We start from the raw sequence: 56,757 nt of genomic DNA on the forward strand, positions 1-56,757 counted from the left end.
ATCGCCGACGCGCCGCCGCTCACCGCCTGGCCGCAGTTCGACGAGAACGCCGGCGCCATTCTCTGCTACACCTCCGGCACCACCGGCCACCCGAAGGGCGTGCTCTACAGCCACCGCTCCATCGTCCTGCACGCCATGGCGGCCGGGCTCAGCGGCGCCTTCGGCTTCTCGGCGTTCGACTGCATCATGCCCTGCTCCTCGCTCTATCACGGCACCGCCTGGGGCGTACCCTTCACCGCCGCCATCAACGGCTGCAAGTTCGTCCTGCCGTGCGACAAGATGGATGGCGCCAGCCTGCAGGAGCTGATCCAGAACGAGGGCGTGACCTTCTCCGGCGGCGTGCCGACCATCTGGACCATGTACCTGGACTACCTGGAACGCACCGGGGAAGACGCCGGCAAGCTGGAGCGCCTGGTGATCGGCGGTTCGGCGGTGCCCAGGGTCATGGCGCAGAAATTCCAGACCCGCTATGGCGTGAGCGTCCGCCAGCTGTGGGGCATGACCGAGACCAGCCCGCTGGGCGTGGTCGCCACGCCGACGCCGAAGCTCGAGGCGCTGGGCCAGGCCGCCGCCGACGAGGTGATTTGGACGCGCCAGGGGCGCCTGCAGTTCGGCATCGAGCTGAAGATCGTCGACGAGTCGGGCCGCGAACTGCCCCATGACGGCGTCAGTTCCGGCAACCTGCTGGTGCGCGGCCCCTGGACGGTGGAGCGCTACTTCCGCAGCGAAACCAGCGCGCTGGACGCGGACGGCTGGTTCAACACCGGCGACATCGCCACCCTGGACGCCAACGGCTTCATGCGCATCACCGACCGCAGCAAGGACGTGATCAAGTCCGGCGGCGAATGGATCAGCTCCATCGACATCGAGAACATCGCCGTCGGCTGCCCGGGCGTGCGCATCGCCGCGGTGGTCGGCGTCACCCATCCCAAATGGGAAGAACGCCCGGTGCTGATCATCGAGCCCCACGACGGCGTGGAGATCTGCGTCACCACGGTGCTCGGCCACCTGGAGCCGCACATCGTCAAATGGTGGATGCCGGACGCGGTGATCATCGACACGGTGCCGCTCACCGCCACCGGCAAGATCGACAAGAAGCGGCTGCGCGACCGCTATCGCTCGTACCTGCTCGATCTGGAGACCGGCGAAACGAGCGCGGCGAGCCTGTAGCGTTTGCGAAGGCGGCGGATCGTGTGTCATCGATCCGCCCTGCGGCGACGTGGAAAGCGACATCCACCCTACGGATAACGTGACGACCGTCAGGAACACGCCATGTCGGACACCCCTACCCAAGGCCCGTTGCGCGGCCTGCGTGTGCTGGAATTCGCCGGCATTGGTCCCGCCCCGCATTGCGCCATGCTGCTCGCCGACCTGGGCGCCGAGGTGCTGCGCATCGAGCGCGAAGGCGGCAACGGCTGGCCCAATCCGGTGGTCGATCGCGGTCGCAAGCGGCTGACCCTGGACATCCGCAGCGATGCCGGGCGCGAACGCTGCCTGGCGCTGGCCGAGAACGCCGATGTGCTGATCGAGGGCTTCCGCCCCGGGGTGATGGAGCGTCTCGGGCTCGGCCCGCAACCGATGCACGCGCGCAATCCGCGCCTGGTGTACGGGCGCATGACCGGCTGGGGCCAGGACGGCCCGCTGGCCCACAGCGCCGGGCATGACATCAACTACCTGGCCCTCAGCGGCGCGCTGGCCGCCATCGGCACGCCCGGCGGGCCGGCGACTCCGCCGCTCAACCTGGTCGGCGACTTCGGCGGCGGCTCGCTGTACCTGGCGTTCGGCATCCTCGCCGCACTGTGGGAACGCGAGCGTTCGGGGCAGGGTCAGGTGGTCGACGCGGCCATCGTCGATGGCGTGTCCTCGATGATGAGTTTCTTCGCCGGCCTGCTGCCCGGCGGCCGGATTTCCCTGGAGCGCGAGCGCAACCTGCTGGGCGGCGCCGCCCCGCATTACCGCTGCTACCGCTGCGCCGACGGCCGCGAGATCGCCATCGGCCCGCTGGAGCCGCAGTTCCTCGCCGAGTTGCTGCGGCGCATCGAGGCGCCGGCGGAGCTGCTCGCCGGCTGCGCCGACCCGGACAACTGGCCCGCACAGGGCCGCGAACTTGCAGACTTGTTCGCCCGCAAGACGCAGGCCGAGTGGTGCGCGCTGCTCGAAGGCAGCGACGCCTGTTTCGCCCCGGTGCTGACCCTGGCCGAAGCCGCGCGGCATCCGCACATGCGCCAGCGTGGCGTGTACCGCGACATCGACGGCGTGCTGCACGCCGCCCCGGCGCCGCGCTTCTCGCGCACGCCGGGAGCGATCCGGGGCTCAGTGGCGGCGCGCGACTGGGACTGAGCGCCGCCCCGCGAACGCCCTCAATCCAGCCGCTCGATGGCCATGGCGGTGGCCTCGCCGCCGCCGATGCAGATCGCCGCGATGCCCTTGCGCAGGCCGCGTTCGCGCAGTGCGGCGAGCAGGGTGACCAGGATCCGCGCGCCCGAGGCGCCGATAGGATGGCCGAGGGCGCAGGCGCCGCCGTTGACGTTGACCCGGGCGTGGTCCAGCCCGAGCTGGCGCATGGTGACCATGCTCACCACCGCGAAGGCCTCGTTGATCTCGAACAGGTCCACCTCGTCGAGGTGCCAGCCGGTGCGGGCCAGCAGGGCCTGGATGGCGCCGATCGGCGCGGTCGGGAACAGGTTCGGCGCATCGGCGAACTCCGCATGGCCGCGAATCACCGCCTGCGCCTTCAGGCCCAGGCGTTCGGCGACCGAATGCCGGGTCAGCACCAGCGCGGCGGCGCCGTCGGAAATCGAGCTGGAGTTGGCCGCCGTCACCGTACCGCCATCGCGAAACGCCGGCTTGAGCGTGGGGATCTTCTCCGGGGTGGCCTTGGGCGGCTGCTCGTCGTCGGCGATGGTCCGCTGCTCGCGGCCGCGGGTGACCGTCAGCGGGACGATCTCGCTGGCGAAGCGCCCGCCGCTGATCGCCTCGCGGGCGCGCAGCAGCGAGCTCAGCGCGTAGGCGTCCTGTGCCTCGCGGCTGAAGCCGTGGCTCTGCGCGCAGTCCTCGGCGAAGGTGCCCATCAGGCGGCCCTTGTCGTAGGCATCCTCCAGGCCGTCGAGGAACATGTGGTCGAGCAGTCTGCCGTGGCCCATGCGGTAACCGCCGCGGGCCTTTTCCAGCAGGTATGGCGCGTTGGACATGCTCTCCATGCCGCCGGCCACCACCAGGTCGACACTGCGGGCGCGCAGCACGTCGTGGGCGAAGATCGCCGCCTGCATGCCGGAGCCGCACATCTTGTTCAGCGTGGTGCAGGCGGTGCCCTGGTCCAGGCCGGCGCCCAGGGCCGCCTGACGGGCCGGCGCCTGGCCCAGGCCGGCCGGCAGCACGCAGCCCATCAGCACCTGCTGCACGCGCTCGGGCGCCACGCCGCTGCGCTCGACCGCCGCGCGAATGGCGGCGGCGCCCAGTTGCGGGGCGCTGAGGCTGGCGAGGTCGCCCTGGAAGCCGCCCATCGGCGTGCGCGCGCTGCCAAGAATCACTACCGGATCGCTGTGCATGGGGTTCACCTCTCTTTATTTCGCGGTCATGCGCAGGGCGCCGTCCAGACGGATCACTTCGCCGTTGAGCATGTCGTTCTCGACGATCTGCCGCACCAGGGCCGCAAATTCGGCCGGACGGCCCAGGCGCGGGGGAAAGGGCACGCCGGCGGCCAGCGCATCGCGCACCTCCTGCGGCATGCCGGCCATCATCGGCGTCTCGAACACGCCCGGGGCGATGGTCATCACGCGGATGCCGTAACGCGCCAGTTCGCGCGCGGCGGGCAGCGTCAGGGCGACGATGCCGCCCTTGGACGCCGCATAGGCCGCCTGCCCGATTTGACCATCGAAGGCGGCGATCGATGCGGTGTTGATGATCACCCCGCGATTGCCCTGCGCGTCCGGCGCCCCCTCGGCGATCGCCTCGGCGGCCAGGCGCAGCATGTTGAAGCTGCCGATCAGGTTGAGGCCGATCACCCGGGCGAAGCTGTCCAGGCCATGCGGCCCCTGGCGACCGAGGATGCGCTCGCCGCTGGCCACCCCCGCGCAGTTGACCAGGCCGTGCAACGCGCCGAAGTGCTCCCGCGCCGCGTTCACCGCGGCCTGGGCGGCCGCCACGTCGCACACATCGGTGACCACGCCGCGCGCATGGGCGCCCAGGGCGCGCACGCGCGCATCCAGCGCCTCGGCGTTGATGTCCGCCAGCAGCACCCGGGCGCCGGCCGCCAGCAACCCTTCGGCCGCCGCCGCGCCAAGGCCCGAAGCGCCCCCGGTGATCAGGAAAACCTTGTCCTTGATGTCCATGGCACCGCCCTCGCAATCAGGTCCGCGTCATCTTCGGCAGCCCCAATGGCGCGGACAATGGTCGCTCGTCTCAATCTGCCTGACCGTTTTCGCCAATCGGCGCGCCGAGGATCAGTGCGCGGTACTGGCCCGGATTGGTGCCGGTCCACTTGCGAAACGCCCGGTAGAACGAGCTGGCCTCGGCAAAGCCCAGTCGCTCGGCGATCTGCGTGTAGGTGAGCGTCGCATCGGCCAGCCATAGCGTGGCCATCTCCTGGCGCACCAGGTCCTTGATCGCCTGGTACGGCAGGCCGGCCTCGGCCAGGCGGCGACGCAGGGTCGAGGGCGACAGGCAGTACTGCCGCGCCAGTTGCTCGCCGCTCGGCCACTGCTCGGCCGGCAGGGCGCGCAACTGGGCCTTGATGCGGCTGGCCAGACTGCCGGTGTCGCGGTAGCGGACCAGGATGTTGGCCGGCGCTTGGGCCAGGAAGGCCTGCAGTTCCGCTTCGCTGCGGCGCACCGGCAGGTCGAGCGCGGCGGCGGCGAAGATGATCCGCGTGCGGCCCTGGGCGAAGCGCAGATTGTCGGAGAACATCACCCGATAGTCGTCGGTGTAGGCCGGTTCGGCGCAGCGCAATTCGACGGCCAGCAGCGGGATGCGCCGCCCGGTCAGCCAGCAGGCCAGACCGTGCAGGAGCATCCAGAAGGTGAAATAGCCGAACGCGCGCAGCGGCCGCTCGTCAGCCTCCAGCAGGACGACCTCCGCCAGGCTCTGGCTGCGCTGCAGGTCGGCGCGGAAGCGCTCGAAGGCCAGGGCGAAGAACTCCAGTGCCACCCGCAGCGCGCGTTCCAGGGTCGGCTGGCCCATCGCCGCGCGGCAGACGAAGGCGAAGCTGCCCGCGCGCAGCCGCCGCGCATCCATGCCGAAGAACTCGTCGTCGAAGTGCCGCGCCAGTCGGCGCCACAGCCGGCTGTACTGCGCCACCTCGACCCGCGCCTCGGCGTCGCACAGGTCGATCGTCGCCATTCCAAGCTGGCGCAGCAGGTCCTCGGCCGGTCGCTGCGGCGAGGTGAAGGCCAGCAGCGCCTGCTCCACCAGCCGCACGGAAATGCTGCCCCGGCCGTCGCGGGTCATGCGCGGCCCATCATCAGGTCGTGGCTGCTGGCCGCGACTTCGCGCAGGAAATCCCAGCACACACGCATGCGCGCCAGGTCCTTGTTTTCCACGGGCATGAGCATCCAGAAGGTGCGGGTGAACTCGATCTCGTCGACCAGCACGCCCTTGAGCAGCGGCTCGCGGCGCGCGGCGAACGCCGGCAGGATCGCCAGCCCGGCGCCGGCGGCGACGGCCTCCTGCTGGGCGAGGATGCTGGTGCTGCGCAGCGAGTGCTGGCGCGGCCGGACGATTTCGTCGAGGTAGAACAGCTCCTTGCTGTACAGCAGGTCCTCGATGTAGCTGACGAACACGTGCTCGCCGAGGTCTTCGCGGCTGCGGATCGGCGGGTGGGACGCCAGGTAGGCTTCCGAGGCGTACAGGCGCAGCACGTAGTCGGTGAGCTTGGTGATCACGTAGGGCCCGCGTTCGGGGCGCTCCAGGGTGATGACGATGTCCGCCTCGTTGCGCGCCAGGCGCACCGAGCGCGGCACCGCCAGCAGGTCCACGCCCAGGTGCGGGTAGCTGCGCGTCAGGCTGGCCAGGTGGCCGGCGAGCATCAGCGTGCCGTAGCCCTCGGTGGCGCCGATGCGCACCTGCCCGGAGAGGCGGTCGGCGCTCAGGCTCGGTTGCTCGATGGAGGCGACGGCGCTTTCCATCGCCTCGGCCTGGGCGAGCAGTTCACGTCCCGCTTCGGACAGGCGATAGCCGGCCTTGGCGCGGATGAACAACTGGCGGTCGAGGGCCTTCTCCAGCGCCTGCACGCGCCGCGCCACCGTGGTGTGGTCGACGCCCAGGCGCCGCGCGGCCGCGGTCAGCCGGCCGGCACGCGCCAGTTCGAGGAAGTAACGCAGGTTGTCCCAATCCACAGCCGCCTCCGAATGCCATCCGTGCAAAAACGCAGATTACCTCTGCGTCCAGCACCGTGGGTTTACGATTTTCCCGCTGTTAGCATCGGGCCTCGACCTCATCACAAGGAACCGCCATGAGCCCAGCCAAGATTCAGCTCGCCATGCACGGGCACACCGCCCTGTTGACCATCGCCAACCCGCCGGCCAACACCTGGGACCGCGAATCGCTGGCCGCCCTGGAGCAGTTGATCGGGCAGCTCAACGACGACCCGAATGTCTACGCGCTGGTCATCACCGGCCAGGGCGACAAGTTCTTCTCCGCCGGGGCCGATCTCAAGCAGTTCGCCGACGGCGACAAGACCGCCGCCCGCGAGGTCGCCGAGCTGTTCGGCCGCGCCTTCACGGCGCTGAGTCAGTTCCGCGGCGTGTCCATCGCCGCGATCAACGGCTACGCCATGGGCGGTGGCCTGGAATGCGCGCTGGCCTGCGACATCCGCATCGCCGAGGAGCAGGCGCAGATGGCGCTGCCGGAAGCCAGCGTCGGCCTGCTGCCGTGCGCCGGCGGCACCCAGAACCTGCCGTGGCTGGTGGGCGAAGGCTGGGCCAAGCGCATGATCCTCTGCGGCGAGCGCGTCAGCGCGCAGAAGGCCGAACGCATCGGCCTGGTCGAGGAAGTGGTGCCGCGCGGCGAGGCGCTGGCGTTCGCCCTGCAACTGGCCGAACGCGTGCATGCGCAGAGTCCCTCCTCGGTCAGCCGCTGCAAGCGCCTGGTGATGAACGCGCGCAGCGCGCCGCATGCCCAGGGCTGGGCCGCCGAGCGGGATCTGTTCGTCGAGCTGTTCGATACCCGCGACCAGCGCGAAGGCGTGAATGCCTTCCTGGAAAAGCGCAGCGCGCGCTGGCAGAACGCCTGAGCCCGGCGCAGCCCCGCCACCGCGGGGCTGTCTGCCCGCCGGCATCAGGGCTGCCGTTCCGCCTTGGGCCGCAGCGCGCTCGACCAGACATGCCGACGGCCCGGCTCCGGCGCGCTCAACGGCTGGCATTCCACCAGGCTCTCGCGGCAGCGCTGGGCGAGCAGCTGATACTCGCGCGTGGCGGCCTGCTTCCAGGCGACTTCCTCGTCGCCGAGCAGGCGCTTCACGCTGGCCGGCGTGCCCATCACCAGCGATTGCGGCTCGCAGACGAAGCCCGCCTTGACGAAGGCCGAGGCCGACACGAACGAGCGAGCGCCGATCGAGGCGCGATCCATCACCACCGCGTTCATGCCGATCAGCGCATCGGCGCCGATCCGGCAGCCGTGGATCACCGCGCCATGGCCGATATGGCCGTGCCGCTCGACCACCGTGTCGCTGTCCGGGAAGCCATGCATGACGCAGGTGTCCTGCAGGTTGGCGCCCTCCTCCAGGACGATGCGCCCGAAGTCGCCGCGCAGGCTGGCCAGCGGGCCGACGTAGCAACCGGGGCCGACGATCACATCGCCGATGAGCACCGCGGTGGGGTGCACGAAGGCGCTGGGATGCACCACCGGCGTCAGGCCATCGAGGCTGTAACAGGGCATGGCGATTCTCCTGTGCCGAGGGGGCGGCTCACTTGAAGTTGCGCTTCACCAGGCGTTCCAGCCAGCCGACGATGCCGGAGCGGAACAGCAGCACGCAGAGCACGAAGATCACCCCGAGGATCACATGCACCCACTCGCCCAGCGGGCCGTTGGACAGCGAGCTCTGCAGCGTGACCACCACCGTGGCGCCGACCAGCGGGCCGAGCAGCGTGCCCACGCCGCCGAGCAGGGTCATCAGGATGACTTCGCCGGACATGTGCCAGTGCGCATCGGTGAGCGAGGCCAGCTGGAACACCACGGTCTTGGTCGCCCCCGCCAGGCCGGCCAGCGCCGACGAAATCACGAAGGCCAGCAGCTTGTGCGCGTCGACGTTGTAGCCGAGCGACACCGCGCGCGGTTCGTTCTCGCGGATCGCCTTGAGCACCTGGCCGTAGGGCGAATGGATGGTGCGCTGGATGACCGCGAAGCCGAACACGAACACCGCCAGCACGACGTAGTACAGCGCCAGGTTGTTCTGCATGTCGATCAGGCCGAACAGGTGGCCGCGCGGTACGCCCTGCAGGCCGTTCTCGCCGCCGGTGAACGGCGCCTGGACGAAGACGAAGAACACCATCTGCGCCAGCGCCAGGGTGATCATCGCGAAGTAGATGCCCTGCCTGCGGATCGCCAGCAGGCCGAAGATCAGCCCCAGCAGCGTCGAGGCCAGCGTGCCGGCGAGGATGCCCAGCTCGGTGCTCAACCCGCTGTACGTGCTCAGCATGTGACCGGTGATGTAGCCGCCACAGGCGAAGAACGCCGCGTGGCCGAAGGACAGCAACCCCGCGTAGCCGAGCAGCAGGTTGAAGGCGCAGGCGAACAGGGCGAAGCACAGCAGCTTCATCAGGAACACCGGGTAGATGGCCAGCGGCGCCAGCAGCGCCAGGCCCAGCAGCGCCAGGTAGAACAGCTGCCGGCGGCGCGTCGCGGCACGCCGCCGTTCGCGTTCGACATTGGCCCGTACCGCCAGCGGCACCGCTGCAACGCTTTCTTGACTCGACATGCTCACGCCTCCTTACCGAACAGGCCCGCCGGACGCACCAGCAGCACCAGCACCATGATCACGAAGATCACCGTGTTGGCGGCCTCCGGGTAGAACACCTTGGTCAGGCCTTCGATCAGGCCCATGGCCAGACCGGTGATGATCGCGCCCATGATCGAACCCATGCCGCCGATGACCACCACGGCGAACACCACGATCAGCAGGTTGGCGCCCATGCCCGGCGTCACCGCATAGATGGGCGCGGCCAGCACGCCGGCGAACGCCGCCAGGGCCACGCCGTAGCCGTAGGTCAGGGTGACCAGCAGCGGCACGTTGATGCCGAACGCCTGCATCAGCTTGGGGTTCTCGGTGCCGGCGCGCAGGTACGAGCCCAGCCGGGTGCGCTCGATCATGTACCAGGTGGCGAAGCACACCAGCAGCGCGGCGACGATCACCCAGGCGCGGTAGGTGGGCAGGAACATGAAGCCCAGGTTGTAGCCGCCCTTGAGGGCCTCGGGCATCGGGTAGGACGAGCCGGACACGCCGAACAGCTTGACGAAGCTGCCCTCGACGATCAGCGCCAGGCCGAAGGTCAGCAGCAGGCCGTAGAGGTGATCCTCACCGGCGATGCGCCGCAGCAGGCCGCGCTCGATGGCCATGCCCAGCAGGCCGATCAGCAGCGGCGAGAGCAGCAGCGCCGCCCAGTAGTTGACGCCCAGGTAGTTCAGGCCGAGGAACGCGGCGAAGGCGCCGAGCATGTACTGCGCGCCATGGGCGAAGTTGATGATGCGCAGCAAGCCGAAGATGATCGCCAGGCCAAGGCTCAACAGCGCATAGAACGAGCCGTTGATCAGGCCGAGCAGCAGCTGCCCGAGCAGCACGCTCAGGGGGACGCCGAAAACGAGAGTCATGATTCACCACCGTCGTGAAGGTCCGCGCACCCCCGGCCGCTGGCGACCGGGGAGTGCCTGGATCGGCGCTCGATCAGTTCTTGGCCACCAGCTTGCACTGGCTCTCGGCGAGCGGCCGGAAGGCTTCATTGCCCGGGATGGTGCGGACCATCTGGTACAGGTCCCATTCGCCCTTGGACTCGGCCGGGGTCTTGACCTTGACCAGGTACATGTCGTGGACCATGCGACCGTCCTCGCGGATGCGGCCGTCCTTGGCGAACATGTCGTTCACCGGGGTCTTGGCCATCTGCGCGCGCACGGTCGCGGTGTCGTCGCTGCCGGTCTGCTTCACCGCGTTCAGGTAATGGGTGGTGGCCGAGTAGATGCCGGCGTGCACCATGGTCGGCTTGCTGCCGACGCGCTTCTGGTAGCGCTCCGCCCAGGCACGGGTTTCCTCGTTCATGTCCCAGTACCAGCCGGTGGTCAGCATCAGCCCCTGGGTCACGTCCAGGCCCATGGCATGGATGTCGTTGAGGAACACCACCATGCCGGCGAGCCGCTGGCCGGATTGCGTCACGCCGAATTCGCTGGCGGTCTTCAGCGAGTTGACGGTGTCGGCGCCGGCGTTGGCCAGGGCGATCACATCGGCGCCGGAGCCCTGCGCCTGCAGGATGTAGGAGGAGAAGTCGCTGCTCGGGAACGGATGGCGCACGGCGCCGACCACGCTGCCGCCCTCGGCCTGGACCACCTTCTTGATGTCGGTTTCCATCGAGTGGCCGAAGGCATAGTCGGCGGTGAGGATGTACCAGCTCTTGCCGCCGTCCTTGAGCACCGCGTTGGCAGTGCCGTTGGCCAGGGCGAAGGTGTCGTAGGTCCAGTGGATATGGTTGGGCGAGCAGTGCTCGTTGGTCAGGCTGGAGGCCGCCGCGCCGGAGATCAGCGCCAGCTTGCCGCCCTGCTCCACCACCTTGCTCGCCGCCAGCACCACGGAGCTGGCGACCAGGCCGGTCACCATGTCGACGTTGCGCTCGTCGATCCACTGGCGCACGGTGTTGGCACCGACGTCCGGCTTGTTCAGGTCGTCGGCGTTGAACAGCACGATCTTCCTGCCGTCGACCGTGCCGCCGAAGTCTTCCACCGCCATCTTCAGCGCCTCCAGGCCACCAGGGCCGGAGAGGTCGCGGTAGGTGCCGGACATGTCGGCCAGGTAGCCGATGCGGATCTCGTTGTTGCTGATCTGCGCCTGGGCAGTTGCGGCGATCAGGCTGGAAGCCAGGATGGCGCTGGCGCTGTTGCGGACAAAGTTCATGGCTCAAATCCCTCACGATTGTTTTTATTGTTTTACCGGCCGCATCCCGTGCGGCCGCTTGCTGCCTGCCTTGTCGAAAGCAGGGGTCACACCCCCAGACAACGGTTGAGAAAGTCCTTTCTGGCGTCCAGGTCCGCCGCCTTGATCTCCTCGATGATGCGGCCGTGTTCCATCACGTAGTGCCGGTCGGCCAGCGGCGCGGCGAAGCGGAAGTTCTGCTCCACCAGCACGATGGTCAGCCCGCGCTGCTTGAGCTTGATCAGCACCTCGCCGAGCTTCTGCACGATCACCGGCGCCAGGCCCTCGGTGATTTCGTCGAGCAGCAGCAGGTTGGCGCCGGTGCGCAGGATGCGCGCCATGGCGAGCATCTGCTGTTCGCCGCCGGACAGCCGCGTGCCCTGGCTGAAGCGGCGCTCGTAGAGGTTGGGGAACATCTCGTAGAGCTCGTCCAGACCCATGCCGCCGCTGCGCACGGTGGGCGGCAGCAGGAGGTTTTCCTCGACGCTGAGGCTGGCGAAGATGCCGCGTTCCTCCGGGCAGTAGCCGACCCCCAGGCGCGGGATCTGGTGCGCCGGCATGCCGATGGTCTCGTTGCCATTGACCAGGATCGAGCCGGTGCGCCGGCCGACCAGGTTCATGATGGCGCGCAGGGTGGTGGTGCGCCCGGCGCCGTTGCGCCCGAGCAGCGTGACCAGCTCGCCGCGCCCGACCACCAGGTCGACGCCGTGCAGGATGTGCGATTCGCCGTAGAAGGCGTGCAGGTCGCTGACCTGCAGTTGATGACGCTCGGCCGTCGGTTTCATGGCTGGGCCTCCACGGCGGCTTCGCTGCCCAGGTACGCCTCGCGCACCTGCGGATTGGCCGAAACGCTGTCGTAGTCGCCCTCGGCGAGCACCGCGCCGCGCGCCAGCACGGTGATGCGGTCGCACAGGCGGCTGACCACGCTGAGGTTGTGCTCGACCATCAGCACCGTGCGGTTGACGGCCGCGCGACGCACCAGGGCGACCACCATGTCGACGTCTTCGCTGCCCATGCCCTGGGTCGGCTCGTCGAGCAGCAGTACGACGGGGTCCAGCGCCAGGGTGGTGGCCAGCTCCAGCGCGCGCTTGCGGCCGTAGGGCAGCTCGATGGCCAGGGTATCGGCGAAGGATTCCAGGTCCACCTCGGCGAGCAGCTGCATGGCCTGCTCGTCGAGGGCGTGCAGGCTGCGCTCGGATTTCCAGAACTGGTAGGAATTGCCCAGCTTCTGCTGCAGGGCGACGCGCACGTTCTCCAGCACGCTCAGGTGGCCGAACACCGCGGAGATCTGGAACGAGCGCACCAGGCCGAGCCGGGCGATCTCGCTCGCCTTCATCGCGGTGATGTTCTTGCCGCGATAGAGGATCTCGCCACGGGTCGGCGTGAGGAACTTGGTAAGCAGGTTGAACACGGTGGTCTTGCCGGCCCCGTTGGGGCCGATCAAGGCATGGATGTGCCCCTGACGGACTTGCAGATCCACGGCGTCCACTGCGGTGAAGCCGCGAAACTCCTTGGTCAGGCCGCGCGTTTCCAGCACGAACTGCGATTCCATGGGATGCCCTCTAACCTTGATTGTTGTTGTTGGTTATGGCGCAGCCAGATGCCCTTTACGTAAACGATAACAACCGGTTTCCGCGGCCAGCAAGCGGCATTTTCAAACGCTCGACTGATTGGTCAAGATATGACGCATCAGGCCCGAGAACTGCGCCTCGCTCTCAGCGGGCGACCGCCCTGGGCACGCGGCCCAGCAGGTAGAACTCGTCGTTGGGCGGCGTGCGCGCCATGGACACCAGCCGGTTGGACAGCCCGAACAGCGCGGCGATGGCGCCGATGTCCCAGATGTCGTCGCGACTGAAGCCCTGCGCCTCCAGGCGCGCCTGCCAGGCGTCGTCCAGCACGCCGCGCCCGGCGGCCAGGTGCAGGGCGAAATCCAGCATCGTGCGCTGGCGTGCGGAAATCGGCGCGGTGCGGTAGTTGACCGCGAGCTGGTCGGCCAGCTGCGCGTCCTTGGTCAGGATGCGCAGGATCGCGCCGTGGGCGACCACGCAGTACAGGCAGCCGTGGTCGGCGCTGACCGCCACCACGATCATTTCCTTCTCGGCCTGGGTCAGGCTGTCGGACGCGCGCTCCATCAGCGCGTCGTGGTAGGCGAAGAAGGCGCGGAACTCCGCCGGCCGATGGGCCAGCATGAGGAACACGTTGGGGATGAAGCCGGCCTTTGCCTGCACGGCGAGGATCCGTTCGCGCAGGTCGGCGGGCAGTTCATCGAGGCTGTCGGGCAGCGGAAAACGACTGATCGGCTGAGGCATGGAGCAGCTCTCCGTGGGAGTGGATCGGCGTTGAACCTGCTGGCCGGGCGAACCCGGCCAGTGCCGGTCAGTGCGGTTCGCTGATGCCCAGTTCGACCACGCTGATCTCGCGCATGCGGAACTTCTGCACCTTGCCGCTGATGGTCATCGGGAAATCGTCGACGAACTTGATGTGGCGTGGCGTCTTGTAGTGGGCGATGCGCCCCTTGCAGAACTCGCGCAGCACCTCGGCCTCGACCTGATGACCCGGGTGCAGCTTGACCCAGGCGACGATCTCCTCGCCGTACTTGCTGTCCGGCACGCCGATCACCTGCACGTCGGCCACCGCCGGGTGGGTGAAGAGGAATTCCTCGATCTCGCGCGGGTACACGTTCTCGCCGCCGCGGATGATCATGTCCTTGTTGCGGCCGACGATCTTCACGTAGCCCTCGTCGTCCATCACCGCCAGGTCGCCGGTGTGCATCCAGCGCGCGCCGTCGATGGCTTCGCGGGTCGCCTCCGGGTTGTTCCAGTAGCCGAGCATCACGCTGTAGCCACGGGTGCAGAGTTCGCCGATCTGCCCGCGCGGCACGATGGCGCCGTGCTCGTCGACGATCTTGCTTTCCAGGTGCGGCTGGGTGCGGCCGACGCTGGTCACGCGGCGCTCCAGGTCGTCGTCGGCGCTGGTCTGGGTGGACACCGGGCTGGTTTCGGTCATGCCGTAGGCGATCTGCATTTCGGCAAGGTGCATGTCGTCGATGACACGCTTCATCACCTCGATCGGGCAGGTGGAGCCGGCCATGATGCCGGTGCGCAGGCTGCTCAGGTCCAGCGACTGGCGCTCCGGGTGGTCGAGCATGGCGATGAACATGGTCGGCACGCCGTACATGCCGGTGGCCTTTTCTTCCGCCGCGGCCTGCAGCGCGGCCAGCGGCTCGAAGGCCGCGCTCGGGTAGATCATCGTGGTGCCGTGGGTGACGCAGCCAAGATTGCCCATGACCATGCCGAAGCAGTGGTACAGCGGCACCGGGATCACCAGGCGGTCATGTTCGGTCAGGCCGAGGCTCTCGCCGACCATGTAGCCGTTGTTGAGGATGTTGTAGTGACTGAGGGTGGCGCCCTTGGGGAAGCCGGTGGTGCCGGAGGTGTACTGGATGTTGATCGGGTCGTCGAACTGCAGGTGTTCGCTGCACTGGCGCAGCTGTTCCGGGCCGACCTGCTCGGCCATTTCCATCAGCGCCGGCCAGGGCAGCATGCCATCCAGCGGCTTGTCGCACAGGCTGATCACGCCGCGCAGCTCCGGCAGCATGTGGCTCTGCAGCGCGCCGAGCGCCGCGTTTTCCAGCTCCGGCAGCAGCTCGTGGAGCATGGCGTGGTAGTCGGATGTCTTGAAGGCATCGGCGCAGATCAGCCAGCGGCAGCCGGACTGCTTGAGCGCGTATTCCAGCTCGCTGAGCCGGTAGGCCGGGTTGATGTTGACCAGCACCACGCCGATCTTCGCCGTGGCGAACTGGGTGATGCACCACTGGGCGTTGTTCGGTGACCAGATCCCGAGCCGCTCGCCAGGTTGCAGCCCCAGGGCCAGCAGGCCGCGCGCGCAACGGTCCACCGCCTGCGCCAGCTCCGCCCAGGTGTACCGCAGGTTCTGATGGCGCACCACCAGGGCCTCGCGCCGGGGAAAGCGCTCCACGGTGCGGTCGAAGGCCGCGCCGATGGTCATGGGCAACAGGGGTTTGTTCTGCGGTCCGCAGGTATAACTCGGAAGACTCATGGCGAATTTCCTCAGTCTTATGTTTGTTATGAGGCGTTGCTTCCCAAGGGCCCATGGTGTTGACAGTCGTCCAGGGGCAGGATTACGTTAACGTAAAGGTGACTACCCCGACAACCCGTTCCAAAAGTCGAAGGACAGCGGGCCGGGGTGCCGGAAAGAGTGGCGCAATCGCCGCCGCCGCAACCCGAACATAGAACAACTACAAGACAGCAGGTGGCCCCATGAACTATTCCAGCCTCAACTTTGCCCTCGGCGACACCATCGACATGCTGCGCGAACAGGTGCAGGCCTTCGTCGCCGCCGAGCTGGCGCCGCGCGCCGCGACCATCGACCAGGACAACCTGTTCCCGGCCGACATGTGGAAGAAATTCGGCGAGATGGGTCTGCTCGGCGTGACCGTTTCCGAGGAATACGGCGGCGCCGGCCTTGGCTACCTGGCCCACGTGGTGGCGATGGAAGAGATCAGCCGCGCCTCGGCCTCGGTCGCCCTGTCCTACGGCGCCCATTCGAACCTGTGCGTCAACCAGATCAACCGCAACGGCACGCCCGAACAGAAGGCCAAGTACCTGCCCAGGCTGATCAGCGGCGAGCACATCGGCGCGCTGGCGATGAGCGAGCCCAACGCCGGTTCCGACGTGGTGTCCATGAAGCTGCGCGCCGACAGGAAGGGCGACCGCTTCGTGCTCAACGGCAGCAAGACCTGGATCACCAACGGCCCGGACGCCAACACCTATGTGATCTACGCCAAGACCGACCTGGACAGGGGCCCGCACGGCATCACCGCGTTCATCGTCGAGCGCGACTGGAAGGGTTTCTCGCGCGGCAACAAGTTCGACAAGCTGGGCATGCGTGGCTCCAACACCTGCGAGCTGTTCTTCGATGACGTCGAGGTGCCCGAGGAGAACGTGCTGGGCGTGGTGAATGGCGGCGTGAAGGTGCTGATGAGCGGCCTGGACTACGAGCGCGTGGTGCTGGCCGGCGGCCCGACCGGGATCATGCAGGCCTGCCTCGACGTGGTGGTGCCCTACATCCACGACCGCAAGCAGTTCGGCCAGAGCATCGGCGAGTTCCAGTTCATCCAGGGCAAGGTGGCCGACATGTACACCCAGCTCAACGCCAGCCGCGCCTACCTCTATGCCGTCGCCCAGGCCTGCGACCGTGGCGAGACCACCCGCAAGGACGCCGCCGGGGTGATCCTCTACACCGCCGAGAACGCCACGCAGATGGCCCTGCAGGCGATCCAGATCCTCGGCGGCAACGGCTACATCAACGAATTCCCCACCGGCCGCCTGCTGCGCGACGCCAAGCTATACGAGATCGGCGCCGGCACCAGCGAGATCCGCCGCATGCTGATCGGCCGCGAGCTGTTCAACGAATCCAAGTGAGCCTGCCCACTCGTAGGGCGGAAAACCGCGAAGCGTTTTCCACCCTACGACGGAATGAACCGGAGCCGACCATGGCCATCCTGCACACCCAGATCAACACCCGCTCGCCGGAGTTCGCCGCCAACCGCGCGGCGATGCTCGACCAGGTGAACGACCTGCGCGCCCTGCTCGGTCGCATCAGTGAAGGCGGCGGCGCGAGCGCCCAGCAGCGCCACGTGTCGCGCGGCAAGCTGCTGGTGCGCGAGCGCATCGACGCGCTGCTCGACACCGGCTCGGCCTTCCTCGAACTGGCGCCGCTGGCCGCCCACGAGGTGTACGGCGAGGACGTCGCCGCCGCCGGCGTGGTCGCCGGCATCGGCCGCGTCGAAGGCGTCGAGTGCATGATCATTGCCAACGACGCCACGGTGAAAGGCGGCAGCTACTACCCGCTGACGGTGAAGAAGCACCTGCGCGCCCAGACCGTGGCCCGCGAGAATCGCCTGCCGTGCATCTACCTGGTGGACTCCGGCGGCGCCAACCTGCCACGCCAGGACGAGGTGTTCCCCGACCGCGAGCACTTCGGCCGCATCTTCTTCAACCAGGCCAACCTGAGCGCCCTGGGCATCCCGCAGATCGCCGTGGTGATGGGCTCGTGCACCGCCGGCGGTGCCTACGTGCCGGCGATGGCCGACGAGACCATCATGGTGCGCAACCAGGCGACCATCTTCCTGGCCGGCCCGCCGCTGGTGAAGGCCGCCACCGGCGAGGTGGTGACCGCCGAGGAACTGGGCGGCGCCGACGTGCACTGCAAGACCTCGGGCGTCGCCGACCACTACGCCGAGAACGACGAACACGCGCTGGCCCTTGCCCGCCGCTGCGTGGCCAACCTCAACTGGCGCAAGCTCGGCCAGTTGCAGAGCCGCGCGCCGCGCGCGCCGCTGTACGCGGCCGAGGAGCTGTACGGGGTGATCCCGGCACAGGCCAAGCAGCCCTACGACGTGCGCGAGGTGATCGCGCGGCTGGTGGATGGCAGCGAGTTCGATGAATTCAAGGCGCTGTTCGGCACCACCCTGGTCTGCGGCTTCGCCCACCTGCACGGCTACCCGATCGCCATTCTCGCCAACAACGGCATCCTGTTTTCCGAGGCCGCGCAGAAAGGCGCGCATTTCATCGAGCTGGCCTGCCAGCGCGGCGTGCCGCTGCTGTTCCTGCAGAACATCACCGGCTTCATGGTCGGCCAGAAGTACGAGGCCGGCGGCATCGCCAAGCACGGCGCCAAGCTGGTCACCGCGGTGGCCTGCGCCCAGGTGCCGAAGTTCACCGTGCTGATCGGCGGCAGCTTCGGCGCCGGCAACTACGGCATGTGCGGACGCGCCTACGACCCGCGCTTCCTGTGGATGTGGCCCAACGCGCGCATCGCGGTGATGGGCGGCGAACAGGCCGCCGGGGTGCTGGCCCAGGTCAAGCAGGAGCAGAGCGAACGCGCCGGCAAGCGCCTCGGCGACGACGAGGTGGCGGCCATCAAGCAGCCGATCCTCGAGCAGTACGAGCGCCAGGGCCATCCTTATTACTCCAGCGCGCGGCTGTGGGACGACGGCGTGATCGACCCGGCGCAGACCCGCGAGGTGCTGGCGCTGGCGCTGTCCGCCGCGCTGAACGCACCGATCGAGCCGACCCGCTTCGGCGTGTTCCGCATGTAAGTCGCGCCACGCCGGCGCGACACGCGCGGGCGCCTGCAGTCGCATCGAGGATGCCGAGATGACCGCTTTCCAGACCATCGAACTGAACAAGGATGCGCGTGGCGTGGCCACCCTGTGGCTGAACCGCGCGGACAAGCACAACGCCTTCGACGCCCGGGTGATCGCCGAACTGAACGCGGCGCTGGCCGAGGTGGGGGATGACGCGAGCATCCGCTTCCTGGTGCTGCGTGGGCGCGGCAAGCACTTTTCCGCCGGCGCCGACCTGGGCTGGATGCGCGAATCGGCGCAGCTCGATTACCAGGCCAACCTGGACGACGCCCACCAGCTCGGCGAGCTGATGCAGCGCCTCCACCAGCTGCCGCAGCCGACCCTGGCCGTGGTGCAGGGCGCGGCGTTCGGCGGCGCGCTGGGGCTGATCGCCTGCTGCGACATGGCCATCGGCGCCAGCGACGCGCTGTTCTGCCTGTCGGAGGTGCGCATCGGCCTGGCCCCGGCGGTGATCAGCCCGTTCGTGGTCAAGGCCATCGGCGAGCGCGCCGCGCGCCGCTACGCGCTGACCGCCGAGCGCTTCGACGGCACCCGCGCCCGCGAGCTCGGCCTGCTCGCCGAGACCTATCCGGCCGACGAACTGGACGCCGCCCTCGAGCGCTGGGTCGACAACCTGCTGCTCAACAGCCCGCAGGCGCTCAGGGCCTGCAAGGCGCTGTTGCTGGAGGTCGGCGATGGCGATTACGACGCCGCGCTGCGCCAGACCACCGAACAGGCCATTGCCCGCCTGCGCACCAGCCCGGAAGGCCAGGAGGGTCTGAGCGCCTTCCTGGAGAAACGCACCCCCGCCTGGCAGGAGAACCAGCCATGAACCGTTCCATCGATACCCTGCTGGTGGCCAACCGTGGCGAGATCGCCTGCCGGGTGATGCGCACCGCCAAGGCCCTGGGCCTGACCACCGTCGCCGTGCACAGCGCCGTCGACGCCAGCGCCCGGCACGCCCGCGAGGCCGATATCCGCATCGACCTGGGCGGCGCCAAGCCGGCCGACAGCTACCTGCGCATCGACAAGCTGATCGACGCGGCGAAAGCCAGCGGCGCCCAGGCCATCCACCCCGGCTACGGCTTTCTCTCGGAAAACGCCGAGTTCGCGCGCGCCATCGAGCAGGCCGGGCTGATCTTTCTCGGCCCGCCCGCCTCGGCCATCGACGCCATGGGCAGCAAGTCCGCGGCCAAGGCACTGATGGAAGCTGCCGGCGTGCCGCTGGTGCCGGGCTACCACGGCGAGACCCAGGACCTGGAAACCTTCCGCGCCGCCGCCGAGGTGATCGGCTATCCGGTGCTGCTCAAGGCCACCGCCGGCGGCGGCGGCAAGGGCATGAAGGTGGTCGAGCGCGAGGCGGACCTGGCCGAGGCGCTGGCTTCCGCACAGCGCGAGGCGCAATCCTCGTTCGGCGATTCGCGCATGCTGGTGGAGAAGTACGTGCTCAAGCCGCGCCACGTGGAGATCCAGGTGTTCGCCGACCAGCACGGCAACTGCCTGTACCTCAACGAGCGCGACTGCTCGATCCAGCGTCGTCACCAGAAGGTGGTCGAGGAAGCCCCGGCGCCCGGCATGACCCCGGCGCTGCGCCGCGCCATGGGCGAGGCGGCGGTGAAGGCCGCCCAGGCCATCGGCTACGTCGGCGCCGGCACCGTGGAATTCCTGCTGGATGCCCGTGGCGAGTTCTTCTTCATGGAAATGAACACCCGCCTGCAGGTAGAGCACCCGGTCACGGAGGCCATCACCGGCCTCGACCTGGTGGCCTGGCAGATCCGCGTCGCCCGGGGCGAGCCGCTGCCGATCAGCCAGGAACAGGTGCCGCTGCGCGGCCACGCCATCGAGGTGCGCCTGTACGCCGAGGACCCGGACAACGACTTCCTGCCGGCCACCGGCACCCTCGACCTGTACCGCGAAGCCGCCGCCGGCCCGGGCCGCCGCGTCGACAGCGGCGTCGCCGAGGGCGACACGGTGTCGCCGTTCTACGACCCGATGCTCGGCAAGCTGATCGCCTGGGGCGAGAACCGCGAGGAAGCGCGCCAGCGCCTGCTGTCCATGCTCGACGAAACCGCGGTCGGCGGCGTGCGCACCAACCTGGCCTTCCTGCGCCGGGTGGTCGGCCACCGCGCCTTCGCCGAGGCCGAGCTGGACACCGGCTTCATCCCGCGCCACGAGCGCGAGCTGCTGCGTCCGGCCGGCGAGCTGTCCGAAGCCTTCTGGCAGCAGGCGGCCGAGTGTTTCGTGCGCAGCGCGGCCGCCCGCGTGCGCGACGACGACGCGCATTCGCCGTGGTCCCGGCGCGACGGGCTGCGCTTCGGCCTGCCGGCGCAGATCAGCCTGCACCTGCAGTGCAACGGCGAAAGCCGCCGGTTGACGGTCGATCCGACAGCGCAGCCGTCCGGCATCCGCGCCCCGAGGGCGATCCGCCAGGGCGAGGCGCTGTATCTGCAATGGAACGGCGAGTGGCTGGCGGTCACCGCCTTCGACCCGATCGCCGAAGCCGAGGCCAGCCACCCGCAGCACGGCGGGCTGACCGCGCCGATGAACGGCAGCATCGTGCGCGTGCTGGTCGAGGCCGGGCAGCAGGTCGAGGCCGGCACCGCGCTCATCGTGCTGGAGGCGATGAAGATGGAGCACAGCATCCGCAGCGCCCAGGCCGGCGTGGTCAAGCGCCTGTTGTGCAGCGAGGGCGAGATGGTCAGCGAAGGCGCGGTGCTGCTGGAGATGGAGGAGGCCTGAACCCAGGCGGACAAGGCTGCGCCGTTGTCCACCCTACGCCCGAACGCAACACCGTAGGGTGGAAAACTCGCGCAGCGATTTTCCACCGATACCCACGCAACGGCGTCGCCATTACCCCTGGAGGATTCATATGAGCCTGCCCAAACAGGTCCGTCTGGTCGAAGTCGGCCCGCGTGACGGTCTGCAGAACGAGCGCCAGCCGATCAGCGTGGCCGACAAGGTACGCCTGGTGAACGACCTGAGCGCCGCCGGCCTGTCCCATATCGAGGTCGGCAGCTTCGTGTCGCCCAAGTGGGTGCCGCAGATGGCCGGCTCGACCGAGGTGTTCGCGCAGATCGAGCGCAAGGCCGGCGTCACCTACGCGGCGTTGACGCCGAACCTGCAGGGCCTGGAAGCGGCCATCGCGGTCGGGGTGCGGGAAGTCGCGGTGTTCGCCGCCGCGTCCGAGGCCTTCTCGCAGAAGAACATCAACTGCTCGATCGCCGAGAGCCTGGCGCGCTTCGCGCCGCTGCTGGAGGCCGCGCGCGCGCGGGACATCCGCGTGCGCGGCTACGTGTCCTGCGTGCTCGGCTGCCCCTACGAGGGCGAGGTGGCGCCGGGCAAGGTCGCCGAGGTGGCCGGCGAGCTGCATGCCATGGGCTGCTACGAGATCTCGCTGGGCGACACCATCGGCACCGGCACGCCGGGCAAGGCCCGCACGCTGTTCGACACCGTGGCCCGCGCCGTGCCTCGCGAGCGGCTGGCCGGACATTTCCACGACACCTACGGCCAGGCGCTGGCGAACATCTATGCCAGCCTGCTGGAAGGCATCGCGGTATTCGACAGCTCGGTCGCCGGGCTCGGCGGGTGTCCCTATGCCAAGGGCGCCAGCGGCAACGTGGCCAGCGAGGACGTGCTGTACCTGCTCGATGGCCTGGGCATTCACACCGGCGTGGACCTGCCGGCGCTGATCGCGGCCGGCCAGCGCATCAGCGAGGTGCTGGGCCGGCCGAACGGCTCGCGGGTGGCGCGGGCGCGTCTGGCGCAATGACGCAGCGGCCGCCTGTGCCTAAAATGGCCCGCCGGCCGGGGGCTCCCTGCCAGGCACCTCCAACGAGTAGTGGAATCACCATGTCCAAACAGACCTACCGGATTTCCGACCTGGCCAATGAGCTGGATATCACCACGCGGGCCATCCGCTTCTACGAGGAGCAGGGCCTGCTGTCGCCGACCCGGCGCGGCCAGGAGCGCATCTACTCGGCCAAGGATCGCGTCGCGCTCAAGCTGATCCTGCGCGGCAAGCGCATCGGCTTCTCGCTGGCCGAATGCAAGACACTGATCGAGCTGTACGACCCCCAGGCCGGCAACCAGAAGCAGCTCAATATCATGCTCGGCATGATTGCCGAGCGCCGACAGCAGCTCGAGCAGCAGTTGCTGGACATCCAGCAGATGCAGCTCGAACTGGACACCGCCGAAGAGCGCTGCCGCTCGGCCCTGCAAGCGCTGCAGGAGAAGCGCTGAGCAACAGCGCTGGCGCCGCCGCTACACCTGCCCCAATACCTCCTGGCTCAACCATTCCTTCACCGTCTGCATGTGCACCTGCTCCTGCTGGAGCGCCTTGCCGAAGGAGTCGGCGATGTCGCCCTGGCCGGAGGCGTTGGCCAGGTCGATGAGCAGTTCCCAGCCGGCGTTGTCGCTGAGCTCGGCGGTGAGCAAGGCGTTGAGGCATTGGGCGAGGCTGGTGCGCGGGTCGGCGATGGTTTCCATCACGCCCATGTTGATGCAGCCGGCCACGTCGGCGCAGGGGGTCATGGCGGTGGGGTCGGCGCCCAGTTTCTCCATGGCGGCGGTAACCAGGCCCAGGTGCTCGGCCTCTTCCTGGCGAAAGTGCTGCAGGGTCTGCAGCATCGCTTTGTCCAGCGTGTCGATGGCCTTGGCCTTGGCCAGCAAGGCGTCATAGAGGCGCACGCCGCCGCGCTCGAAGGCCAAGCGCTCGCCGAGCTTGTCGATCAGCACTTCCGGGCTGACGCCGACCAGCTTGTTGACCGCCGTTTTCAGCATGCCCTTGGCCGATCCGGGAACCGGCACCGAGCCGATGGAGTCGGCCTTCGCCGCTTCCCGGGTGCGCACCAGGGCGAGTTTTTCCGGGCCGCCCGGTACGTCTGGCGGTACCTCGCGGGTGGCCTTGAGTTGCGCTTCGCTGTCCTTGGGCGACATCTGCGCGCCGGTGACGTTGTGTCCCATCTTGACTGCGGTCTGCATGGTGAGGTCCTCAGGAGGCTTTCTTCAGACTGAGTTCGGTTCCCGGCGTCCATTGGTAGCCGGCGGATACGGTTTCCGAAGCGACGCCATCGGCGTGCAGCTGCTTGCGGTAGTCCTTGCTGGCCTTGCCCTCGTCCTTGCGATCGACGAACTGGTGCCCTTTGGCGCGCAGGTCGATTTCCGCGGCCAGGGTCTTGCGCACGAACTCGCGCTGGCTCTTGAACTCGATGAGCCTGGGCACCGAGCCCTGGAGCACTTCGGCCGGGTCGCGCCCCTCGTGCTTCTTGAACAGCTCGCTGACCAGGTTCAGGTGGCCCAGCTCGTAGTCGACGAAGCGTTCCCAGATCGCCTTGATGCGCGGGTTCTCCTCCTGCTCCATGCAGCTGTGGTAGGCATAGATTTCCATGGCCTCGTGGATCAGCCATTTCTCCAGGAAGCTTTCATCCGGGTCCTGCAGCGAGCCGTACTGGGTGACGTGCTGCTCCTCCACCGAGGCGATCTCGGCGTACAGCTGGCGGGCCAGCGGATCGGAGAAGGTCGGCCCGATGGTCATGTAGTAGTCGTGGGTCTGGTATTCGGCGGCAGTGATCATCGCCGCGTGGATCTTGGTGATCAGCGCGGCGCTGTCGCGCTGGTAGGAGTCCCGCAGGTCGTCTTCCGGGGCGCGATGGTGATCGGTGGTCGGCCGGCTGGGGATGATGTCGGTGTAGCCCTGCAGAATGTTGTTGGCGTCCTTGCCCTCCAGGCGGTCGAGCATCGCCGAGTAGCGATACAGGTGGTCGAAATCCTCCAGCAGGCCGAAGCGGTAAGTCTGCGCCTGGTAAGGATCGGGCTCGGTCTGCGCCACGGCGGCGGTGACCTCGATGGCCACCTGTTCGTAGGCGACCGTGGTTTCCAGCGGGGAGTGGTCGGCCGAGAGCAGCCAGTTGACCATGGTCGCCTGGTGCTGCTCGGCGCGTCTTACCTGGGCGAGGGCTTCGCGCAGCGGGCCATGGAACCGCGCGCCGATGTTCTTCAGGCGCAACGCATCCATCTCGATGCCGTTCATGAGGATGATGCGCACCCGGGTGAAGGCATCGTCATCAAGCTTGCTGATGGGCCTGGTCGCCATTTCCCGCCAGGTGAATTTCTGTTTGGCCAGGGGCGTACCCTTGCCGTCGAACAGGCTGGTCAGGGTATCCATTCGTACCTCCGGTTTGTCAGGGAGCCGCCGTGAGGGGCACCTTTCCCTGATTCAGCCGCGGGGAGGGAGTTGCAGCCATTCGATGGGCGGCACTCGCGGCCGGCCAGGTGCTCCATCTGTCCTCTTTCCTGAACACCCCGGGGCGCCACCGGCTCTCAGAAGCTCACCTGCATCGGGAGGCGCGAAGCAATGGCTACCCCACAAGAAAACCTGCTCGACTGGCTGCGCGATGCGCATGCCATGGAACAACAGGCCGAGACAATGCTCACCTCCCAGGTCGAGCGGCTGGAGCATTACCCGGAGCTGCGTGCCCGCATTCAGCAGCACCTGGAAGAAACCCACCACCAGCGGGCCCAGCTGGAAACCTGTCTGCAGCGCCTGGGCAGCAGCCCGTCCACGCTCAAGGACATTTCCGGCAAGGTCATGGCCTTCGGGCAGGGCATGGCCGGCATGATGATGAGTGACGAGGTCATCAAGGGCGCCATGAGCGGCTACGTGTTCGAGAACATGGAAATCGCCTCGTACACCGTGTTGATCGAAGCCGCGAAGGTCGCCCAGGACACCGAGACCCACCGGGTCTGCGAGGCGATCCTGCATCAGGAAATCGCCATGTCCGACTGGCTGCGCCAGCATCTGCCGGAACTCACCCAGGCCTTCCTGCGCCGTTCCGCAGCACCGGAAACGGAGGCCAAGCGCTAGGCCGGAGGACATCGCCGTCAGGGATGACGACCGAAACCGTCACTGCCTGTTCACGTCGGCATGCTTATACTGGCGGCGCACGGAAAAGGAGAAACGGCATGTATCACGGTGAACGCTTCAACGCCTGGAGCCACCTGGCCGGGGCCCTGCTGGCCCTGACCGGCTCGGTGTGGCTGATCGTGCTCAGCAGCCTGGATGGCGATCCCTGGAAGATCGTCGGGGTGTCCATCTACGGCGCCACGCTGCTGCTGCTCTACACCATCTCGACCGTCTACCACAGCGTGCGCGGACGGGCGAAGCGCATCCTGCGCAAGCTGGACCACCTGTCCATCTATCTGCTGATCGCCGGCAGCTACACGCCCTTCTGCCTGGTGACGCTGAATGGCGCCTGGGGCTGGACGCTGTTCGGCATCGTCTGGGGTCTGGCGATCATCGGCATGCTGCAGGAGATCAAGCCACGCTCGGAAGCCCGCGTCCTGTCGCTGGTGATCTACGCGGTGATGGGCTGGATCGTGCTGATTGCCATCGGCCCGCTGCTGCGCAACCTGGGCGGCGAAGGCTTCGCCTGGCTGCTGGCCGGCGGCGTGGTGTATACGGCGGGCATCGTGTTCTTCGTCTACGACACACGCTTTCGCCACTGGCACGGCATCTGGCACCTGTTCGTGGTCGGTGGCAGCTCGCTGCACTTCGTGGCCATTGGCGGATATGTGATCTAGTTCCTTGCATGAAGTGACCCGCATCGCTCCCGCCGCGATGCTCTGGCACGCTATTTCCCGCCGCTTTCCCGTAGAATGCTTCGCGCATGCGCAGCCCCCGGTGCGCATAACCTGACTTCCATTCGCGGAGCATCGATGCCCATGTCCATCCTGTCCCAGCTGCGAAACCTTGCGGCCAGCGCCAGCCTCGCCCTGCTGGCAGCGCCGGCGATTGCCGCCGCCCCGTCCGCCGATCTCAAGCCGGAGAGCGGTACCGTCAAACTCGGCATGCAACCCTGGCTGGGCTATGGCCAGTGGTATGTCGCCGACGAGCAAGGCCACTTTGCCGCCAATGGTCTGCAGGGGGTGGAGCTGATCAACTTCAACGAAGACAAGGACATGAACGCGGCGCTGGCCAGCGGGCGCATCGACGCCGGCAACCTGGCCACCCACACCGCCATGGCCATGGTCTCCGCCGGCCTGCCGGTGAAGATCGTCATGCTGCTGGACCAGAGCACCAGCGCCGATGCGCTGATCGTCGATCCGTCCATCAAGACCCTGGCCGATCTCAAGGGCAAGGCCGTGGCCTACGAGGAAGGCACCACCAGCGACATCCTGCTGCACAGCGCGCTGGCCAAGGCCGGCATGACCCTGGCGGATATCCGCCCGGTACCGATGCCCGCCTCCTCGGCCGGCAGTGCGCTGATCGCCGGCCAGGTGCCGGCCGCCGTCACCTACGAGCCGTACCTGAGCGTGGCCGCCCAGCAGAATCCGAACATCCGAACCCTGTACCAGGGCTCCGACGATCCGGGCCTGATCAGCGACGTGCTGGTGGTGCGCGACGAGATGCTGCAGAAACGTCCCGGCCAGGTACTGGCGCTGCTGCGCAGCTGGGAAGCGGCCTACCGCTTCTACCAGGCCAACCCGCAACAGGGCCAGGCGATCATCGCCCGTGGTGTCGGCGCCAGCGCCGACGAGCTGGACAGCGCGTTCGCCGGGGTGAAGTTCTACTCGCTGGCCGACAACCAGCGCGACCTGCAGGTGCAGGGCGAGTTCATCAACACCAGCATGCGCCACATCACCAAGGCCGCCGGCGATGCCGGCCTGCTGCCGCAACCGGTATCTCCTGCCCAACTGCTCGACACGCGATTCGTCGAAGCCCTGAAGTGAGCCCCCGCACCGCCCCGCCGGACTGCGGGGCGGTGTTCTCGACATGACTCAGCGCTCCTCCCTGTTCACCATCGGCCAGCCACCCGGCCGCCGCAGCTACTGGCTGATCGGGCTCGGCGTCTTCGTCCTGCTCGGACTGGCCTGGTACCTGTCCACCGCCTCGGGCCTGGTGCCCAGGCTGTTCCTGCCGGCCCCGGCGGACGTCCTGGCCCGCATGCTGTCGCTGGCAGCCGACGGCACCCTGTGGGCCGACCTGAAGGTCAGCCTGTACCGCATCGGCGTGGCCTTCCTGATCTCCTCGGCCATGAGCATCGTCATCGGCACCCTGGCCGGTTGCTACGGCTTCTGGAAGGCGGCCAGCGAGCCGCTGGTGGACTTCATCCGCTACATGCCGGTGGTGGCCTTCGTGCCGCTGACCATCCTCTGGGCCGGCACCAGCGATGTGCAGAAATTCCTGATCATCTGGATCGGCACTTTCTTCCAGCAGGTGCTGATGATCATGGACGCGGTCAAGCGCGTGCCGCCGGACTTCATCGGCCTGGGCCGCACCTTGGGCATGCGCGATCCGGCCATCCTGCTGCGCATCGTGCTGCCCAGCGCCCTGCCCGGCATCTGGGATGCCCTGCGCATCAGCCTCGGCTGGGCCTGGACCTGGCTGGTCCTGGCCGAGCTGGTGGCGGCGACTTCCGGCCTGGGCTACCGCATCACCGTCTCGCAGCGCTTCTTCCAGACCGACACCATCATCGGCTACATCCTGCTGCTGGGCCTGCTGGGGCTGGTCACCGACCAGCTGATGCGCGCCGCAGAGCGCGTGCTGTTCCGCTACAACCGGAGACGTCGCTGATGGCCACCCTGGAAATCCGTGGACTCAACAAGAGCTTCCCCCACGGCCGTGAGCAACGTCAGGTGCTGCGCGACATCGAGCTGACCCTGCACGACAACGAATTCGTCTCGCTGGTCGGCACCTCCGGCTGTGGCAAGAGCACCCTGCTGTCGATCGCAGCCGGCCTGGAAGGCTTCGACAGCGGCCAGGTGCTGGTGGATGGCGAGCCGATTCGCGGCGCCGGCCTGGACCGCGGCGTGGTGTTCCAGTCCTACACCCTGCTGCCCTGGTTGAACGCGCGGGAGAACATCGAGTTCGCCCTCAAGGCCGCTGGTCGCACCCGTGGCGAGTGCCGGCGCATCGCCGACGAGCACCTGCAACTGGTGGGCCTGAACGATTACGCCGAGGCCTACCCGAACGAGCTGTCCGGCGGCATGAAGCAGCGCGTGGCCATCGCCCGGGCGCTATCCTACCGGCCGAAGATCCTGCTGATGGACGAGCCCTTCGGCGCGCTGGACGCCATGACCCGCCATCAGATGCAGGAGCTGCTGACGCGCATCTGGGAGCATCATCGCCTGACGGTGATGTTCGTCACCCACGACATCGAGGAGGCGGTCTACCTGTCCGACCGCATCGTGGTGATGGGCCGTGGCCCGGGGCACATCAAGGCCAGCTTCCCCGTCGAACTGGGCCGCCCGCGCCACGAGGAGATGGCGACCAGCACCGCCTTCATCGCGCTGCAGCGCCAGGTCCTCAAGGCGATTCGCGAGGACGAGCGCCAGCCCTAGCGGAGTCGCCCATGAAGATCGTCATCGCTCCGGACTCGTTCAAGGAAAGCCTCGCCGCCGCACAGGTGGCCGAGGCCATCGCGCGAGGCTGGCGAGCGGTGTTCCCGGACGCCGAGTGCCTGCTGCGACCGATGGCCGACGGTGGCGAAGGCACGGTGGACGCGGTGCTGGCGGCAGTGGGTGGCGAACGGCGCACCTGCACGGTCAGCGGCCCGCTGGGCACGCCCGTCGAGGCCCACTGGGGCTGGCTCGCGGACGACAACGCAGTGATCGAGATGGCGGCCGCCAGTGGTCTGCATCAGGTGCCCCCGGAGCAGCGCGACATCCTGCGTGCCTGCAGCGCGGGGACCGGTGAGCTGATTCGCCAGGCCCTGGACGCCGGCGCGCAGCGCATCATCCTCGGTCTGGGCGGCAGCGCCACCAACGATGGTGGCGCCGGCCTGCTGCGCGCCCTGGGTGTGCGTCTGCTGGACAGCGCCGGGCAGGCGCTGGCGCCCGGTGGCGCGGCGCTGGCCCAACTGGCGGAAATCGATCTGTCCGGGCTGGACCCGCGCCTTGCCCAGGTGGCGGTGCTGGTCGCGGCGGACGTGGACAACCCGCTGTGCGGCCCGCACGGTGCCTCCGCGGTGTTCGGCCCGCAGAAAGGTGCCAGCCCGGAGCAGGTTTGCCTGCTGGATGCGGCGCTCGCCCATTACGCCGCGCGGATGGCTGCCGCGCTGGGCACGGATCATTCGACCGAGCCGGGTGCGGGCGCGGCCGGCGGTTTGGGCTTTGCGGCGCGCGCCCTGCTGGGTGCCCGCTTCCGACCCGGCATCGAGGTGGTCGCCGAGCTCTGCGGCCTGGCCGACGCCATGCAGGGTGCTGCGCTGGTGATCACCGGCGAGGGTCGCCTGGATGCACAGACCCTGCACGGCAAGACCCCGCTGGGCGTGGCCCGTATCGCCCGCGCCGCCAGCGTGCCGGTGATCGCCCTGGCCGGCAGTTTGGGCGAGGGCTACCAGCGCCTGTACACCGCCGGCATCACCGCGGCCTTCAGCCTGGTGCCCGGCCCGACCACGCTGGAGCAGGCCTGCACCGATGCGGCCGGTCTGCTGCAGGCCCGCGCCACCGATATTGCCCGACTCTGGCAGGCTGCCCGCCACTGACGCATCCGGGCCACTCCATGGCCCGCTGAGGCATTCTGTCACGCACTCGCACTGCTCCGCTCCGAGCCGAGCGGATACCATGTCGCCCGCCGGCAATCCCCATTCCAGACGCCGGCGCACGCTGGATGTCGAGGAGTCGAACATGACACAGAGGGTTTGGGACCTGCCGCTGCGGCTATTTCACTGGTTGCTGGTGCTGAGCGTGACGGGTGCGATCGCGACAGGCTTGGCCGGCGGCAACTGGATGAGCTGGCACGCCGATCTGGGCATGCTCGTCGCCGGCCTGCTGGTGTTCCGCCTGCTCTGGGGCCTGCTGGGCTCCACCTATGCCCGCTGGAGCGCCATCGTCAGCGCGCCGCTCGCAATGGGCCGCTACCTGCGCGGCGAATGGCGCGAGCCGGGTCACAACCCGCTGGGCGCGCTGTCCGTGCTGGCCCTGATCGCGGTGCTGATCGCCCAGACGGCAACCGGTCTCCTGGCCTATGACGACATCGCCCTGCGTGGCCCGCTGGCCCGCCTGGTGGACACCGAAACCAGCCTGTGGCTGACCGACATCCACCGCCAGCTGAAGAACCTGCTGATGCTGCTGGTCGGGCTGCATATCCTGGCCATCCTGGCGTATCAGCTGCGGGGCAAGAAACTGGTGCAGGCCATGCTGCATGGCCGTGACACGGAGATGGCACCGGAACAGGCCGCCCGTGGCGGTAGCCTGGTTGCGTTCCTGTTCGCCCTGCTCATCAGCCTGGCGGCGGTCTGGGCGCTGCAGCAGGCGCCACAGTGGCTGGAACCGCCGAAACCGGCCACCCCGCCGCCGGCGTTGAGCTGGTAACGCGGTCGGCGCTTTTTCCGGCCGCCGCAACCTGCACGGGACATCCCAAACAAAAAGGCCGATCGAATGATCGGCCTTTTGCGTAACGCTGCGCTCCGCTTACTTGGCGCGGAAGTTGTCGTGGCAGGCCTTGCAGCCGGCACCGACGTCACCGAAGGCCTTGCGGATGCGCGCCTGGTCGCCGCTGGCGGCTTCGCTGGCCAGGGTGTTGGCGGCCTGCACGAACTGGCCGCCGATCTGGCCGGCCTTTTCCAGGTTCTGGAAGAATTCGGGCTTCAGGCGGGTCTTCACCGGGGCCTTGCCCTGCACGCTGTCCGGGCTGTACAGCGCGCCCATGCCGGAGTTGGCCAACGCGGCGATGGCGTTGGCGGAAGCCTGCACCTGGGCGGCGTCGAACGGCACGCTGCCGTCGATGACCTGAGCCTTGATCTTGCCCATGTTCCAGGACATGAACTGGTAACCGGCCTTGCGGTACTGGATCTGGTCCTCAACGCTCAGTTGGGCGTTGGCGGTCAGGCTGGCGGCGGCGAGTACGGCACTCAGGCTGCCGATGACAAGAGCTTTCACGGTGTTCTCCTTTTGGGTAACAGCACGACCCCATGGTCGAAGCGCCAATGGTCGCCTTCCGTCGGGTTGGACACAACCTTCACCTTCGATACCCAGGGGCGTATGGAAACACCCTGCAATAAAAAACCCCGTGGCTTTCGCCACGGGGTTCGCCCGTTTGCACGCAGGCATTTTTTCTTTGTGATCAGCCCTGACGGATCAGGTGATCGAAAGCGCTTAGAGAAGCCTTGGCGCCCTCGCCGACCGCAATCACGATCTGCTTGTACGGCACGGTGGTGACGTCGCCGGCGGCGAACACACCGGGGATGTTGGTCTGGCCCTTGGCGTCGACCACGATCTCGCCGAAGCGGTTCAGCTCGACGGTGCCCTTCAGCCAGTCGCTGTTGGGCAGCAGGCCGATCTGCACGAAGATGCCTTCCAGCTCGACGGTGTGCAGCTGCTCGGTAGTGCGGTCCTTGTAGACCAGGCCGGTCACCTTCTGGCCATCGCCCAGCACCTCGGTGGTCTGCGCCAGGGTGTGGATGGTGACGTTCGGCAGGCTGCGCACCTTGGCCTGCAGCACGGCGTCGGCACGCATGCTTTCACCGAACTCCAGCAGGGTCACGTGGGACACGATGCCGGCCAGGTCGATGGCCGCTTCGACGCCGGAGTTGCCGCCGCCAATCACCGCCACGCGCTTGCCCTTGAACAGCGGGCCGTCGCAGTGCGGGCAGAAGCACACGCCCTTGGCCTTGTACTCGGCCTCGCCCGGCACGTTCATTTCGCGCCAGCGGGCACCGGTGGAGAGGATCACGGTCTTGGCCTGCAGGCGGCCGCCGTTCTCGAATTCCACGGTGTGCAGGCCGTCGGCGCCGGCCGGAATCAGCTTGCTGGCGCGCTGCAGGTTCATGATGTCCACGTCGTACTGCTTGACGTGCTCTTCCAGGGCGCGGGCCAGCTTCGGACCCTCGGTCTCCTTCACGGAGATGAAGTTCTCGATGGACATGGTGTCCAGTACCTGGCCGCCGAAGCGCTCGGCCGCCACACCGGTACGGATGCCCTTGCGCGCCGCATACACGGCGGCGGAAGCACCCGCCGGGCCACCACCGACCACCAGCACGTCGAAAGCGTCCTTGGCGTTCATCTGGTCGGCGGCGCGGGAGGCGGCGCCGGTGTCCAGCTTGGCGAGGATCTGCGCGACGTCCATGCGGCCCTGGCCGAACACTTCGCCGTTCAGGTAGATGCTCGGTACGGACATCACCTGGCGGGCTTCGACTTCGTCCTGGAACAGCGCGCCGTCGATGGCGACGTGGCGGATGTTCGGGTTCAGCACGGCCATCAGGTTCAGCGCCTGAACGACATCCGGGCAGTTCTGGCAGGACAGGGAGAAATAGGTCTCGAAGTTGAATTCGCCTTGCAGACCCTTGATCTGTTCGATGACGTCCTGGCTTTCCTTGGACGGATGGCCGCCGACCTGCAGTAGGGCCAGGACCAGGGACGTGAATTCGTGGCCCATCGGCAGACCGGCGAAGGTCAGGCTGATGTTGCCGTTGATGCGGTTCAGGGAGAACGAAGGCTTGCGGGCATCGTTGCCGTCGGTGCGCAGGCTGATCTTGTCGCTCAGACCGGCGATGTCCTGCAGCAGGCCCAGCATTTCCTGGGACTTCGCGCCATCATCGAGGGACGCGACGATCTCGAACGGCTGGGTGACCTTTTCGAGGTAGGCCTTCAACTGGGTTTTAAGATTGGCGTCCAACATGGTGTGCGGTACCCCGTGTAATAAATTCCGGAAACAAAACGCCCGGGCGGATCGCGCCCGGGCGTCGGGCTAGAGGGGAGCCGGTAAAAACTCCCGTAGCGTAAAACGGATGGCAAAGCAGGTCAGCGAAGCCGAGGCAAGGCGCAATCAGGCGAGGGCGCGGAGTTTACGAGCTGTAAATGAGCAGCCCGAGCCTGATTGCAACGCCGCATCGGCGATGCTGAGCGGCTTTGCCGCCGTTTTTAGATCTTGCCAACCAGATCCAGGGACGGAGCCAGAGTGGCTTCGCCTTCCTTCCACTTGGCCGGGCAGACTTCGCCCGGGTGGGAGGCGACATACTGGGCGGCCTTGACCTTGCGCAGCAGGTCGGAAGCGTCACGGCCGATGCCTTCGGCGGTGATTTCCACGGCCTGGATGATGCCTTCCGGGTCAACGATGAAGGTACCGCGGTTGGCCAGGCCCTGGTCTTCGCGCAGGACTTCGAAGTTGCGGCTGATCTGCATGGTCGGGTCGCCGATCATGGTGTACTGGATCTTGCCGATGGTTTCGGAGCTGTCGTGCCAGGCCTTGTGGGTGAAATGGGTGTCGGTGGACACGGAGTAGATCTCGACGCCCAGCTTCTGGAACTCGGCGTAGTGGTCAGCCACGTCGCCCAGCTCGGTCGGGCAGACGAAGGTGAAGTCGGCCGGGTAGAAGAAGAAGACGGCCCACTTGCCCTTCAGGTCGGCTTCGGTGACTTCGATGAACTTGCCCTGCTTGAACGCTTGAGCTTTGAACGGCTTGATCTGGGTGTTGATAACGGACATTCACAGACTCCTTGGAGAGGGTGGGTTGAAACATTTGATGGGGGTCATCTTAGCGGATAACCCCCAGATCACTAATTTATTAACCAAATCCTTGCAATAGAATCAGTCAATAACACAACACTCATAAAGCATGGGGATGGCGAGCCGCGCATTCAAGCAGCCCGTCTGTCGCGCTTGAACCGCGTCGACGTTCCAGCCACCCTATGGCCCTGCCGAATAACGCCGTCCCGCATGACCCATCCTTCCATCACATCGAACAGGCCCCGCTGGCGCAGCCTGGGCATTCTCGCCCTGCTGCTGGCCCTGCTGCTCTGGCCCCTGCACGAGCTTGCCGAGCGCTATTACAGCGCCCGACTCGCCGAGCAGAACCGCCAGACGCTGGACCTCTACGTCGCCAACCTGCTGGGCACGCTGCGCAGCTACGAAACCCTGCCGGGCATACTTGGCAACCTGCCGGTGCTGCGTAATGCACTGCTGAGCCCGAGCAACAGCGCCTCGCTGGAGCTGGCGAACCACCAGTTGATGCGCCTCAAGCATCAGACCGGCGCGGACGTGATCTACCTGATGCGCGCCGACGGACTGACCATCGCCTCTTCCAACTGGGACCAGCCGGACTCGTTCGTCGGCCGCAACTTCGCCTTCCGCCCCTACTTCCTGGAAGCCATGGACGGGCGCCTGGGACGTTTCTTCGGCCTGGGCAACACCTCCGGCAAGCGCGGCTACTACTTCGGCCAGGCCATCGAGCATGGCCGCGAACGCGTCGGCGTGCTGGTGGTGAAGCTGGACCTGGACCGCACCGAAACCCTGTGGGGCAATTCACCGGAGCGCCTGCTGGTGACCGACAGCCAGGGCGTGGCGATTCTCACCTCCTACCCCGGCTGGCGCTTTCGCACCACGCGGCCGCTGCGTGCCGAGGAGCAAGAGGCCATCGCCCTGCATCGGCCCTACCCGACCCTCGACCTGCAGCAGCTCGAGCTGGACCCGGTGCTCTGGCTGCAGCAGAGCCGCCAGCTGGACGAGATCGGCTGGACGGTAAGCATCCTGACCCCCGCCAGCCAGCTGGATCGCCCGGTACAGAGCATCCTGGCCGGGGGCGGCATCGCCCTGCTGGCGATCCTCGCCCTCTACGGCCTGTGGCTGCAGCGCCAGCGTCACTACCTGGATCGCATCGCACTGAGCACCCGCGCACAGCGCGAGCTGGAGGCGCGGGTGCTGGAGCGCACCCGAGACCTGGAGAGCCTCAACAGCCGCCTCAAGCAGGAAGTGCTGGAGCGCGAGCAGGCCCAGCAGGAGTTGGTGCGCGCCCAGGACGAGCTGGTGCAGGCCGGCAAGCTGTCGGCGCTGGGCACCATGAGCGCCAGCATCAGCCATGAACTCAACCAGCCGCTGGCGGCGATCCGCAGCTACGCCGACAACGCCCGCATCCTGCTCGAGCACCAGCGCCACGACGAGGTGAATGCCAACCTGCAGCAGATCAGCGCGCTGACCGCCCGCGCCGCGTCGATCATTGCCCACCTGCGTGCCTTCGCCCGCCGCGATCGGCATGCCCCGGAGAGCATGGCGCTGCAGCCGGCGCTGGACGACGCCCTGGCCCTGCACGCCCAGCGCCGCCGCACCCTGGACGTCGAGCTGATCCGCGACCTGCCGGATGCGCCGCTGTGGGTGCAGGCCGGCGAGACCCGCCTGCGCCAGGTGCTCAGCAACCTGATTGCCAACGCCCTTGACGCCCTCGCCGAGCGACCACTGCCCCGCAAGCTGTGGATCGCCGCACGCCATGATGAACAGGGCGTGTCCCTGAGCCTGCGCGACAACGGCCGTGGTTTCAGCCAGGAGGCGCTGAATCATGCGCTGGAGCCGTTCTTCACTACCAAGACCAGCACCCAGGGCCTCGGCCTGGGCCTGGCGATCTGTGACAGCCTGATGCGCGCGTTGGGCGGCGAGCTGCAGATCGGCAATCATCCCGAGGGTGGCGCGCAGCTGATCCTGCACCTGCGCCTGGCCGAACCCGGAACCAACCCCTATCCGCCGGAGGATCTGTCCGCATGAGTCCGGAAGCCGCCATCGACAACCAGATCCAGGTCCTGCTGATCGACGACGACCCCCACCTGCGCTTGGCCCTTAGCCAGACCCTGGACCTGGCCGGCCTCAGGGTGCTGGCCCTGGACAACGCGCAAGGCGTCGCCGCGCGCCTGGGTCGCGACTGGCCGGGCGTGGTGGTCAGCGACATCCGCATGCCCGGCCTGGATGGCCTGCAGCTGCTGGCGCAGATCCACGAGCGCGACCCGGAGCTGCCGGTGCTGCTGATCACCGGCCACGGCGATGTGCCGCTGGCCGTGCAGGCCATGCGCGCCGGCGCCTACGACTTCCTGGAGAAGCCCTTCGCCAGCGAACAGCTGCTGGAGAGCGTGCGCCGCGCCCTCGACCTGCGCCGCCTGGTGCTGGACAACCGCAGCCTGCGCCTGGCCCTGGCCGACCGCCAGCAGCTGGACGTGCGACTGCTTGGCCGCTCACCGGTGATGCAGCGCCTGCGCGACCAGATCGCCGCGCTGGCCGCCACCTCCGCCGACGTGCTGATCCTCGGCGAAACCGGCGCCGGCAAGGAAGTGGTGGCGCGCGCCCTGCACGACTTGTCCGCCCGCCGCGACGGCCCGTTCGTGGCCATCAACGCCGGCGCGCTGGCCGAGTCGGTGGTGGAAAGCGAGCTGTTCGGCCACGAGGCTGGCGCCTTTACCGGCGCCGCCAAGCGGCGCATCGGCAAGTTCGAGCACGCCAGCGGCGGCACCCTGTTCCTCGATGAGATCGAGAGCATGAGCCTGGACGTACAGGTCAAGCTGCTGCGCCTGCTGCAGGAGCGTGTAGTGGAACGCATGGGCTCCAACCAACTGATTCCCCTGGATATCCGGGTCATCGCCGCCACCAAGGAAGACCTGCGCCAGGCGGCGGACCAGGGGCGCTTCCGCGCCGACCTCTATTACCGCCTGAACGTCGCGCCGCTGAAGATCGCCCCGCTGCGTGAACGTGGCGAGGATGCCCTGCTGCTGTTCGAGCATTACGCCAGCGCCGCCAGCCAGCGCCATGGCCTGCCGGTGGTACCGCTCAGCGCCGCGCAGCGCGCCCAGCTGCTGCGCCACACCTGGCCGGGCAACGTGCGGGAGCTGCAGAACACCGCGGAGCGCTTCGCCCTCGGCCTGGGCCTGGGCCTGGAGGTCGAGACACCGGGGCCGGCGACCGGCACGCCGGGCGGCCTCAGCGAACAGGTGGAAGCCTTCGAACGCGCGCTGATCGCGGCCGAACTGGCGCGTCCGCACAATTCTCTGCGCAGCCTGGCCGAAGCGCTGGGCATTCCACGCAAGACGCTGCACGATAAGCTTCGCAAGCACGGCCTGGCAGTTCACGACCCTGGCGGGAATCCGCCAGAAGCTCTCGACTGACCGGCGGAAACCCGCCAAAAGTCGCCTGTCATGCGGCCTGCGCCGCCTTCCCTGTAGTCCGCCCGCAGGGGCACTACAGGATTGCGGGTATTTGGCATACCAATTGCTAGTCGCCTTGTCGCCGTTTTCGGTCCAAGCTCTGCCCGTGTTCGCGTCGAGAAGCTCCAACAACCAGACGCGAGCATGGCTGACCGAGTTCAGCGTCATCGCCTAGCGATACACACAACAAAGAGGATGTACCCAACCATGTTCAAGCTAACTGCCAAGGCTGTCGCCTGCGCACTGTCCCTGAGCGTCGCCGGGCTGGTCCACGCGGCCGATCCGATCACCATCAAGTTCTCCCACGTCGTGGCGGAAAACACCCCGAAGGGTCAGGGCGCGCTGATGTTCAAGCGTCTGGCCGAAGAGCGCCTGCCGGGCAAGGTGAAGGTCGAGGTCTACCCGAACTCCTCGCTGTACGGTGACGGCAAGGAAATGGAAGCGCTGCTGCTGGGTGACGTACACATCATCGCCCCGTCGCTGGCCAAGTTCGAGCACTACTCCAAGGCCATCCAGATCTTCGACCTGCCGTTCCTGTTCGACGACATCGAAGCCGTTGACCGCTTCCAGAAGAGCGAAGGCGGCCAGAAGCTGCTGGCTTCCATGCAGGACAAGGGCATCACCGGCCTGGGCTACTGGCACAACGGCCTGAAGCAGCTGTCCGCCAACAAGAAGCTGGTCGAGCCGAAGGACGCCCGCGGCCTGAAGTTCCGCGTACAGGCTTCCGCAGTGCTGGACGAGCAGTTCAAGGCGCTGAAGGCCAACCCGCGCAAGATGAGCTTCGCCGAGGTCTACCAGGGCCTGCAGACCGGCGTGGTCAACGGTGCCGAGAACCCGTACTCGAACATCTACTCGCAGAAGATGCACGAAGTGCAGAAGTACATCACCGAGTCCAACCACGGCCTGCTGGACTACATGGTGATCACCAACACCAAGTTCTGGGAAGGCCTGCCGGCTGACGTGCGCACCGAACTGCGCAGCATCATGGACGAGGTGAGCGTCGAGGTTAACCGCCTGGCCTACGAGCTGAACGAAGGCGACAAGCAGCGCATCCTGGCTGCCGGCACCACCGAAATCATCACCCTGACTCCCGAGCAGCGTGCCAAGTGGCGTGAAGCCATGCAGCCGGTGTGGAAGAAGTTCGAAGGCGAAATCGGCGCTGACCTGATCAAGGCCGCCCAGGCCTCCAACCAGAAGTAAGCCTTCTGGCCCAGCGGGCACGCTTCGACGTGCCCGCTCCGATGCCGCGGGACCTGCGGTAATAACAAGATTGAAACTGCCAGGTACGGCTTCTGGTCGCTCTCGCGACGTTTGTTCAACCCATCGGGAGATGTCATCCATGAACGCCCTGCGGCGCATCTGGGACCATTTCGAGGAGATGTTCATTGCATTTCTCCTCGCGGCAATGACGCTGGTGACCTTCGTCTATGTCGCACTCAACAACCTCTACACCATGTTCTACACCTTCGCCGAGAAGATGCCGAGCATGGAGGATTTCTGGTACGGCATCGGGGATGCCATCCTGGCCCTGGCGCAAGCCATGACCTGGAGTAACGCACTGACCAAGGCACTGTTCGCCTGGCTGATCTTCTTCGGCATCGCCTACGGCGTGCGTACTGCCGGCCACATCGGCGTGGACGCGGTGGTCAAGCTTTTCAAGACCAAGGCCCAACGCGTCATCGGCATCATTGCCTGCCTGGTCTGCCTGGGTTACGCCGGCCTGCTGGCCGAGTCCAGCCTGGAGTGGGTCGCCACCCTGGCCACGGCACAGATCGGCGCCGAGGATCTGGGCCATTACGGCATCATGCAATGGCACATTGCCTTAATCGTGCCGTTCGGCTTTGCCCTGTGCTTCATCCGCTTCCTTGAAATCTTCGTGCGCATCATCCGTGGCCAGCAGACCGGCCTGGGGCTGGCTGACGAGGCCGCCGACGCCGCCCATCTGGCACAGCACGACGACACCGAGGAGCGCAAGTAAATGTCCATTCTTTTCCTGTTCGTAATGCTCTTCGCGCTGATGTTCATCGGCGTGCCGATCGCCGTGTCCCTCGGCCTGGCCGGCTCGCTGACCATCATGATCTTCAGCGAGGACTCGGTCCGTTCGCTGGCCATCAAGCTGTTCGAAACCTCCGAGCACTACACCCTGCTGGCCATTCCGTTCTTCCTCCTGGCCGGCGCCTTCATGACCACCGGTGGCGTGGCGCGTCGTCTGATCGACTTCGCCAACGCCTGCGTCGGCCACATCCGCGGCGGTCTGGCCATCGGCGCAGTGCTGGCGTGCATGCTCTTCGCCGCGCTGTCCGGCTCCTCCCCAGCCACCGTGGCTGCGGTGGGCTCCATCGCCATCGCCGGCATGGTGCGCTCCGGTTATCCGCAGGCATTCGGCGCCGGCATCATCACCAACGCCGGTACCCTGGGCATCCTGATTCCGCCGTCGGTGGTGATGGTGGTGTACGCCGCCGCCACCGAACAGTCGGTGGGCAAGCTGTTCGTCGCCGGCGTTATTCCGGGCATTCTGCTCGGCCTGGCGCTGATGGTGGCCATCTACATCGTCGCCGTTAAGAAGAACCTGCCGGCCCTGCCGCGCGCGTCCTTCCGCGAGTGGCTGAGCGCCGGCCGCAAGGCCATGTGGGGCCTGCTGCTGATGGTGATCATCCTCGGCGGCATCTACTCCGGCATGTTCACCCCGACCGAGGCGGCCGCCGTGGCGGCGGTGTACTCGGCCTTCGTGGCGATCTTCGTGTACAAGGACCTGACCATCAAACAGGTCCCGCACGTGATCCTGGAGTCCGGCAAGCTGAGCATCATGCTGATGTTCATCATCGCCAACGCCATGCTGTTCGCCCATGTGCTGACCACCGAACAGATCCCGCAGCAGATCACCAGCATGGTGATGGGCATGGGTCTGGAGCCCTGGCAGTTCCTGCTGGTGGTGAACATCGTGCTACTGGTGGCTGGCGCGTTCATGGAACCGTCCGCGGTGATCCTGATCCTGGCGCCCATCCTGTTCCCCATCGCCATGGAGCTGGGCATCGACCCGATCCACCTGGGCATCATCATGGTGGTGAACATGGAGATCGGCCTGATCACCCCGCCGGTGGGCCTCAACCTGTTCGTCACCTCGGCGGTGACCGGCATGACCGTACCGCAGGTGATCCGTGCCGCCATGCCGTGGCTGCTGATTCTGCTGAGCTTCCTGGTGATCATCACCTACGTGCCGTGGGTCTCCTTGGCGCTGCCGAACTGGCTGGGCATGCCGTAAGGCGCTTCACCCTCTCCCCAGCCCCTCTCCCATCAAGGGAAAGGGGAAACCCAACCGAAAGCCCGGCCCCGCGCCGGGCTTTCGCGTTTCTGCCGCCCGGCGGCGAACTCCGACCAATGGGTGACATCCGTGACTTCATGGTCAGACACTGCGTCAAGCAAGGCAGTCCACAAGAACGTGCCTCGTCGTCTGCAGGCGCGACAAATTCCCGGTCAGCGCGTCCCACCGCGCCGACCCTTTGCGTGAGGAGTATCCCGGGTCATGTCTCGCTTACCTGTCATAGTCGGTTTCGGTGGTTACAACTCGGCCGGACGCAGCTCGTTCCATCACGGCTTCCGGCGCATGGTCATCGAATCCCTGGACAGCGAAACCCGCCAGCAGACCCTGGCAGGCCTGGCGGTGATGATGAGGCAGGTGAGCTACAGCGAAGGCGCCTACCGTGACGCCGACGGACTGATCATCACCCCGGCCGAAATCGAACAGCGCTTCGGCGCATACATCCTCGAGCACACCCTGATCCGCCGCATCGAGAAGCAGCACCTGGATGTCGACGCCGCACACTGGCAGAAGAGCCTGGTGCTGGACAGCGTCGAGGGCCAGCCGCTGAGCTTCGTCACCAGCCGCAAGCAGCTGCCCGAGCCGCTGCCGGCCAACTGGACGGTGGAACCGCTGTCCGGCAGCCAGGTTCGGGTTTTCCTGCAGGGCAGCTGCGAGGTCAAGGTGGACAGCTACCGGCCGCTGCCGGTGAAATCCGCCGGCCAGCTGCCGACCGGCTTCGAGCCGGGTGAGCTGTACAACTCCCGCTTCCACCCGCGCGGCCTGCAGATGACCATCGTTGGCATGACCGACGCATTGCGCTCGATCGGCATCGACTGGGAACGCATCACCGCCAGCGTGGCGCCGGACGAGATCGCCGTGTACGCCGGCAGCATCATGAGCCAGCTGGACGAGAACGGTTATGGCGGCCTGATGCAGGCGCGCCTGAAGGGCGGCCGGGTCACCTCCAAGCAGCTGCCGCTGGGCCTGAACACCATGCCGGCGGACTTCATCAACGCCTACGTGCTGGGCAGTGTCGGCAGCACCGGCGCCATGTCCGGCGCGTGTGCGACCTTCCTATACAACCTGCAGAAGGGCATCGATGCCATCCAGAGCGGCCGCGCCCGCGTGGCGGTGGTCGGCAACAGCGAGGCGCCGATCACCGTCGAGTGCATCGACGGCTACGGCGCGATGAGCGCCCTGGCCACCGAGGAAGGCCTGCGCCACATCGAAGGCAGGGACGAGGTGGACTTCCGCCGCGCCAGTCGCCCGTTCGGCGAGAACTGCGGCTTCACCCTGGCCGAGTCCTGCCAGTTCGTGGTGCTGATGGACGATGCCCTGGCGCTGGAGCTGGGTGCCGACATCCACGGCGCCACGCCGGAAGTGTTCGTCAACGCGGACGGTTTCAAGCGCTCCATCTCCGCCCCCGGCCCGGGCAACTACCTGACCCTGGCCAAGGCCGTGGCCAGCGCCATGCAGCTGGTCGGCGAGGACGGCGTGCGCCAGCGCAGCTTCGTGCATGCGCACGGCTCCAGCACCCCGGCCAACCGGGTCACCGAATCCGAGCTGATCGACCGCATCGCCGCAGCCTTCGGCATCCAGGACTGGCCGGTAGCGGCCGTGAAGGCCTATGTCGGCCACTCCCTGGCCCCGGCCAGCGCCGACCAGCTGGTGGCTGCGCTGGGCACCTTCAAGTACGGCATCATCCCCGGCATCAAGACCATCGACCGCGTGGCCGATGATGTGCATCAGCAGCGCCTGCGCATCGCCACCCGCGACCTGCAGCTGGGCGAGCAGGCGATGGACGTCTGCTTCCTCAACTCCAAGGGCTTCGGCGGCAACAACGCCAGCGCCTACGTGCTGGCGCCCCACGTGGTCGAGCGCATGCTGCGCAAGCGCCACGGCGAGGCGGCCTTCGCCGCCTACCAGGAGCGCCGCGAGGCCACCCGCGCCGCCGCCAGCGCCTACGACCAGCAGGCCCTGCGCGGCCAGCTCGACGTGCTCTACCGCTTCGGCGAGGAAATGATCGACGAGCACGCCCTGCAGATCGACGACCAGGGCGTGCAGGTCCCCGGTTTCGCCTTGCCGGTGCGCTACTCCGCCGAGAATCCCTACCGGGACATGGTGGAGTAACCTGCCCGTAGGGTGGACAACGCCTTCCTTGTCCACCATGGCCCCGGCACGGGGCCCGGCACCAACAAAAACGCCGTCCCGAGGGGCGGCGTTTTGCATTGCACCGAAGCAATCAGCCCTGTGGTTCGTCGGCCAGCCAGCCGCCGCCGAGGGCCTTGTACAGGTCCACCTCGCTGACCAGCTGCGCCAGGCGGTCGCCGATCAATTGCTGGCGCGCCGCGAACAGCTGGCGCTGGGCGACCAGCAGGTTGAGGTAGCTGTCCACCCCGCCCCGGTAGCGACGATCGGCGAGCTGGTAGTACTCCTCACTGGCTGCCAGCAGGTTGCGCTGCGCGTTTACCTGATCGCTGAATGTGGCACGCGCGGCCAAGCCGTCGGCCACTTCGCGGAAGCCTACCTGGATGGCCTTCTCGTACTGCGCCACCTGGATGTTCTTCGCCACTTCGGCATAGTCGCGGTTGGCGCGCAGGCGGCCGGCGTTGAAGATCGGCACGCTGATGCTCGGTGTGAAGCTCCAGTAGTCCGCATCCGAGCTGAACAGGTCGGACAGCTCGCCGCTGGCGAAGCCGGCCGCACCGGTCAGCCCGATGCGCGGGAAGAACGCCGCCCGCGCCGCACCGATGTTGGCATTGGCGGCGCGCAGCTGGTGTTCGGCCTGCAGGATGTCCGGGCGATTCCGCAACAGGTCCGAGGGCAGGCCGGCCGGCACTTCGGCCAGCAGGTCGCTCTCCAGGGCAGTCGCCTCCAGCAGCTCTTCGGGCACTGGGCCACCGAGCAGTTGGGTCAGGGCGTTGCGGTCCTGGGCCACCAGGCGGCTGTACACCGATACGGCACCACGGGTGCTTTCTACGGCGGTTTTGGCCTGGCTCAGGTCCAATGCCGAGGCGACGCCCACGTCGAAGCTGCGCTGGGTCAGCGCCAGGCTTTCCTCGTAGGTCTTCAGCGTGTCGCGGGCCACCTGCAGCAGGGCCTGGTCGGCCTGCAGCGCGAGCCAGGCGTTGGCCACCGAGGCCACCAGGCTGATCTTCGCGCTACGCTGCGCCGCCTCGCTGGCGAAGTACTGCTCCAGCGCCTGGTCACGCAGGCTGCGCACCCGGCCGAACAGGTCCAGCTCCCAGGACAGCCCCAGGGTGGCGCTGTACTGGGTGCTGGTGCCGGCGGCCAGCGGATTAACCGTTTCGGGCGTATGGCTGCGGCTCATGGCGGCATCGGCGCTGACACCCGGGAACAGGTCGGCGCGCTGGACACGGTACTGGGCGCGGAACGCCTCGACGTTGAGGGTGGCGATGCGCAAGTCGCGGTTGTTCTCCAGGGCAATGCCGATCAGCTGCTGCAGACGGGCATCGCGGAAGAACCCCTGCCAGCCCAGCTCGGCGGCCGGCACGTTGGCTACCTGGCCGGCGTCGGCCTGCAGCGCGGCCGGGGTCCAGCGCTCCGGCAACCCCGATTCGGGGCGCTGGTAGTCGGGAGCCAGGGAGCAGCCTGCAAGCGCTGCCGCCAGCGCCAGTGTCAATGCGGACTTCTTCATCGTGCCTCTCCGTTGCGCTCAGTCTTGCGCGGGGTCTTGAACAGCGCGGTCACCCCGACAAAGAACAGGGGCACCCAGAAAATCACCAGCACGGTGGCGGTGAGCATCCCGCCGACCACGCCGGTCCCGATGGAATGCGCGCTGCCGGCACCCGCACCCGTGGCCAGGGCCAGCGGCACCACGCCCATGGTGAAGGCCAGCGAGGTCATGACGATCGGACGCAGACGCATGCGGCAGGCTTCCACCGCCGCGTCGACCAGGTCCATGCCCTGATCGTAGAGGTCCTTGGCGAACTCGACGATCAGAATGGCGTTCTTGGCGGTCAGGCCGATGGTGGTCAGCAAGCCCACCTGGAAGAACACGTCGTTGGTCAGGCCGCGTCCCAGGGTGAACAGCACGGCACCGATCAGGCCCAGCGGCACCACCAGCATGACCGCGAACGGGATCGACCAGCTCTCGTACAGGGCGGCCAGGGCCAGGAACACCACCAGCAGCGCCAGGCCGAGCAGGATGGGCAGCTGGCTGCCGGACATGCGCTCTTCGAACGACAGGCCGGTCCAGCTGATGCCGATGCCGTTGGGCAACTGGGCGGCGATCTCCTCGATGGCCGCCATGGCGTCACCGGTGCTGTAGCCCGGCGCGGCGCCGCCCTGGATCTGGATGGATTCCACACCGTTGTAGCGCGACAGCTTCGGCGAGCCGTAGGTCCAGGTACCGGTGGCGAAGGCGCTGAACGGCACCATCTCGCCCTTGTTGTTGCGGATGTACCACTTGTCCAGGTCCTCGGGGTTCATGCGCGCATGCGCCTCACCCTGCATGAACACCTTCTTCACCCGACCGCGGTCGATGAAGTCGTTCACATAGGCCGAACCCCAGGCGATGGACAGGGTGTTGTTGATGTCATTCATCGACAGGCCAAGCACCTGCGCCTTCTCGTCGTCGATGAGGATCTGGTACTGCGGTTCGTCGTTAAGGCCGTTGGGCCGCACACCGACCAGGGCCGGGTGCTGCGCGGCCATGCCGAGCAACTGGTTACGGGCGTTCATCAGCGCCTCGTGGCCGAGACCCGCCATGTCCTGCAGATAGACGTCGAAGCCCGAGGCGTTGCCCAGTTCGATCACCGACGGCGGGACGATGGCGAAGGCCATGGCGTCGCGGTATTGGAAGAAGCGAGCCTGGGCGCGCTGCTGCAGCGCGAACACCGCGTCCTTGGCTTCGGGACGCTTGGCCCAGTCCTTCAGGCCGACGAACATAATGGCGGCGTTCTGGCCCCGTCCGGCGAAGCTGAAGCCTTGCACGCTCATCACGCCTTCCACCGCATCGGCTTCTTCGGTGAGCAGGTAGTCGCGCATCTGGTCGACCATCTTCTCGGTGCGCTCGAAGGACGCACCTACCGGCGCGACCACCTGGACGAACATCACGCCCTGGTCTTCCGGCGGCAGGAACGCGGCCGGCACGCGGAAGAACAGCACGCCCACGGCCACCACGATGGCGACCCAGATACCCAGGAACGACCAGCGGTTGCGCAGCACGCGCCGCACGCCACCCTCGTAGGTGTGCACGCCGTTTTCGAAGGTGCGGTTGAACCAGCCGAAGAAGCCGCGCTTCGCCTCATGATGGCCCTTGGCGATTGGCTTGAGCAGGGTCGCGCAGAGTGCCGGGGTGAAGATCAGCGCCACCAGCACCGACAGCGTCATGGCCGAGGCGATGGTGATGGCGAACTGGCGGTAGATCACGCCCACGGAACCGGCCATGAAAGCCATCGGCACGAACACGGCGGACAGCACGATGCCGATACCCACCAGCGCGCCCTGGATTTGCCCCATGGACTTGCGTGTCGCCTCGCGGGGCGGCAGGCCGTCCTCGACCATCACCCGCTCGACGTTTTCCACTACCACGATGGCGTCGTCCACCAGCAGGCCGATGGCCAGCACCATGGCGAACATGGTCAGGGTGTTGACGCTGTAGCCGAACAGATACAGCACGCCGAAGGTACCCAGCAGGACCACCGGTACCGCCAACGTGGGGATCAGCGTGGCGCGGAAGTTCTGCAGGAACAGGTACATCACCAGGAACACCAGCACGACGGCCTCGAACAGGGTCATCACCACGCTGGAGATGGACGCCGAGATCACCGGGGTGGTGTCGAACGGATACACGACTTCCATGCCTTCAGGCAGGAACGGCTCCAGGCGCGAGATGGTGTCGCGCACCGCTTCGGCGGTGGCCAGGGCGTTGGCGCCGGTGGCCAGGGTAATGGCGATACCCGTGGCCGGCTTGCCGTTGTACTTGGCGGAGATATTCTCACGCATGGCGCCCATTTCGACGCGCGCCACATCGCTCAGCCGCACCTGGGAGCCATCCTGGTTCACCTTGAGCAGGATGTTGCGAAACTCTTCCGGGCTCTGCAGGCGGGTCTTGCCGATGATGGTGGCGGTCAGTTGCTGGCCGGGCACCGCCGGCAGACCACCGAGCTGGCCGGTGGAGACCTGCACGTTCTGCGCCTTGATGGCGTTGCTGACGTCCATGGGCGTCAGCGCGAAGCTCACCAGCTTGGCCGGATCGAGCCAGATACGCATGGAGTAGGAAGAGCCGAACACGGTGAAATCACCCACGCCCGGGGTCCGCGACAGCGGATCCTGGATGTTGGAAATCACGTAGTCGGACAGGTCGATGTTGCTGTAGCGGCCATCGCTGGACACCAGCGCCACCACCATCAGGAAGCCACCAGCCGCCTTGGTGACGCGGATACCCTGCTGCTGCACTTCCATCGGCAGCAGCGGGGTGGCCAGCTGCAGCTTGTTCTGCACCTGAACCTGGGCGATGTTCGGGTCGGTGCCCTGCTCGAAGGTAATCTTGATCGAGCCGGTGCCGTCGTTGTTGGCTTCGGCGGACATGTAGCGCATGCCATCCAGGCCGCTCATCTGCTGTTCGATGACCTGAATGACGGTGTCCTGCACGGTCTGCGCCGAGGCGCCCGGGTAGACGAGACTGATGTTCACCGAGGGCGCGGCGATGCTCGGGTACTGACTGACCGGCAACTGCAGCAGCCCTAGACCGCCGGCGAGCATGACCACCAGGGCGATCACCCAGGCGAAGATTGGGCGGTCAATGAAGAAATTAGGCATGACGAATATCCCTGGGCCGACTTACTGTTGGTTGGCAGTGAGGTTACCGGCCTGCTTGGTCTGCACTGAGATACCGGGCTGGATGTACTGCAGGCCTTCAGTGATCAGCCGGTCGCCCGGCTTGAGACCGGCGCTGACCAGCCAGCGGTTGCCTACGGCACGCTCGGCCTCGACGATGCGCGCCTCGACCTTGCCTTCCATGTTCACCACCATGGCCATCGGGCGACCGCGCGGGTCGCGGGCGATGCCCTGCTGGGGGGCCAGGATGGCGTTTTCCAGCACGCCGCTGACCAGTTCAGCCTTCACGAACATGCCCGGCAGCAGCAGCTTATCCGGGTTGGGGAACAGCGCGCGCAGGGTCACCGAGCCAGTGCTGGCGTCCACGCTGACTTCGGAGAACTCCAGCTTGCCGGTGTGGGCGTAGGTGCTGCCGTCTTCCAGCTTGAGGCTGACCTGGGCAGCGTTCTCGCCGGCCTTCTGCAGGCGGCCAGCGGCCAGATCCTTGCGCAGGCGCAGCAGTTCCGAGCTGGGCTGGGTCACATCGACGTAGATGGGGTCGAGCTGCTGGATAGTGGCCAGCGGCTGGGCCTGACCGTTGCTGACCAGCGCGCCCTCGCTCACCGAGGAGCGACCGATGCGGCCATCGATCGGCGCCAGCACCTTGGTGTAACGCACATTGATGCGCGCCTGCTCGAGGTTGGCCTGGGCCTGCAGGTAGGCGGCACGCGCCTCGTCATGGGCCTGCTGGCTGACCGCCTTGTCCTTGACCAGCGCGGCATAGCGCTCGGCCAGCGAGCGGGTGGAAGCCAGGGTGGCTTCGGCGCTCTTCAGGGTGGCTTCGTACACGGCGGCGTCGATCTGGTACAGCTGCTGGCCGGCCTTGACCTCGCTGCCTTCCTCGAACAGACGCTTCTGGATGATGCCGTTGACCTGCGGACGCACCTCGGCGCTGCGATAGGCGGCGGTACGGCCCGGCAACTCGGTGGTCAGCGCGTAGGGCTTGGCTTCCAGAGTAACAATGCCGACCAGCGGAGCCGGAGCGGCACCGGCTCCCTGGGCGGGCGCCTGTTCCTTGCAGGCAGCCAGCATTGACGCAATGGCGAATACGGGAATCAGAGCCACATGGGCGGGCTTGATCGACATGGACAACCTCGTGAGGGTGGAAAGCGAAGACGCGGGAAGAGAACGGAGGGTCTCCCGCTCTCTGCGGCACGTTGAAATTGACGGCGCAATATACTTACATCCATGATTGTTTGTAAATAAGACTAGTCCTTTCCAAATATTGCCCCGCACGCCTCTGCGCACGCGGAAGGCAGAGCACTTGCGACCATGGCCCGACGCACCCGAGAAGAAGCCCTAGCCACCCGTCAGCAGATCCTGGATGCCGCGGAAATCTGCCTCTACGAGCGGGGGCTTTCGCGTACCTCGATGGCGGATATCGCGCAGGCGGCGAACATCAGCCGCGGCGCCGTGTATTGGCACTTCGAGAACAAGGATCAGGTCTTCCAGGCACTGCTGGAAAATCGCAGCCTGCTGCTCGCCGACCTGGAGGCCACCACCCGCGACCCCGACACCCAGGATCCCCTGGGCCACATTCACCTGTTGCTGACTCGCCTGTTTCAGCTCTCGGCCCGGGACACCCAGTTCCGGCGCCTCAACGAGATCCTGCTGTTTCGCTGCGAGTACACCGATGCAGACTGCAGCCTGGGGCAGTTCCTGCCCGCCGCTGTGCGGGAATGCCACGGCATCATTGCCCAGGCGTTGGCCAATGCCGTCGACAAGGGTCAGCTACCCACCACCCTCGACCTGCCGACCGCGGCGCGTACGCTGCATGCCTGCGTTTCGGGCCTGATTCGCGAATGGCTGCTGTTGCCCGACGGCTACGACCTGCACCAGGAAGCCGAGCGCCTGGCCAGCAGTTGCCTGGACATGCTGCGCCTGAGCCCGGCGCTGCGGCTGACACCCTGAAATGCAAAACGCCGGCGCAAGGCCGGCGTTCTTTGCATCGGGCAGCGCTTACTTGCGCACGCCTTCCACGGTGAGGATCAGCTCGACGTTCTCGCTCTGCGGGCCGAGGTCCATCTTGATGCCGAAGTCTTTCATCTTGATGTTGGCGGTGCCCTCGAAGCCGGCACGGTAACCGCCCCACGGGTCCTTGCCTTCGCCAAGGAACTTGGCGGCGATCACCACCGGCTTGGTCACGCCGTTCAGGGTCAGGTCGCCGGTGATGTTGGCGGTGCCCTCGCCGGTGGATTCCACGCGGGTGGAGGTAAAGGTCGCGGTCGGGTGCTTGTCGACGTTCAGGAAGTCGCCGCTGCGCAGATGCTTGTCACGCTCGGCATGGTTGGTGTCCACGCTGGCGGTCTTCAGGGTCACGTTCACCTTGCTGGCTTCCGGACGGGCTGCGTCGAAGCTGAAGCTACCGTCGAAGTCCTTGAAGGTGCCATAGATCCAGCTGTAGCCAAGGTGGCTGATCTTGAAATTGACGAAAGCGTGCTGGCCCTGCTTGTCGATCGCGTAGTCGGCAGCCATGGCCTGGCCGGCGAACAGGGCGGCGCCCAGGGTCAGTGCGGTGAAGGTCTTCTTCAGCATGGGAAATGCTCCTTGATGAAATATCAGTACTTGGCGCGGCCAAACATGCGCCGCAGGGTGTCGTCACGATCGATGAAGTGGTGCTTGAACGCGGCCAGGGCGTGCAACGCGGCGAGAATCACCAGCGCCCAGGCAGCGTAGAAGTGCACGTCGCCCGCCAGGTCTTCCTGGCGCGGGATACCGGTGACCAACGCCGGCACCTCGAACCAGCCAAACACGCTGATCGGCCGGCCATCGGCCGTGGAAATCAGGTAGCCCGAGAGCATCACCACGAACAGGCCGGCATACAGGGTCAGGTGGCCGGCCGTGCTGGCCAGGCGCACCAGCGGAGTGTGGGTAGGCAGGGCCGCCGGCGGCGGGCTGAGCCAGCGCCAGACCAGTCGCAGCACCATCACCGCCAACAGGATCAGGCCGACACTCTTGTGGATGTCCGGCGCCGTGCGGTACCACTGGCTGTAATAGTTCAGCCCGCGCATCCACAGGCCGAGCGCGAACAGCCCCACCACCGTCAGGGCCACGCCCCAGTGCAGCAGGATGCTGGTCAGGCCGTAATTGCGGGATGAATTTCGCCACTGCATGGCGATCCTCCTTGTTTCTGAATGAACGTAAGACTACCGACAAACCTATCGGGGAAAAGCGAATTTTTTCGCTTCAACCCATCGAACCAGCCGATAAGAACACCGCCCCAGACTTCGTGCTAGGCTCGCCAGGTTTTTTCGCAGGGGGAACCGAACCGATGAGCCTGAACGACCACTGGATGCAACGCGACCTGGCGACCCTCTGGCATCCCTGCACGCAGATGAAGGACCACGAACAGTTGCCGCTGATCCCGATCCGTCGGGGCGAGGGCGTCTGGCTGGAAGATTTCGACGGCAAGCGTTACCTGGACGCAGTCAGCTCCTGGTGGGTCAATGTGTTCGGCCACGCCAACCCGCGCATCGGCGAGCGCATCAAGGCGCAGGTCGACACGTTGGAACACGTGATGCTCGCCGGCTTCAGCCATCAGCCGGTGATCGAGCTGTCCGAGCGTCTGGTGCGCCTGGCGCCTCCCGGCCTGGCGCGGGTGTTCTACGCCGACAACGGCTCCTCGGGCATCGAGGTGGCGCTGAAGATGAGCTTCCACTACTGGCGCAACGCCGGGCAGCCGGGCAAGCAGCGCTTCGTCACCCTGACCAACAGCTACCACGGCGAAACCGTGGCGGCCATGTCGGTGGGTGACGTGGCGCTGTTCACCGAAACCTACCGGCCGCTGCTGCTCGACACCCTCAAGGTGCCCAGCCCGGACTGCTGGCATCGTGCCCCCGGGGTGGACTGGGAAACCCACTCGCGGCAGATGTTCAGTCACATGGAACGCACCCTCGCCGAGCATCACCACGAGATCGCCGCCGTGATCGTCGAGCCGCTGATCCAGGGCGCGGGCGGCATGCGCATGTATCACCCGATCTATCTGACCCTGCTGCGCGAGGCCTGTGACCGCCATGGCGTGCACCTGATCGCCGACGAGATCGCCGTCGGCTTCGGCCGCACCGGCACACTGTTCGCTTGCGAGCAGGCCGGCATCACGCCGGATTTCCTGGTGCTGTCCAAGGCGCTCACCGGCGGCTACCTGCCGATGGCCGCCGTGCTGACCACCGATACGGTGTACCAGGCCTTCTACGACGACTACCCGACCCTGCGCGCCTTCCTGCATTCGCACACCTACACCGGCAACCCGCTGGCCTGCGCCGCCGCGCTGGCCACGCTGGACATCTTCGAGCAGGACAACGTGATCGAGGCCAACCGCGCGCTGGCCGCGCACATGGGCCGCGCCTGCGCGCACCTGGCCGAGCATCCGCAGGTGGGTGAAGTGCGCCAGACCGGTATGGCTCTGGCCATCGAGCTGGTCGCGGACAAAGCCTCGAAGACCCCCTATCCGTGGCAGGAGCGACGCGGCCTGGCGGTTTACCGCCACGCCCTGCAACGCGGCGCGCTGCTGCGCCCCCTGGGCAACGTGGTGTACCTGCTGCCGCCCTATGTGATCACGCCCGAGCAGATCGATTTCCTGGCCGAGGTGGCCGGCGAAGGCATCGACCTGGCCACCCGCACCGCCGTCAGCGTGGCCGTGCCGGCCGGCGCGCCGGCGGAGTTTCGCGATCCGGGGTAGCGGGGGGCGGCGCAAAAGCTCGCGGACAAGTCCGCTCCCACGAAAAGCGATGCGCGGCCCGGACCTGCGGGAGCGAATTCATTCGCGAGCGTTTGGCCGGGCACACCGCAACGGCAACCAAATACAGAGTTGTCCCCGATGGCTGCCCGGGTGCTTTAAGCTTGCCACCTCCCATTGGCTACCCCCGCACCTTCCCATGCGCCTTTCCCGCTTCTTCATTGATGCCCCGCTCTCCCTCGGCCGCCATGAGCTGCCCGAGGCCCAGGCCCACTACATCGGCCGCGTGCTGCGCCTGGCGCCGGGCGCCGCGGTGCAGCTGTTCGACGGCAGTGGCCGGGAGTACCTCGGCGAGCTGGTCGAGGTGGGCAAGAAGAGCGTCAGTGTGGAGCTGCACGAGGCCTTCGACGGACTGGCCGAGCCCGCTCTGCGCATCCACCTGGGCCAGGGCCTTTCCCGGGGAGAGCGCATGGACTGGGCCATCCAGAAGGCCACCGAGCTTGGCGTGGCGGAGATCACCCCGCTGGTCAGCGAGCGCTGCGAGGTGCGCCTGAAGGATGAACGCGCCGACAAGCGCCTGGCCCACTGGCGCCAGATCGCCATCAGCGCCTGCGAGCAGTGCGGCCGTTCCGTGCTGCCGGTGATTCATGCGCCGGTCAGTTTGGACGACTGGCAGCGCCAGGTGCAGGCTGAGCTGAAGCTGGTACTGCACCCGGTAGCCGAGCCGCTGGCCAGCCATGCACGGCCATCCAGCCTGGCCTTCCTCATCGGCCCCGAGGGTGGGCTGTCGGACGCCGAAGTGGAACAGGCAAAACATCACGGCTTCCACGCCGCCCGCCTGGGGCCGCGCGTGCTGCGCACGGAAACCGCGCCGGTGGTGGCGCTCAGCGTGGCGCAGCAGCTGTGGGGGGATTTCTAACGGATCGGACCAACGATCCAATAGAGAACCTGCGGAGCCGATTGTTTGTGGGAGCTGACTCGCCCGCGAGCTTTTCGGGAGGGCGATACCAGAAGATCGCGAATGAATTCGCTCCCACAGGAGGACCGCGCTGGCGTGGCCGACCGGCTCAGATCAACCCGGCGTCCGCCAGCTTCTGTTCCAGGCCTTCCAGGTCGGGGATCTTCACCAGCTCGTCGCCGATGCGTACCGCCGCCAGCTCCAGCGGCGCCAGCGTGCCGACTGCTGCCGGCAGGTCGGCGTCGACCTTGAGCGAGCGCGGGATACCCTGCAGCAGCAGGGCCAGGAACGGCGTGCCGGGGCGGTCGCCGATGGCGTTCAGCACGGCGATGCGCGCGTTGCGGCCAACCTCGGTGCGCGACCCGCTGGCCACCTCGAACGACAGCAGCGGCAGCGTCAGGTTGCGCCAACCGATGTAGCCCAACAGCCAGTCCGGCATGCCGTCGCGTCGTTCCGGTGTCTGATAGGGCACCAGCTCGGCCATGGCCACGTTGGGCAGCAGCAGCGTGCGATCACGCAGCGGCATCAACAGCGCGGTCAGGCTGCTGGCGGTGTTCCGAAGGGCGGGGGTTTGGCTCATGTGCGAATTCCTTTAGGCGTCCCGGGGACGCTCGACCAGGTGCTTCACCAGCGCCGCCGCCAGCTCGCGCGGGCTGCCGCTGAAGTCGCTGTAGCCCCCTTCGCGGAGGCTGTCGGGCATGCTGGAACAGACGCAGCTGTCGCCGCTCTGCGTCCAGATCGGCGCGCCCTGGCGACGCACATAGGCCGCCGAGGCGCTGCCGTCGCTGCCCATGCCACTGAAGGCGATCACGCCGCAGCGCGCGCCGAACTGACCGGCGAGGCTGAGCATCATCTGGTCGATGGACGGGCTGTAAGGCTCCGGCCAGCCGCGTTGGAGCAGCGTCAGACTGCCGTCGGCGGCGAAGCCCAGTTCATTGGCAATCGGCACCACCTGCACCTCGCCGTTGCACAGGGGCCTGCCGGGTTGCAGCTGGCGCACCGTCCATTGGCTATGACGGCCCACCGCCTGCGGCAGACTGGCCTCGAAACCGGCATTGATGTGCTGGGCATACAGGAAGGCCACCGGCAGGCCGGCCGGCAGCGCGTCGAGAAACGCCTTGACCGCCACCGGCCCACCCAGCGAAGCGGCCAGCAGCCAGACTTCGCGGGCCGGCTCGTCCGGCGCCTGAGCCAGGCTCGCCGGCAGGGTCAGCGGCTCGACGGTCTCGTTTTCGCTCAGCAGGCCTTGCAGGCTCGGTCCCACCGCGGCGGCCGGATCGCCTACCAGGCGCTTGAGCTTGCCGAACAGGCTGCGCTCCCAGCGTGGGTAGTGTTCGGAGCTGCGCTCCGGCGCCTTGCCCTCGCCGAACAGCACCGGGACGTCCCCTTCCAGCAGGTCATCGAGCACGGGCAGGTCTTCGCCCTGCGCCAGGTCGACCAGCCAGAGATCGGCGGCACAGTCCTGCAGCTCGTCCGGCGCCATGCCGGCGGGGTCCTGGTTGAACACCACCTGATAGCCACTGCCGGCCAGCGCACGCTGGAGAATGTGACGCTGCAGGGAAGTGTCGGCGAGAATCGCGATTCGGGCGGTCATGGGTGCTGTACCAGAGCGTGGATACGGTCGAGCAGCTGGGCCTCTTGGTAGGGCTTGCCCAGGTAGTCGTTGACGCCGATGGCCATGGCCCGCTCCCGGTGTTTCTCACCGGTGCGCGAGGTGATCATGATGATCGGCAGGTCCGCCAGTTGCGGGTCGTGACGCACCAGGGTGGCCACTTCGAAGCCGTCCATGCGCGGCATCTCGATGTCCAGCAGCATGATGTCCGGTTTGAATTCCTGCAGCTGGGTGATGGCGTCGACGCCGTCCTTGGCGGTGACCACATTCATGCCCTGGCGTTCGAGCAGGCGCGTGGTGACCTTGCGCACGGTGACCGAGTCGTCCACCACCATCACGGTCAGCGCGCGCGCCTCGGCCTCGGCCTCCGGCGCGGCGGGCTCGACGCTCAGTTGCGGCTGGGCGAAGCGGCGCGGCAGCGCCTGCAGCTGGCGCTTGCGCAGCAGGGTCATGAAGTCGAGGATCACCACCACGCGGCCATCGCCGAGGATGGTGGCACCGGAGATACCAGCCACCCGGGCGAACTGCGGGCCGAGGCTCTTCACCACGATTTCTCGCGAGCCGGCCAGGCTGTCCACCTGCACGGCGATGCTGTGGTCCGCCGAGCGCACCAGGATCACCGGCAGCGGCAGGGTCTGCCCCATCAGCTTGGGCTGCTGGCCATTGTTCAGCAGTTCGCCCAGGTAACGCAGCTCGTAGCGCTGCCCGGCGTACTCGAAGCGCGGCGCGTCCGGGCCGTAATAGGCCTCCAGCTCGTAGGGCGAAACGCGCACGATGCCTTCGATATTGCTCAGCGGCACGGCATAGAGATCTTCGCCGGAATGCACCATCAGCGCCCGGTTGACCGACACGGTGAACGGCAGGCGAATGATGAAGCGCGTGCCCTGCCCTTCGCCCGACTCGATGCTCACCGAGCCGCCGAGCTGCTTGATTTCCGAGCTGACCACGTCCAGGCCCACGCCGCGACCGGAGATCTGGGTGATCTTCTCGGCGGTGGAGAAACCGGCCGCCAGGATGAACTGCAGCACCTCGTGGTCGGTAATGTCACTGTCCGCGGCCATCAGCCCGCGTTCGATGGCCTTGCGGCGTACCGCGTCCAGGCGAATGCCGCCGCCGTCGTCCGCCAGGGTCAGCACGATCTCGCCACCCTCGCGGGCGAGGTTGAGGCTGATGGTGCCCTGGTCCGGCTTGCCGGCGGCACGCCGCACCTCGACCGGCTCGATGCCGTGGTCCACGGCATTGCGCAGCATGTGCTCCATGGGCGCGATGATGCGCTCCAGCACGCTGCGGTCCATTTCCCCCTCGGCGTTGCCGACCACCATCTCGACCTGCTTGCCCAGTTCCGCCGACACCTGGCGCACGATGCGCCGCAGACGCGGCACCAGGCGATCGAAGGGCACCATGCGGGTTCGCATCAGGCCTTCCTGCAGTTCGGTGTTGACCCGCGACTGCTGCAGCAGCAGGGTTTCCGCGTCACGGTTCTTGGCTGCCAGGGTTTCCTTGAGGTCCAGCAGGTCGGAGGCCGACTCGAACAGCGCCCGCGACAACTGCTGCAGCTGGGAATGGCGGTCCATCTCCAGTGGGTCGAAGTCCTCGTAGCCGGCACGCTCGGCCTCGGCCTGGTAGCGACTGAGGATCTGCGCCTGGGTTTCGGTGTCCAGGCGGCGCAATTGATCGCGCACCCGTTCGATGGTGGCTTCCATCTCGCCCAGGGTGTAGCCGACATCGTTGACCTGCTGCTCGACCCGGCCGCGGAAGATGGAGGTCTCGCCCGCCAGGTTGACCAGGTCATCCAGTAGTTCCGCCGGCACCTTGACCAGCTCCTGCGGCGCGCGGCGCGCGGCGGCCGCCTCGCGGGCCTCCTCGGCCTGGCGTACGAAGGGCAGCACACGGGCGGGGGACGCGACCGGCTCGACCGGCGCCAGCACCGGTTCCTGCGGCGCGGGGACGGCCAGCGGCGCCGGCGGCGTGACAGGCGCCGGGGCGGCGGGGACCAGATCTTCCTCGCTGAGGATGGCGCGCAAGCCGTCCACTGCCGCTTGCAGGACGGCGAACTCGTTCTGCACGAGTTCGAACAGGCCCTCGGATGGCTCGCCCTGCTGCCGCGCCTCGATCAGGCGCTGCTCCAACTCGTGACTGAGGGTACCGATGTGCGCCTGGCCGGCCAGTCGTGCCCCACCCTTGAGGGTATGCAGGATGCGCAACAAGTCGTCGAAGG

50 protein-coding genes (2 of these 50 running past the window's edge) are annotated in these 56,757 nt (G+C 67.1%); 25 read left to right on the plus strand and 25 right to left on the minus strand.

The annotated features are described in order from the left end of the window. Both SF06_RS09670 and SF06_RS09675 read left to right on the plus strand, forming a co-directional pair. Positions 1–1,170, plus strand: the 3' portion of a protein-coding gene (locus SF06_RS09670; protein ID WP_437123595.1) for a long-chain fatty acid--CoA ligase. Its footprint begins 483 nt before the window's first position; the window shows 1,170 of its 1,653 coding nt (coding positions 484–1,653); the start codon falls outside the window, past its left edge; it ends in the stop codon at positions 1,168–1,170. A 102-nt stretch (positions 1,171–1,272) separates the two neighbouring features. Beyond that, positions 1,273–2,340 carry a CaiB/BaiF CoA transferase family protein gene (locus SF06_RS09675; RefSeq protein ID WP_039561077.1) on the plus strand — a complete coding sequence of 356 codons (1,068 nt, stop codon included), beginning with the start codon at positions 1,273–1,275 and terminating at the stop codon, positions 2,338–2,340. A gap of 20 nt (positions 2,341–2,360) precedes the next feature. Here the strand turns inward: SF06_RS09675 and SF06_RS09680 are convergent, their stop codons facing one another. The 4 genes from SF06_RS09680 to SF06_RS09695 form a co-directional block, all read right to left on the minus strand. Beyond that, positions 2,361–3,548, minus strand: a complete 1,188-nt coding sequence (locus SF06_RS09680; RefSeq protein ID WP_039561078.1) for an acetyl-CoA C-acyltransferase — start codon at positions 3,546–3,548, stop codon at positions 2,361–2,363. 15 nt (positions 3,549–3,563) lie between these two features. Further along, positions 3,564–4,331 carry an SDR family NAD(P)-dependent oxidoreductase gene (locus SF06_RS09685; RefSeq protein WP_039561080.1) on the minus strand — a complete coding sequence of 256 codons (768 nt, stop codon included), beginning with the start codon at positions 4,329–4,331 and terminating at the stop codon, positions 3,564–3,566. Between the two features lie 70 nt (positions 4,332–4,401). Continuing rightward, positions 4,402–5,445, minus strand: coding sequence for an AraC family transcriptional regulator (locus tag SF06_RS09690; protein WP_052199774.1), 1,044 nt, complete (start codon positions 5,443–5,445; stop codon positions 4,402–4,404). Continuing rightward, entirely contained in the window at positions 5,442–6,332 is an 891-nt protein-coding gene (locus SF06_RS09695) for a LysR family transcriptional regulator (protein WP_039561082.1), read from the minus strand. The genes SF06_RS09690 and SF06_RS09695 overlap by 4 nt, the downstream gene beginning before the upstream one ends. A gap of 116 nt (positions 6,333–6,448) precedes the next feature. On the opposite strand from SF06_RS09695, the gene SF06_RS09700 reads away from it, so the two are divergent. Beyond that, complete coding sequence (locus SF06_RS09700; RefSeq protein WP_039561085.1) at positions 6,449–7,228, plus strand: enoyl-CoA hydratase; 780 nt, start codon at positions 6,449–6,451, stop codon at positions 7,226–7,228. A gap of 44 nt (positions 7,229–7,272) precedes the next feature. Here the strand turns inward: SF06_RS09700 and paaY are convergent, their stop codons facing one another. The 8 genes from paaY to SF06_RS09740 form a co-directional block, all read right to left on the minus strand. Then, entirely contained in the window at positions 7,273–7,872 is a 600-nt protein-coding gene (paaY, locus tag SF06_RS09705) for a phenylacetic acid degradation protein PaaY (protein ID WP_039561087.1), read from the minus strand. A 28-nt stretch (positions 7,873–7,900) separates the two neighbouring features. Continuing rightward, positions 7,901–8,911: a branched-chain amino acid ABC transporter permease gene (locus SF06_RS09710; protein WP_027589061.1), complete on the minus strand. Its 1,011-nt coding sequence runs from the start codon at positions 8,909–8,911 to the stop codon at positions 7,901–7,903. A 2-nt stretch (positions 8,912–8,913) separates the two neighbouring features. Then, positions 8,914–9,801, minus strand: a complete 888-nt coding sequence (locus SF06_RS09715) for a branched-chain amino acid ABC transporter permease (protein ID WP_027589062.1) — start codon at positions 9,799–9,801, stop codon at positions 8,914–8,916. A gap of 73 nt (positions 9,802–9,874) precedes the next feature. Next, the gene (locus SF06_RS09720; RefSeq protein WP_039561089.1) at positions 9,875–11,089 is read right to left on the minus strand and encodes an ABC transporter substrate-binding protein; all 1,215 of its coding nucleotides are present in this window, start codon (positions 11,087–11,089) and stop codon (positions 9,875–9,877) included. A gap of 86 nt (positions 11,090–11,175) precedes the next feature. Continuing rightward, positions 11,176–11,892 (minus strand): ABC transporter ATP-binding protein, encoded by a 717-nt coding sequence (locus tag SF06_RS09725; RefSeq protein WP_039561091.1) that lies wholly within the window; start codon positions 11,890–11,892, stop codon positions 11,176–11,178. Then, on the minus strand, positions 11,889–12,659 hold the full coding sequence (locus SF06_RS09730; RefSeq protein WP_027589065.1) for an ABC transporter ATP-binding protein: 771 nt from the start codon (positions 12,657–12,659) through the stop codon (positions 11,889–11,891). The genes SF06_RS09725 and SF06_RS09730 overlap by 4 nt, the downstream gene beginning before the upstream one ends. Positions 12,660–12,822: 163 nt before the next feature. Further along, on the minus strand, positions 12,823–13,416 hold the full coding sequence (locus SF06_RS09735) for a peroxidase-related enzyme (RefSeq protein ID WP_039561093.1): 594 nt from the start codon (positions 13,414–13,416) through the stop codon (positions 12,823–12,825). Positions 13,417–13,483: 67 nt separating this feature from the next. Beyond that, entirely contained in the window at positions 13,484–15,166 is a 1,683-nt protein-coding gene (locus SF06_RS09740; protein ID WP_039561096.1) for an AMP-binding protein, read from the minus strand. A 221-nt stretch (positions 15,167–15,387) separates the two neighbouring features. Between SF06_RS09740 and SF06_RS09745 the strand changes: the two genes are divergently transcribed. The 6 genes from SF06_RS09745 (at position 15,388) to SF06_RS09770 (ending at position 22,496) form a co-directional block, all read left to right on the plus strand. After that, positions 15,388–16,551: an isovaleryl-CoA dehydrogenase gene (locus SF06_RS09745; RefSeq protein ID WP_039561099.1), complete on the plus strand. Its 1,164-nt coding sequence runs from the start codon at positions 15,388–15,390 to the stop codon at positions 16,549–16,551. A 71-nt stretch (positions 16,552–16,622) separates the two neighbouring features. Beyond that, entirely contained in the window at positions 16,623–18,230 is a 1,608-nt protein-coding gene (locus SF06_RS09750) for a carboxyl transferase domain-containing protein (RefSeq protein ID WP_039561101.1), read from the plus strand. 58 nt (positions 18,231–18,288) lie between these two features. Next, a complete protein-coding gene (locus tag SF06_RS09755; RefSeq protein WP_039561103.1) occupies positions 18,289–19,089 on the plus strand; it encodes a gamma-carboxygeranoyl-CoA hydratase in 801 nt (266 codons plus the stop codon). Beyond that, complete coding sequence (locus tag SF06_RS09760; protein ID WP_039561104.1) at positions 19,086–20,996, plus strand: acetyl/propionyl/methylcrotonyl-CoA carboxylase subunit alpha; 1,911 nt, start codon at positions 19,086–19,088, stop codon at positions 20,994–20,996. Before SF06_RS09755 ends, SF06_RS09760 begins: the two co-directional genes overlap by 4 nt. A 130-nt stretch (positions 20,997–21,126) precedes the next feature. Next, positions 21,127–22,026 carry a hydroxymethylglutaryl-CoA lyase gene (locus SF06_RS09765; RefSeq protein ID WP_039561107.1) on the plus strand — a complete coding sequence of 300 codons (900 nt, stop codon included), beginning with the start codon at positions 21,127–21,129 and terminating at the stop codon, positions 22,024–22,026. A gap of 80 nt (positions 22,027–22,106) precedes the next feature. Beyond that, positions 22,107–22,496 (plus strand): MerR family transcriptional regulator, encoded by a 390-nt coding sequence (locus SF06_RS09770; protein WP_027589073.1) that lies wholly within the window; start codon positions 22,107–22,109, stop codon positions 22,494–22,496. A gap of 21 nt (positions 22,497–22,517) precedes the next feature. Here SF06_RS09770 and SF06_RS09775 read toward each other — a convergent pair whose 3' ends face one another. Next, positions 22,518–23,237, minus strand: a complete 720-nt coding sequence (locus tag SF06_RS09775; protein ID WP_039561109.1) for a demethoxyubiquinone hydroxylase family protein — start codon at positions 23,235–23,237, stop codon at positions 22,518–22,520. Positions 23,238–23,247: 10 nt separating this feature from the next. Next, positions 23,248–24,420 (minus strand): hypothetical protein, encoded by a 1,173-nt coding sequence (locus SF06_RS09780; RefSeq protein ID WP_027589075.1) that lies wholly within the window; start codon positions 24,418–24,420, stop codon positions 23,248–23,250. 189 nt (positions 24,421–24,609) lie between these two features. Between SF06_RS09780 and SF06_RS09785 the strand changes: the two genes are divergently transcribed. The 7 genes from SF06_RS09785 (at position 24,610) to SF06_RS09815 (ending at position 30,569) form a co-directional block, all read left to right on the plus strand. Then, entirely contained in the window at positions 24,610–25,119 is a 510-nt protein-coding gene (locus tag SF06_RS09785) for a ferritin-like domain-containing protein (RefSeq protein WP_039561111.1), read from the plus strand. Between the two features lie 98 nt (positions 25,120–25,217). Then, positions 25,218–25,835: a PAQR family membrane homeostasis protein TrhA gene (gene trhA, locus SF06_RS09790; RefSeq protein ID WP_027589077.1), complete on the plus strand. Its 618-nt coding sequence runs from the start codon at positions 25,218–25,220 to the stop codon at positions 25,833–25,835. Between the two features lie 135 nt (positions 25,836–25,970). Then, a complete protein-coding gene (locus SF06_RS09795) occupies positions 25,971–26,984 on the plus strand; it encodes an ABC transporter substrate-binding protein (RefSeq protein WP_027589078.1) in 1,014 nt (337 codons plus the stop codon). Between the two features lie 43 nt (positions 26,985–27,027). Then, positions 27,028–27,828 carry an ABC transporter permease gene (locus tag SF06_RS09800; RefSeq protein WP_027589079.1) on the plus strand — a complete coding sequence of 267 codons (801 nt, stop codon included), beginning with the start codon at positions 27,028–27,030 and terminating at the stop codon, positions 27,826–27,828. Continuing rightward, on the plus strand, positions 27,828–28,595 hold the full coding sequence (locus SF06_RS09805; protein WP_039561114.1) for an ABC transporter ATP-binding protein: 768 nt from the start codon (positions 27,828–27,830) through the stop codon (positions 28,593–28,595). Before SF06_RS09800 ends, SF06_RS09805 begins: the two co-directional genes overlap by 1 nt. Before the next feature lie 11 nt (positions 28,596–28,606). Beyond that, entirely contained in the window at positions 28,607–29,740 is a 1,134-nt protein-coding gene (locus tag SF06_RS09810; protein WP_039561115.1) for a glycerate kinase, read from the plus strand. A gap of 142 nt (positions 29,741–29,882) precedes the next feature. Continuing rightward, positions 29,883–30,569 carry a cytochrome b/b6 domain-containing protein gene (locus SF06_RS09815; RefSeq protein WP_027589082.1) on the plus strand — a complete coding sequence of 229 codons (687 nt, stop codon included), beginning with the start codon at positions 29,883–29,885 and terminating at the stop codon, positions 30,567–30,569. Positions 30,570–30,668: 99 nt separating this feature from the next. Here SF06_RS09815 and SF06_RS09820 read toward each other — a convergent pair whose 3' ends face one another. From SF06_RS09820 to ahpC, 3 genes are all read right to left on the minus strand, one after another. Further along, positions 30,669–31,136 carry a c-type cytochrome gene (locus SF06_RS09820; RefSeq protein WP_027589083.1) on the minus strand — a complete coding sequence of 156 codons (468 nt, stop codon included), beginning with the start codon at positions 31,134–31,136 and terminating at the stop codon, positions 30,669–30,671. A 184-nt stretch (positions 31,137–31,320) separates the two neighbouring features. After that, a complete protein-coding gene (gene ahpF / locus SF06_RS09825; RefSeq protein ID WP_039561118.1) occupies positions 31,321–32,874 on the minus strand; it encodes an alkyl hydroperoxide reductase subunit F in 1,554 nt (517 codons plus the stop codon). 242 nt (positions 32,875–33,116) lie between these two features. Then, the gene (ahpC, locus tag SF06_RS09830; protein ID WP_027589085.1) at positions 33,117–33,680 is read right to left on the minus strand and encodes an alkyl hydroperoxide reductase subunit C; all 564 of its coding nucleotides are present in this window, start codon (positions 33,678–33,680) and stop codon (positions 33,117–33,119) included. A gap of 231 nt (positions 33,681–33,911) precedes the next feature. On the opposite strand from ahpC, the gene SF06_RS09835 reads away from it, so the two are divergent. The 6 genes from SF06_RS09835 (at position 33,912) to SF06_RS09860 (ending at position 42,581) form a co-directional block, all read left to right on the plus strand. Beyond that, a complete protein-coding gene (locus SF06_RS09835; protein WP_039561119.1) occupies positions 33,912–35,726 on the plus strand; it encodes a sensor histidine kinase in 1,815 nt (604 codons plus the stop codon). Then, positions 35,723–37,111: a sigma-54-dependent transcriptional regulator gene (locus SF06_RS09840; RefSeq protein WP_039561120.1), complete on the plus strand. Its 1,389-nt coding sequence runs from the start codon at positions 35,723–35,725 to the stop codon at positions 37,109–37,111. Before SF06_RS09835 ends, SF06_RS09840 begins: the two co-directional genes overlap by 4 nt. Before the next feature lie 246 nt (positions 37,112–37,357). Then, positions 37,358–38,350, plus strand: coding sequence for a C4-dicarboxylate TRAP substrate-binding protein DctP (gene dctP / locus SF06_RS09845; RefSeq protein WP_027589088.1), 993 nt, complete (start codon positions 37,358–37,360; stop codon positions 38,348–38,350). 139 nt (positions 38,351–38,489) lie between these two features. Further along, on the plus strand, positions 38,490–39,128 hold the full coding sequence (locus SF06_RS09850) for a TRAP transporter small permease (RefSeq protein ID WP_039561121.1): 639 nt from the start codon (positions 38,490–38,492) through the stop codon (positions 39,126–39,128). Beyond that, positions 39,129–40,412 (plus strand): C4-dicarboxylate TRAP transporter large permease protein DctM, encoded by a 1,284-nt coding sequence (dctM, locus tag SF06_RS09855; RefSeq protein ID WP_039561122.1) that lies wholly within the window; start codon positions 39,129–39,131, stop codon positions 40,410–40,412. A gap of 261 nt (positions 40,413–40,673) precedes the next feature. Further along, positions 40,674–42,581 carry a beta-ketoacyl synthase gene (locus SF06_RS09860; protein ID WP_039561123.1) on the plus strand — a complete coding sequence of 636 codons (1,908 nt, stop codon included), beginning with the start codon at positions 40,674–40,676 and terminating at the stop codon, positions 42,579–42,581. Between the two features lie 112 nt (positions 42,582–42,693). Here SF06_RS09860 and SF06_RS09865 read toward each other — a convergent pair whose 3' ends face one another. Genes SF06_RS09865 through SF06_RS09875 form a run of 3 tightly spaced genes read right to left on the minus strand, consistent with a single transcriptional unit; the run spans position 42,694 to position 48,380 of the window. Beyond that, on the minus strand, positions 42,694–44,109 hold the full coding sequence (locus tag SF06_RS09865; protein WP_039561124.1) for an efflux transporter outer membrane subunit: 1,416 nt from the start codon (positions 44,107–44,109) through the stop codon (positions 42,694–42,696). Next, positions 44,106–47,237, minus strand: a complete 3,132-nt coding sequence (locus SF06_RS09870; protein ID WP_039561125.1) for an efflux RND transporter permease subunit — start codon at positions 47,235–47,237, stop codon at positions 44,106–44,108. Before SF06_RS09870 ends, SF06_RS09865 begins: the two co-directional genes overlap by 4 nt. 21 nt (positions 47,238–47,258) lie before the next feature. After that, positions 47,259–48,380, minus strand: a complete 1,122-nt coding sequence (locus SF06_RS09875) for an efflux RND transporter periplasmic adaptor subunit (protein ID WP_027589094.1) — start codon at positions 48,378–48,380, stop codon at positions 47,259–47,261. A 186-nt stretch (positions 48,381–48,566) separates the two neighbouring features. Between SF06_RS09875 and SF06_RS09880 the strand changes: the two genes are divergently transcribed. After that, positions 48,567–49,205 (plus strand): TetR family transcriptional regulator, encoded by a 639-nt coding sequence (locus SF06_RS09880; RefSeq protein WP_027589095.1) that lies wholly within the window; start codon positions 48,567–48,569, stop codon positions 49,203–49,205. A gap of 48 nt (positions 49,206–49,253) precedes the next feature. Here SF06_RS09880 and SF06_RS09885 read toward each other — a convergent pair whose 3' ends face one another. After that, positions 49,254–49,829 (minus strand): YceI family protein, encoded by a 576-nt coding sequence (locus tag SF06_RS09885; protein ID WP_027589096.1) that lies wholly within the window; start codon positions 49,827–49,829, stop codon positions 49,254–49,256. A 23-nt stretch (positions 49,830–49,852) separates the two neighbouring features. Continuing rightward, positions 49,853–50,407, minus strand: coding sequence for a cytochrome b (locus SF06_RS09890; protein WP_027589097.1), 555 nt, complete (start codon positions 50,405–50,407; stop codon positions 49,853–49,855). Positions 50,408–50,565: 158 nt separating this feature from the next. On the opposite strand from SF06_RS09890, the gene SF06_RS09895 reads away from it, so the two are divergent. Together SF06_RS09895 and SF06_RS09900 are read left to right on the plus strand one after the other, a co-directional pair. Next, positions 50,566–51,972, plus strand: a complete 1,407-nt coding sequence (locus SF06_RS09895; RefSeq protein ID WP_027589098.1) for an adenosylmethionine--8-amino-7-oxononanoate transaminase — start codon at positions 50,566–50,568, stop codon at positions 51,970–51,972. A 196-nt stretch (positions 51,973–52,168) separates the two neighbouring features. Further along, positions 52,169–52,888: a 16S rRNA (uracil(1498)-N(3))-methyltransferase gene (locus SF06_RS09900; protein WP_039561127.1), complete on the plus strand. Its 720-nt coding sequence runs from the start codon at positions 52,169–52,171 to the stop codon at positions 52,886–52,888. 148 nt (positions 52,889–53,036) lie between these two features. Here the strand turns inward: SF06_RS09900 and SF06_RS09905 are convergent, their stop codons facing one another. The 3 genes in view from SF06_RS09905 to SF06_RS09915 are tightly spaced (at most 12 nt apart) and all read right to left on the minus strand, a layout consistent with a single transcriptional unit that may run on beyond the window. Further along, complete coding sequence (locus SF06_RS09905) at positions 53,037–53,507, minus strand: chemotaxis protein CheW (protein WP_039561129.1); 471 nt, start codon at positions 53,505–53,507, stop codon at positions 53,037–53,039. Between the two features lie 12 nt (positions 53,508–53,519). Beyond that, on the minus strand, positions 53,520–54,521 hold the full coding sequence (locus tag SF06_RS09910; protein ID WP_039561130.1) for a chemotaxis protein CheB: 1,002 nt from the start codon (positions 54,519–54,521) through the stop codon (positions 53,520–53,522). Then, positions 54,518–56,757, minus strand: the 3' portion of a protein-coding gene (locus tag SF06_RS09915; RefSeq protein WP_039561131.1) for an Hpt domain-containing protein. It continues 4,591 nt past the right edge of the window; only the last 2,240 of its 6,831 coding nucleotides appear in the window; the start codon falls outside the window, past its right edge; its stop codon occupies positions 54,518–54,520. Before SF06_RS09915 ends, SF06_RS09910 begins: the two co-directional genes overlap by 4 nt.

Source organism: Pseudomonas flexibilis, assembly GCF_000802425.1.
GTDB lineage: Bacteria > Pseudomonadota > Gammaproteobacteria > Pseudomonadales > Pseudomonadaceae > Serpens > Serpens flexibilis.

Coding starts and splice junctions, on each gene's coding strand:
- SF06_RS09735 (WP_039561093.1), bottom strand. CDS start 13,416: ATGCCTCAGCCGATCAGTCGTTTTCCGCTGCCCGACAGCCTCGATGAA.
- SF06_RS09740 (WP_039561096.1), bottom strand. CDS start 15,166: ATGAGTCTTCCGAGTTATACCTGCGGACCGCAGAACAAACCCCTGTTG.
- dctM (WP_039561122.1), top strand. CDS start 39,129: ATGTCCATTCTTTTCCTGTTCGTAATGCTCTTCGCGCTGATGTTCATC.
- SF06_RS09910 (WP_039561130.1), bottom strand. CDS start 54,521: ATGACCGCCCGAATCGCGATTCTCGCCGACACTTCCCTGCAGCGTCAC.
- SF06_RS09765 (WP_039561107.1), top strand. CDS start 21,127: ATGAGCCTGCCCAAACAGGTCCGTCTGGTCGAAGTCGGCCCGCGTGAC.
- ahpC (WP_027589085.1), bottom strand. CDS start 33,680: ATGTCCGTTATCAACACCCAGATCAAGCCGTTCAAAGCTCAAGCGTTC.
- SF06_RS09700 (WP_039561085.1), top strand. CDS start 6,449: ATGAGCCCAGCCAAGATTCAGCTCGCCATGCACGGGCACACCGCCCTG.
- paaY (WP_039561087.1), bottom strand. CDS start 7,872: ATGCCCTGTTACAGCCTCGATGGCCTGACGCCGGTGGTGCATCCCAGC.
- SF06_RS09850 (WP_039561121.1), top strand. CDS start 38,490: ATGAACGCCCTGCGGCGCATCTGGGACCATTTCGAGGAGATGTTCATT.
- trhA (WP_027589077.1), top strand. CDS start 25,218: ATGTATCACGGTGAACGCTTCAACGCCTGGAGCCACCTGGCCGGGGCC.
- SF06_RS09780 (WP_027589075.1), bottom strand. CDS start 24,420: ATGGATACCCTGACCAGCCTGTTCGACGGCAAGGGTACGCCCCTGGCC.
- SF06_RS09760 (WP_039561104.1), top strand. CDS start 19,086: ATGAACCGTTCCATCGATACCCTGCTGGTGGCCAACCGTGGCGAGATC.
- SF06_RS09875 (WP_027589094.1), bottom strand. CDS start 48,380: ATGTCGATCAAGCCCGCCCATGTGGCTCTGATTCCCGTATTCGCCATT.
- SF06_RS09865 (WP_039561124.1), bottom strand. CDS start 44,109: ATGAAGAAGTCCGCATTGACACTGGCGCTGGCGGCAGCGCTTGCAGGC.
- SF06_RS09745 (WP_039561099.1), top strand. CDS start 15,388: ATGAACTATTCCAGCCTCAACTTTGCCCTCGGCGACACCATCGACATG.
- SF06_RS09835 (WP_039561119.1), top strand. CDS start 33,912: ATGACCCATCCTTCCATCACATCGAACAGGCCCCGCTGGCGCAGCCTG.
- ahpF (WP_039561118.1), bottom strand. CDS start 32,874: ATGTTGGACGCCAATCTTAAAACCCAGTTGAAGGCCTACCTCGAAAAG.
- SF06_RS09870 (WP_039561125.1), bottom strand. CDS start 47,237: ATGCCTAATTTCTTCATTGACCGCCCAATCTTCGCCTGGGTGATCGCC.
- SF06_RS09840 (WP_039561120.1), top strand. CDS start 35,723: ATGAGTCCGGAAGCCGCCATCGACAACCAGATCCAGGTCCTGCTGATC.
- SF06_RS09895 (WP_027589098.1), top strand. CDS start 50,566: ATGAGCCTGAACGACCACTGGATGCAACGCGACCTGGCGACCCTCTGG.
- dctP (WP_027589088.1), top strand. CDS start 37,358: ATGTTCAAGCTAACTGCCAAGGCTGTCGCCTGCGCACTGTCCCTGAGC.
- SF06_RS09805 (WP_039561114.1), top strand. CDS start 27,828: ATGGCCACCCTGGAAATCCGTGGACTCAACAAGAGCTTCCCCCACGGC.
- SF06_RS09720 (WP_039561089.1), bottom strand. CDS start 11,089: ATGAACTTTGTCCGCAACAGCGCCAGCGCCATCCTGGCTTCCAGCCTG.
- SF06_RS09795 (WP_027589078.1), top strand. CDS start 25,971: ATGCCCATGTCCATCCTGTCCCAGCTGCGAAACCTTGCGGCCAGCGCC.
- SF06_RS09685 (WP_039561080.1), bottom strand. CDS start 4,331: ATGGACATCAAGGACAAGGTTTTCCTGATCACCGGGGGCGCTTCGGGC.
- SF06_RS09680 (WP_039561078.1), bottom strand. CDS start 3,548: ATGCACAGCGATCCGGTAGTGATTCTTGGCAGCGCGCGCACGCCGATG.
- SF06_RS09725 (WP_039561091.1), bottom strand. CDS start 11,892: ATGAAACCGACGGCCGAGCGTCATCAACTGCAGGTCAGCGACCTGCAC.
- SF06_RS09810 (WP_039561115.1), top strand. CDS start 28,607: ATGAAGATCGTCATCGCTCCGGACTCGTTCAAGGAAAGCCTCGCCGCC.
- SF06_RS09815 (WP_027589082.1), top strand. CDS start 29,883: ATGACACAGAGGGTTTGGGACCTGCCGCTGCGGCTATTTCACTGGTTG.
- SF06_RS09905 (WP_039561129.1), bottom strand. CDS start 53,507: ATGAGCCAAACCCCCGCCCTTCGGAACACCGCCAGCAGCCTGACCGCG.
- SF06_RS09860 (WP_039561123.1), top strand. CDS start 40,674: ATGTCTCGCTTACCTGTCATAGTCGGTTTCGGTGGTTACAACTCGGCC.
- SF06_RS09800 (WP_027589079.1), top strand. CDS start 27,028: ATGACTCAGCGCTCCTCCCTGTTCACCATCGGCCAGCCACCCGGCCGC.
- SF06_RS09675 (WP_039561077.1), top strand. CDS start 1,273: ATGTCGGACACCCCTACCCAAGGCCCGTTGCGCGGCCTGCGTGTGCTG.
- SF06_RS09690 (WP_052199774.1), bottom strand. CDS start 5,445: ATGACCCGCGACGGCCGGGGCAGCATTTCCGTGCGGCTGGTGGAGCAG.
- SF06_RS09710 (WP_027589061.1), bottom strand. CDS start 8,911: ATGTCGAGTCAAGAAAGCGTTGCAGCGGTGCCGCTGGCGGTACGGGCC.
- SF06_RS09890 (WP_027589097.1), bottom strand. CDS start 50,407: ATGCAGTGGCGAAATTCATCCCGCAATTACGGCCTGACCAGCATCCTG.
- SF06_RS09785 (WP_039561111.1), top strand. CDS start 24,610: ATGGCTACCCCACAAGAAAACCTGCTCGACTGGCTGCGCGATGCGCAT.
- SF06_RS09755 (WP_039561103.1), top strand. CDS start 18,289: ATGACCGCTTTCCAGACCATCGAACTGAACAAGGATGCGCGTGGCGTG.
- SF06_RS09715 (WP_027589062.1), bottom strand. CDS start 9,801: ATGACTCTCGTTTTCGGCGTCCCCCTGAGCGTGCTGCTCGGGCAGCTG.
- SF06_RS09885 (WP_027589096.1), bottom strand. CDS start 49,829: ATGCTGAAGAAGACCTTCACCGCACTGACCCTGGGCGCCGCCCTGTTC.
- SF06_RS09750 (WP_039561101.1), top strand. CDS start 16,623: ATGGCCATCCTGCACACCCAGATCAACACCCGCTCGCCGGAGTTCGCC.
- SF06_RS09880 (WP_027589095.1), top strand. CDS start 48,567: ATGGCCCGACGCACCCGAGAAGAAGCCCTAGCCACCCGTCAGCAGATC.
- SF06_RS09775 (WP_039561109.1), bottom strand. CDS start 23,237: ATGCAGACCGCAGTCAAGATGGGACACAACGTCACCGGCGCGCAGATG.
- SF06_RS09770 (WP_027589073.1), top strand. CDS start 22,107: ATGTCCAAACAGACCTACCGGATTTCCGACCTGGCCAATGAGCTGGAT.
- SF06_RS09900 (WP_039561127.1), top strand. CDS start 52,169: ATGCGCCTTTCCCGCTTCTTCATTGATGCCCCGCTCTCCCTCGGCCGC.
- SF06_RS09730 (WP_027589065.1), bottom strand. CDS start 12,659: ATGGAATCGCAGTTCGTGCTGGAAACGCGCGGCCTGACCAAGGAGTTT.